Raw genomic sequence first — 56,460 nt, 5'->3', positions numbered from 1 at the left:
TCCCGAGACGCCGCCGCTGGCCCCCATCACCGCCAGGTTGCGCGCTGAAGCCGAACGCAGCCCCTTTGGCGTGCGTCGCGCCCTGGCGTCACTGGGTTACCAGGAAACCATTAACTTCAGCTTCGTGGAAGAGCGCTGGGAGCATGAGCTTGCCGGTAATCCCAACCCCATCAAGCTGCTCAATCCCATCGCCAGCCAGATGAGCGTGATGCGTTCCTCGTTGCTGGGCTCGCTCCTGCAGGTGCTCAAGTTCAACCTGGATCGCAAGGCGCCCCGCGTGAACGTGTTTGAACTGGGCCGCGTTTTCCTGCGTGACGCAGATGTCCAGAATACCGATACCACCGTGGCCGGCTTCAACCAGCCCATGCGTGTGGCTGGCTTGGCCTATGGCCCGCGGGCGGCACTGAACTGGAGCCAGCCTGACAAGGGGGTGGATTTTTTCGACATCAAGGGCGACGTGGAGGCTTTGCTCGCGCCGCTTCAGGCTGTCTTTTCGCCTGCGGCGCACCCCGCCATGCACCCCGGCCGCTGCGCGAGCGTGTCTGTAGGCGGCAAGTCGATCGGCTTTGTGGGCGAGCTGCACCCGCAGTGGCGCCAGGGCTACGACCTGGCCCAGGCGCCACTCCTGTTTGAGCTGGAACTGGATGCCGTGCTGCAACGGCCGGTGCCCGAGTTCAAGCCGGTCAGCAAGCTACAGCCGGTAGAGCGTGATATCGCCGTCATCGTGGCGGAGGGTGTCAGCCATGCCGCGCTGATGTCGGCCATCCATGGCGCCAATACGAAAGGCCTGCTCAAGGGGGCAACGCTGTTTGACGTCTATCGGCCGCAGCAGGCAAGCGCGAGCATGCAGCTCGGCGAAAAAAGCCTGGCCGTGCGCTTGGTGCTTTCGAGCGGCGCCGCTACACTGACAGACGAGGAGATTGAGGCGGCCGTTCAGTCGGTGCTCGACAATCTGCAAGGTCAGTTGGGTGCCCGCTTGCGGGCCTGACCTTTCACGAATACCGCTCACAATAAAAGTCGCCAGGAGTACCGTTGCATGGATTTTTCTGTAGAAAGCCTGGAAACCCCGGCGCTGACAAAGGCGCATCTGGCCGAGTTGCTGTTTGAACAGATCGGGCTCAACAAACGCGAATCAAAGGACATGATTGACGCGTTTTTCGACTTGATCTCGGACAGCCTGGTGGACGGAAATGACGTGAAAATTTCCGGATTTGGCAATTTCCAGATTCGCACCAAAGCACCTCGCCCCGGCCGCAACCCCCGCACCGGAGAAGCCATTCCCATCGAGGCTCGCAGGGTGGTGACATTTCATGCCAGCCACAAGCTCAAAGACCAGATCCAGGGCGAAACTGTTGCCGAATAAGTACTAAACCCGGTGGCTTCGTCCGCCGGGTTTACGTATCCGGGTAGGTGTTTGTAATTAAATGTCACCTGTGTGACGGAACAACACATCCCAAAAAACCGGCGCAACTCTTTGCGCTAAGTTTCGACTTAGAGTAGATTTGGAGGTTTCCTCCTTAGCGCATTGATTTAATTGGAGAAAACGCTCCCACCCATTCCCGCGAAACGCTATTTCACCATCGGTGAAGTCAGTGATTTGTGCGGCGTCAAACCTCACGTGCTCCGTTATTGGGAGCAAGAGTTCACGCAACTACGCCCGATGAAAAGGCGTGGCAACCGCCGCTACTACCAGCACCATGAGGTGCTGATGATCCGCCGGATCCGTGATTTGCTCTATGACCAGGGCTTCACCATCAGCGGCGCACGCAACAAGCTTCAGGAAATCGTTCAGACCGAACGCGACAAGCGCCGTAATGGTGAAGTCATGCTTGACGGCGTAGAAGTGCTGGAAGGCGGTGAGTCCCTGCTGGAGGATTTTGAGGATTCCAGTGACCACTCGGACTTCGAAGACAGCGAGCCGGAGGGCGCGGATTTGCCCAGCGGCAGCGCGGCTCAGCAACGACTGCAATTGGTACGGCGCGAGTTGTTTGAAATTCGTGATCTCCTCAGCGCCGGGCACTGAGAAGCATTTTCGGCACGCTATAATAAAAGGCTTGTCGGTGTGTGGCGCAGCCTGGTAGCGCACTTGCATGGGGTGCAAGGGGTCGAAGGTTCGAATCCTTTCACACCGACCATAAAACCAACAGATAGCCGGTTAGCTAACGCTAACCGGCTTTTTTGTTTGGATCGAATATTTGTTGAAGTATCCGGTCGGCTGTCTTTGAGATCGACGTCAGAGGATTGCCCGTCGATTAGCTCGACGCAATTGTGTCTGGGGAAAACGCGATGGCAAGTCGCAAGCGCCTGCGTATCAGGCCGGAACAATGCTGGGGATCTGCGTGGCCGGCGGGGTGTTACGGCTGCGGCCGCAGCGAACCAGGCCGTCAATCATCACCATGCCAACGCCGGGAATATCCCCGCGTTGCACACTGTCCAGCAGGTTGAGCCCCGCTGAGTGCTGGGCTTTGTCCATGAAGACCAGATCAGCATCACGGCCTGTTTCTATCAAACCGCAATTGAGTTTGCGAATGCGCGCGGTGTTACCCGTGGCAAAGCAAAAAACCAGCTCCGCCGGGATATTGCCCAGGCTGGAAAGGAGGGCGATAAGGCGCAGCACACCCAGCGGCTGGACACCGGACCCGGCCGGCCCGTCGGTACCCAGGATGACGCGATGCGGGCACTTGAGCTGCAGCGCCGCCTGCGCGGCTGCAATTGCGACTTTTTCATTGCCGTTATGGACAATTTCAATGGCGCGCGATGATTTCTCACAGAGTTCGCAAACATGTGCTTCCGACAGTGCCGTATGACCGCCATTGATATGGCCGATGACATCGGCGTCTGCTTCCAGTACCACGTCCTTGTCAATCAGGCCTGAGCCGGGAATGGAAGGGCCACCGGTGTGAATGGTGCTCTGGATGCCGTATTTCCTCGCCCAACCCACCATCTCTTTGGCTTCGTAGCCCGCCTTGACTGAACCCAGGCCCACCTCGCCGAGCAAGGTTACGCCGGCGTCGGCAAGGTCCTTGAAATCTTGTTCGGTCATCCCTTTTTCGATGATGGGTGCACCGGCAAGTACCTTGACGCCGCCTGGGCGGAAGTTGTCGAATGCCCGTTGTGCGGTTATGGCCAGCGCCTTGAGGCCCACGATATCCTTGGGGCGCCCTGGCAGGTGAACCTCGCCGGCAGAAATCATGGTGGTGACGCCGCCGTGCATGGTGGAGTCAATCCAGCCGATCTGGTTCTGGCGCGGCGTCCAGTCGCCGAAAACCGGATGCACATGGCTGTCGATCAAACCGGGTGCCACGCAAGTCTGGTGCGCGTCAATCACGGTCTGCGCATGCGCCGTGTCACAGTCCTTGGCCTTTCCGATAGCTACGATGAGACCGTCGTTCACAACGATGGTGTCCGCGTCCAGGATAGGCTGGTCGATGTCTCCGGAGAGCAGCAGGCCAATGTTCCTGATGACGACCTTTCCTGATTTTCCGCTTGATGCCGCTTCTGCCATGGGTGGCCTTTCAAATGCGTGGGGTTGAGCTCAAGGATTCAGCATGACAGTGCGCAGCACGGTGCTGATGATGAAGGCCTGCCATTGCGCCAGCGCCTCAGGTGTTTGCAGGTCTTCGCCGAGGAAGGCTGACAGCGTGTGGCGGTTAGAGATATAGAAGTAGCCGGTGGCGGCAATCAGCAGGTAGACATTGCGGGCGGAGATGTCTGCCCGGAAAATTTTCTTGCGCACACCGCTTTCCAGCAGTTGCCGGATGATGGCGATGGCGGGAGACGAGTAATCCCGGGCGCGTTGCGATTTGGCAATGTGCTTGCCGCGGTGCAGGTTTTCCGTATTGAGCAGCGTGATGAACTCCGGATTTTTGCTGTAGTAGGACACCACGAAGCAAATCACGTCGGTCAGGGATTCCACGGGATGCTCGATGTCCAGCGACAACTCGAGCTCGGCGTCATTCATGCGGCGGTACATGTCTTCCAACACTTCGATGAACAAGCCTTCCTTGCTGCCGAAGTAGTAGTAAATCATGCGGTCGAATGACTTGGCCGACCTGGATATTTTCTCTACGCTCCCGCCGTCATACCCATAGCGCGCGAAGACGCGGGTGGCTGCCCGCAGGATGTTGTCGCGCGTGGTCTGCGCGGCTTGCTCCCGTACGCCGGGCCGCTTGGCAATCGTGCGTTTGGTTGTGGCAGTGCGCGGCTTGATGGTTTTGGCCGTCTTCGCTGTCATGTAGAGGTGTCCAGTCGCGGTTTATGCGTGATCAAGCGAAAAGGTGTGATGGATGGCTTCCCGGGGAAATGCAATGATTTGAAAGCAAGCGCTGGGCCATCTTCATTGTTCGGCAAAGGCGCGTTCGATCACGAAATCTCCCGGCTTGGACGTATTGCCTTCGATGAAGCCTTTGCCTTCGAGCATGTGTTTGAGGTCCTTGAGCATGGCGGGGCTGCCGCAGATCATCACACGGTCATGCGCCGGATCCAGTGCCGGCAACTGCAGGTCGGCCAACATCTTCCCGCTTTCGATCAGGTCGGTGACGCGACCCATGTTGCGGTAAGCCTCCCGCGTAACGGTAGGGTAGTACAGCAACTGCCTGGAGATCAGCTCACCGAGAAACTCATGTTGGGGCAAGTGATCCACAACCAGGTCGTGATAGGCCAGCTCGTCTGCCTGCCGCACGCCATGGACGAGCACTATCTGCTCAAACCGTTCGTAAGTCTCCGGGTCCCGGATGATGCTCATGAATGGCGCCAGGCCCGTGCCGGTCGAGAGCAGGTAAAGCCTTTTGCCCGGCAGCAGGTAATCAATTACCAGTGTGCCGGTTGGCTTGCGTCCAACGATGATTTTGTCGCCGACCTTGATGTGCTGCAGCCGTGACGTCAGGGGACCTTCCGCGACCTTGATGCTGAGGAATTCGAGATGCTCTTCATGATTGGGGCTCACGATGCTGTAGGCGCGCAGCAAAGGCTTGTCGTTGACCCTTAACCCGATCATGGTGAAGTGGCCGTTGCTAAAGCGCAGTGATGTGTCGCGTGTGGTGGTAAAGGTAAACAGGCGGTCAGTCCAGTGATGGACGGACAGCACAGTTTCTTCATTGAAAGCGCTCATGGTGTTATTCGGGAGTGATGGTTATGAATTGGAGAGGCTGCGTTGATGTCTCATGGTTTCATGATCTGCCGGCTTGTGAGCCGATCTTTCCATTGCGCGGTCTCGATAGGTATTTGCATGCCCTGGCCAAACGATGCCGCCACGGAGGCAATGTGCCACATTAATGTAGTGAACGCAACATTTAAATTCAGTGTGTACAACATTTTAAAATAAGTTTAAGACAGCCATGTAAATACTATTGCATGAGAAATCCGCATGCGCTACATTGAATCTCGTATGTAGTGAATGCAACATGTAAATTAAGTGAGCACTACATTGGTGAATTCGCCCCAAGATGGTGAGAGTGGCAGAAGGACGAGCACGATGACTGAACATACAAAGACGGACGGCTTGCCTGGCATGGATGCCTTGACGTTTCCGCTGGTTTTGGAAAAGGCCCGGCCGCGAAACGAGCGAATGAATAGCGAGAAAATCGAGTGCAATGCCTGCCCGGTTCTATGTCAGATATCCGAAGGGCGCAGCGGGGCCTGCGATCGCTATGCCAACCACGGCGGAACGCTTGTTCGGGTCGACCCGGTGTTGTTGTTGCGCCGTACGCTGTCCGTCGGAGGGACGCATATTGTGCCGTTTGCGGGGCGTACAGATGCAAGACTTCCCGCGCCAGAAGATCTGTCCGGTGGCACGGATGGCGCATCAGCGGTTCCATGGAGCGGTGATCTTCTACTGGCTGATGAAGTGTTTGTCACGGGTGTGGGTTCATCAACAACTTATCCCGACTACAAGCCGGCACCATTCATCGTTTCATCGAAAGCGGCCGGTGTTGATCTGGTCACTGTGGTCACGGAAGGAATTTTCAGCTATTGCAGCTTCAAGGTAAAAATTGACACTGACCGCTTCCTGGGTGCCGAGCAGGCCAATGTGCGCTGCAAGGGAGAGGTAATCGGGCATGTGACGACGGCCGAGTATGGCTCGCAGATGCTGTCCCTGGGTGGTGTGCATCACCTGACGGGAGGTAGCAAGAAAGAGGGCCGTGTCACGGTCGAAATGATGAAGGCGCTCGGCAACAAGCAGGCCGTGGAGTTTACGATTGACGGCGGTTCCCAGATACTGATTCAGGCTGGCCGTGCGCCTGTCGTGAATGGCGTTGAGGAAGAACGCATGCGCGTGGGTTGCGGGTCGGCTACGGTCGGAATTTTTGCGAAGCAGTTATTCGGCAAGCTTGACGAGGTGGTGGTGGTCGACGACCACATTACCGGTGTGCTGACCGAGCATCAGGCGGGGCGTTGTCTCGATATGCGCCCGTCAGGTATCCGGATGCGCGGACGAAAGTCCACGCCGGGGCGCTATTTCCAGGTGGCAAATCCTGGAACGGGCTGGGGTGGGACGGATATCGCCGATCCCCTGTCCATCATCGAGGCGTGGGACGGTAATGTCGCCTGGCCGGGCCTGCGCTTGTTGATGACGTCCACCACCGGTGAGCATGCAAGCTGGTATGTGCTCAATGAAGAGCTCGTTCCCGTGGAGCAAGAGATGCCGGCGGAAGTGCGCCATGTCGTTGAGCGTATCGGTGAAAACTGCGAGCCCTCGCTGGCGACGGTGCTCTTTCTTGCGGGAGCCGGTGGCAGCCTGCGGGCCGGTGTCACTGAAAATCCGGTTTTGCTGACGCGCGCCATCAAGAGTTCCCTGGTGAATGTGACCTGTGGCGGGGCTCCTGCCTACGTCTGGCCCGGTGGAGGGATCACCGTGATGGCCGATGTCATGCGCATGCCGGACAACAGTTTCGGAACCGTTCCCACGCCGGCCATCGTGGCTCCCATTGAATTCAGCATGAAGCTTGACGACTATCGCGCGCTGGGCGGGCACATGGACTATGTGCGCACGCTGGAGGATGTGTTGTGTCGCGGTGCCTGGCACAACGAGGGTGCACCTGTAGCTCTGGAATGGGCCAAGCTACCTTCCGCCAACCCCTGGCCTCTGGCGCGTTCTCCGTTATTGGGCTGAGGCACTTGCACATGAACTCTCAACGCTTGCAACTTCCCGACGGGCGCTGGCATTTCCAGCATGGTCCGATGGATATCATCATTGGCGCCCATGGAAGGCCGGCTGCGGTAGAGGACGCTCATGCCAAAGCGTGGGAGCGTTTCAGCGATATCCTCGGCGAGCTGGTCGGGGAACTTCCTCTCCTGCGGCAGCCTGTACGGGATGAGTGCCATCTGGAAGGGGTCATAGCCCGGCGCATGTGGAATGCGTGCCACCCTTACCGGCATGGCTTCATCACCCCGATGGCGGCCGTTGCCGGTGCAGTCGCGCAGGAGCTGGTCGCCTGTTATGCCAATGGCGGGATAGACCGCGCCTGGGTCAACAACGGCGGTGACATTGCCCTGCACTTGGCGCCAGCGCAATCTGTGCGGATCGGCCTGTATGCAGATCTGGCGCGCCTCGATGTGAACGAGGTATTGGCCGGCGTTCATACCGACGGGCAATTCGAGGTTTCCAGCGCGCTTCCTGTTCGCGGCGTCGCTACCAGCGGTTGGCGAGGGCGAAGCTTTTCTCTGGGTATTGCCGACAGCGTGACGGTCCTTGCGCGTACTGCCGCGCAAGCGGATGCTGCAGCCACCATGATTGCGAATGCGGTCGATGTTGCCGACGTGCGAATCAAACGCAGCAGAGCTTGTGACGTGAAGGACGACACCGACCTTGGCGAAATGCTGGTGACAATTGAGGTGCCGTTGCTGGAGGCGGAAACGGTTCGGCGCGCACTGCGCACCGGGCTTGAACGCGCACAGGCTCTGCAGGCGGCGGGATTGATCTGGTCGGCTGCGCTGGTTTGCCAAAACCAGCTGATGACCACCTCTGATAAAACGTCGCAACGATTGCAAAATCACAGTGCTGAAGTGCCGGCTGGTTCGGTATTTGCTTAATGAAATGAATGGACCTCACACCATGATTGAAATTCGGCGTATTTTTACGCACGTGGAGCAGATACGGCATGAATTCGGTCCGATAGCGCCGGTGCCTCTGCTTCGCGGGGCAGTTGGCGCGGTGCTGACCAACCCGTTTGCGGGGCGGTATGAGCCCGACCTCCTGCCGATGATGGACCAGCTTCAGCCCGTGGGTATCCAGATGGCTGAGCGTCTGCGCGCCGCAATGGCGGTGCCGGCCGAACATATTGAGGGTTACGGAAAAGGAGCGATTGTGGGCGCGGCAGGGGAACTGGAGCATGGTGCGCTCTGGCATGTGCCCGGCGGGTACGCGATGCGTGAGCTGCTTGGCTGGAAAGGTGATCGCAACGCTTATGCCCGTGGGCAGGCTGAGGAAAAAACCGGCCAACCCGGTAATGCCTTGTCCATCGTTCCTTCGACAAAAAAAGTGGGTGCGCCGGGTACGGCGCTGGATGTTCCTTTAACGCACGTCAATGCGAGTTATGTCCGTAGCCATTTCGACGCCATTGAGGTGCGTGTGCCAGGGGCTCCCTTGCCAGACGAAATCGTTTTCATCCTGGCCATGAGCACGGGCCCGCGCATTCACGCCCGGGTGGGTGGGCTGGCCGCCAGTGCCATCGCCAAATGGGATGGCTTGCGTTAAACCCGATGCGCCAGATATTTAGCAGTCACCGAGACAAGGAAAAACCATGACAGCCAGGATTCGAAAAATTGTTGTGCAAATCGACGAAACATACATCGAGATGGGAAAGGTCGTCGCTCCTCCGACGCGAAAGGCATTGGCGATGGCCGTGATCGAGAATCCTTTTTCCGGGGTGTACGCGGAAAAACTCGATGCGCTGATTGACATCGGCGAAGAGCTTGGCGGGCTGCTGGGGCAAAAGTGCGTGCAGGCCCTTGGCATTGCGCCGGGCCAGGCCCATAGTTACGGCAAGGCCGCCATCGTGGGTGAGGCAGGCGAGCTCGAGCATGCGGCAGCGATCCTGCATCCCAGACTGGGCGCCCCACTGCGCCTGGCGGTGGAAAAGGGTGCTGCTCTGGTGCCGTCAAGTAAAAAGCGCGGTGGCCTGGGTACTGCCATTGACGTGCCGCTGGGACACAAGGATGCCGCATTCGTGCGCAGCCACTTTGATGCCATGGAGGCGCGCATTGCCGATGCCCCCCGGGCCAACGAAATCGTGGTGGCTGTCGTCGTCACGGACAGCGGCCGCCCCCTGCCGCGCGTGGGGGGGCTTCAAATCCACGAAATCAAGGGGGAGGATGGGTTAAGGTAGCCCCGGCTGCCAACCTACTTATCACCAATGACTCACCATCGCCGTCTATCTGATCCACGACAACCAGGAGTATTTATGAAGCTGCACAACAAAATGCTGAGCACCGTCGCTTTCCTCGGACTGATGACCTCATTCGTGAACGCGCATGCGCAGGGCGTCATCAAGATAGGGGAAATAAACAGCTACAAGGCCCAGCCAGCTTTCCTGGAACCGTACAAGAAAGGCATGGAGCTGGCCGTTGAAGAAATCAATGCTGGTGGCGGCATCAACGGCAAGAAAGTCCAGCTGGTTATCCGCGACGACAACGCAAATCCGGGTGATGCGGTTCGTGCGGCCGAAGAGCTTGTCTCGCGCGAAAAAGTTGACGTGCTGACGGGCTCCTTCCTTTCCAATATCGGTCTGGCGCTGACCGATTTTGCCAAGCAGAAAAAGTTCTTCTTTCTGGCGGCTGAGCCTTTGACAGACAAAATCGTCTGGCAAAACGGCAATCGCTACACATTCCGCTTGCGGACCTCCACCTATATGCAGGTTGCCATGCTGGTCCCTGAAGCCGCCGCGATGAAGAAAAAGCGCTGGGCAGTGGTGTACCCCAATTATGAGTATGGGCAGTCCGCAGCCGCGACGTTCAAGACCTTGCTGAAGGCCGTACAGCCCGATGTGGAGTTCGTGGCCGAGCAGGCGCCTCCGTTGGGCAAAGTCGACTCTGGCAGTGTTGTGCAGGCCATGGCGGACGCCAAGCCGGATGCCATCTTCAATGTTCTTTTTGGTGCCGACCTCTCAAAGTTTGTTCGTGAAGGCAATACCCGCGGCCTGTTTCAGGGGCGTGAAGTCGTCAGCTTGTTGACGGGCGAACCCGAATATCTCGATCCGCTCAAGGAAGAAACGCCTAACGGCTGGGTGGTTACCGGCTATCCGTGGTACGGCATCCAGACTCCCGAACACAAGGCTTTCTTCCTTGCTTATCACAGTAAGTACAAAGACTATCCGCGCCTGGGTTCCGTGGTCGGCTATAGCGCCATCAAATCCCTGGCCGAAGGCATGAAAAAGGCGAAATCAACCGATACGGAAAAGCTGATTACCGCTTTCCGCGGCCTGAATGTGACGACACCTTTCGGCCCCGTGGTTTTTCGACCGGAAGACCACCAGTCCACCATGGGGGCCTATGTGGGCCGCACAAAAAATGAAGGCGGCAAGGGCGTGATGGTCGACTATCGATATATCGACGGTTCAAAAGTCCAGCCCAGCAACGCTGAAGTGAAAAAAATGCGCGCTGCCGACTAGACCGAGGCAAGTGCTGACGGCGGCAGGTGCCGCGCCTCGTGCATGCACCCATCGCGGTTTGCCGGCAGTTCCGGTGCCGCCGTCATGTTAATGGTGTGTCCGCTGTGCGCTGCTTGCCGGCCACGCTATCCCGCAGAAAAAAGGTTTGTTCATGAGCTTCTCAGGCTTTATCGTGCAGTTGCTTAATGGCCTGGCCGGCGCATCGTCGCTGTTTCTCGTGGCAGCTGGTTTGTCGTTGATCTTTGGTGTTACGCGGATTGTCAATTTTGCCCATGGATCTTTTTTCATGGTGGGTATCTACGTTGCCTATTCATTGGTCAGTGCTCTCGGCAATACCTTGGGTTTCTGGCCTGCTCTGTTGATGGCTGCTTTGGCTGTAGGTGTTCTCGGTGGCTTGGTCGAGGTCTTGTTGCTTCGCCGTATATATCGTGCACCGGAGCTATTCCAGCTGCTGGCAACGTTTGCCCTGGGCCTGGTGATCAAGGACGGCGTGCTCTGGTTTTGGGGTGCCGAAGAACTGCTTGGTCCCCGGGCGCCCGGTCTGACGGGCTCCGTGGCGATTCTCGGACGCCAGTTTCCTTCCTATGACATTTTTCTGATCGTCGCGGGACCTGTTGTCCTGGGCCTGCTCTGGCTTTTGCTCACTAAAACCCGATGGGGTACCCTGGTCCGGGCTGCTACCCAGGACCGCGAAATGGTCAGCGCGCTGGGTGTGAACCAGGCGTGGCTGTTCACAGCCGTTTTTGCATTGGGCGCACTTCTGGCGGGCCTTGGGGGCGCGCTTCAGCTACCGCGCGAGCCCGCCAACCTGGAAATGGACCTCAACATCATCGGCGCCGCGTTTGTGGTGGTGGTGGTCGGGGGCATGGGCTCCATCCCGGGTGCCTACGTAGCGGCACTGCTGATTGCCGAACTCAAGGCCATTTGCATCTGGCTGGGGCTGGTCGAAATTGCGGGCATTAGCATCTCTTTTTCCAAGCTGACCCTGGTGGTGGAGTTCGTCGTAATGGCGGTTGTCCTGGTGGCCCGTCCCTGGGGATTGTTCGGCAGGCCCCAGGCGCCCAGCCGGCATACAGGCATGGCTGAAGAACCGCTGCGCAGGCCGCACCGCTTGTATGCCTGGGGTTGTGCGGGCCTGCTGGCGGTACTGGCTTTGATGCCTGTGCTGGCGGCGCAGTCGCCTTACGTGACAGTGCTGCTGATTGATCTGCTGGTTGCCGTCCTGTTCGCTGTCAGCCTGCATTTCATCATGGGACCCGCGGGGATGCACTCGTTCGGGCATGCCGCCTACTTCGGCCTTGGGGCCTATGGTGCCGCGCTGCTGGTGCGCAGCCTGAACATGCCCATGGAGCTGGCGCTGGTCGTTGCACCCCTCGTGGCGGCCCTGGGCGCTTTTGTCTATGGCTGGTTCTGCGTCAGGTTGTCCGGTGTTTACCTCGCCATGCTGACGCTGGCCTTTGCGCAAATTACCTGGGCTATTTGTTATCAATGGGACGTGTTCACCGGCGGCAGCAACGGATTGACCGGCGTATGGCCCTCTGAGTGGCTGGCGGACAAACGTATTTATTACTACCTCACCCTTGTCTTGGTGGCCGGGGGCGTCTTGCTGATGCACCGGATGCTGTATTCGCCGTTTGGCTATGGCATGCGTGCGGCACGCGACTCGGTGCTGCGCTCTGATGCCATCGGCATGAATGTCAAACGTCTGCAATGGGCCGCGTTTGTGATTGCGGGTTCTTTTGCGGGGCTGGCTGGCGCGCTTTATGCCTTTTCAAAAGGCAGCATCTCGCCTGAAAGCCTGCACGTCAGCAAGTCGATCGACGGTCTGGTGATGGTTTTGCTGGGGGGTATCCAGACGCTTTTGGGACCTGTCGTGGGGGCCGTCACGTTCACATGGCTGCACGATACCGTGGCGCGCAATACCGACTATTGGCGCGCCATGCTGGGCGCCATCATCCTGGTTCTTGTGCTGCTGTTTCCCCAGGGGATTGCAGGCTTTGCCAAACAGCTGCTGGCCAGTCGCCGCAGTGCGGGAGAGAAGTCATGAGCTTGCTGAAGGTGTCAGGACTGGGTAAATCGTTCGGTGGTGTCAGGGCTGTCGATGGTGTGAACTTTGAGCTGGCGGCGGGTGAACTGCTGGCTTTGATCGGACCCAATGGTGCCGGGAAGTCAACCACGTTCAATATGGTCAACGGTCAGCTGCGCGCAGATACAGGCTCCATCCAGCTGGACTCGCAGGAGCTGATCGGCCTGGCTCCCCGTGAAATCTGGCGGCGCGGTGTCAGTCGGACATTCCAGATCGCCGAAACCTTTTCTTCACTCACGGTCGTGGAGAACGTCCAGATGACCTTGCTGTCCGCAGACCATCGGCTTTTTTCCATGTGGCGCCGTGCCGCAGATTACAAGCGCGACGAGGCCATGGCGCTGCTTGAGCAGGTCAACATGAAGCCGCAGGCTGACCGCCCTTGCAGCGTGCTGGCATATGGAGATGTCAAGCGTGTGGAATTGGCCATGGCCATGGCCAACAACCCCAAGTTGCTGCTCATGGATGAGCCGACAGCCGGTATGGCTCCCAGGGAGCGAAACGACTTGATGGCGCTGACCAAACAACTGGTCATTGACCGGGGCATGGCGGTGCTTTTTACCGAGCACAGCATGGACGTGGTGTTTGCCTATGCTGACCGCATGATCGTGCTGGCGCGTGGCCGGTTGATTGCGGAAGGCAAGCCGCAGGATATCCGCGACCACCCCAAAGTCCAGGAAGTCTATTTCGGCAGTGGCAAGACCTTCGAGAAAAAAGCCATTGAAAAGGAAACTGCGTGATGGGCAACGGCAACGAGATACTGCTGGAGGCGAAAGACCTGTCGGCCTGGTATGGCGCGGCGCAAATACTGTTTGGCGTCAACCTGGCTGTCAGGCGCGGCGAAGTCGTTGCCCTGATGGGGCGCAATGGCGCCGGCAAATCGACCACCCTGAAGACGCTGATCGGGATGCTCGACAAGCGCCGCGGCAGCGTGGCTTTTCTTGGCAAGGATATCTCCAGCAGTGAACCACACCATGCGGCTCGCATGGGCCTGGGCTTTGTGCCGGAAGACCGGCGAATCTTCACCGACCTGACAGTGACCGAGAACCTGGAAGTAGGGCGGCAGGCGCCGCGCCGCTGGCCCGACGGCAGTGAGGCGCCCTTGTGGACGCCGGAACGCCTCTTCAAGCTGTTTCCCAACCTGGGTGAGATGCCCACGCGTCCCGGCGGCCGCATGAGTGGTGGCGAGCAGCAAATGCTGACAGTGGCCAGGACCTTGATGGGCAATCCCTATCTGGTTCTGCTTGACGAACCCTCCGAAGGCGTAGCGCCCGTCATTGTGGAGCAAATGGCCAACATGATCCTGGAGCTGAAGGCCCACGGTGTCAGCATTCTGCTGTCCGAGCAAAACATGCATTTCGCCGAATTGGTTTCCGACAGGGCGTATGTATTGGAGAAAGGGCAAATCCGCTTTGAAGGATCCATGGCGGATCTGGCTGCCAATGAAGAAGTGCGCCGTGCCTATCTCAGTGTGTAGGCCGTATCTCATCGATGTTGAGAAATCACCACGCGAGCCCGCACCGGTTCGGTAAATATGGGTTTCATCGTCACACTGTCCGTTAACCAGCTGGAGCGTACGCTGCCTGTTGCGGAGCAGGCCAGCCTGCTGACCGTGCTGCGTAACGATTTCGCGCTGAATGGCCCGAAATATGGCTGCGGTTTGGGCGAGTGTGGCGCATGCACCGTGCTGGTCGATGGCGTGGCGGCACGCGCTTGCGTTATTCCGGCATGTGGCGTGGCAGGCCGCGAAATCACCACCCTTGAGGGTTTGGGTACGCCGGCGGCCCTTCACCCGGTCCAACAGGCGTTTATCGAAGAGCAGGCCGCCCAGTGCGGCTACTGCCTGAACGGCATGATCCTGATGACTGTCGCATTGCTGGCGCGAAACCCCGCACCGGGCGAGGACGACATACGTCGCGAGCTGTCCGGCAATCTCTGCCGCTGCGGCACGCACCTGGAGATCGTGAGGGCTGTATTGCGTGCGGCAGAGCTGACGCGCCAAAGCCTTGCCCGGGGTAACTCGCCATGACGCGTCGCGCCGATGCGCCCCTGACACGCGCCGATTTTCATGCGGCCAGCGGCGTCTTGCTGGTGAGCCGCGAGCCGCCGCCGGCGCCTCCACCCGCCCGTGGCCAACCTGCATTGGTCAGCGCCAATCCGCAAGAGGGCGTTGAAATACTGGTTGCCGTGTGGGATGACGGCAGCGTGACGGCCCTGAACGGCCATGTCGATCTAGGCACCGGTATCCGGACGGCCCTGGCGCAGATCGTGGCTGAAGAGCTCGACGTTGCGCTCGGGCAGGTCAACATGGTTCTTGGGGACACGACGCGTGCGCCCAATCAGGGGGCCACGATTGCCAGCGCGTCCATCCAGGTTCATGCCGTCCCTTTGCGGGCCGCGGCGGCGCAGGCACGCGCGTGGCTGGTGATGCGCGCAGCGGGCGTACTGCAGGTGGATCCTTCCCTCCTCGCCGTGCGAGATGGCGTTGTTTCGGTGGCAGGGCAGGAAGATAAATCGGTGACGTATGGCGCGTTGCTGGCCAATGAGCATGTACATCTCTCGCTGGTGCAGGGCACCCCTGTCAAGGATGCTGCCGACTACCGCCTGGTGGGGACCAGCGCGGCACGCCTGGATATCCCGGCCAAGGCCACCGGGGCACTGACATTTGTGCACGACATGCGCGTACCCGGCATGCTGCACGGCCGCGTCGTGCGCCCGCCCTATGCCGGGGCTGACCACGGCGACTTCATCGGCAATACGCTGGAATCGGTGGACGAATCATCGATTTCCCACATTCCGGGCATTCGCGCGGTGGTGGTGATCCGCGACTTTGTCGGCATCGTTGCAGAGCGGGAAGAGCAGGCCGAACAGGCGCTGCGTGAATTGCGTGTCAGCTGGAAGCCGTGGCCCGGTCTCGCCAGTCTGGGCGACCTTGAGCAGGCGATCCGCAACAACCCGGCCACGCAGCGCAGGCTTGTCGACGACGGCAACGTGGACACCGCGATGGCAAGCGCGGCACAAGCCCTGGCGCGCAACTACGTCTGGCCCTATCAAATGCACGGCTCCCTCGGGCCTTCGTGTGCCGTGGCCGATTGGCAGCAGGAGCGCCTGACGGTATGGGCAGGAACCCAAAACCCCCACGTGCTGCGGGCTGACCTGTCGCGCCTGACCGGCCTTGCCGACGTCGCCATCGACGTGATCCGCATGGAGGCGGCGGGCTGCTACGGGCGAAACTGCGCTGACGATGTGGCGGCAGATGCCGCGCTGCTTTCGCGTGCTGTGGGCAGCCCTGTCCGTGTGCAGCTGACGCGTGAGCAGGAACATGCCTGGGAACCCAAAGGCGCAGCCCAGCTCATGCAGGTGAACGGTGGGCTCAATGCCGACGGGTCGGTCGCGGCATATGACTTTCAAACGTCTTATCCTTCGAATGGCGCGCCCACGCTGGCATTGTTGCTCACCCGCACCATCGAACCGGTCGCGCAGTCCTATGAAATGGGCGATCGAACCGCCCGGCCACCCTACGAATACGCCAACATGCGCATCGCCGTCAATGACATGGCGCCGCTATTGCGTGCGTCATGGCTGCGCGGTGTCTCGGCGCTGCCCAATTCATTCGCGCATGAGTCCTACATCGACGAACTGGCAACAGCAGCGGGTGTCGATCCGGTGGAGTTTCGGCTGCGGTACCTGAAGGAGCCGCGCGCCGCCGAGCTGGTGCGTGCCACGGCCGAGCGCGCCGGCTGGATGGCGCATACGACGCAGCAGCAGCAGCCTACAGCGCCTGGTGATCCACAGGACGTCGTGCGCGGCCAGGGCTTTGCGTATGCCCGCTACATGCACAGCAAATGGCCGGGGTTCGGGGCGGCGTGGGCGGCCTGGGTGGCTGACGTCGAAGTGAATCGCAAGACGGGCGAGGTGCATGTCCGGCGCGTCGTGGTAGGGCATGACGCCGGCACGCTGATCAACCCCGCCGGGGTTCAGCACCAGATCCATGGCAACGTGGTGCAGACGACCAGCCGTGCACTCACGGAACAGGTCACGGTGTCACCCCAAACAAATCAGGTGACCAGCCTGGAGTGGGGAAGCTACCCCATCCTCAACTTCAGGGACGTGCCGGTGATTGAGGTCGTGACCATGGCGCGCCCCGGTGAGCCACCGCTTGGCGCCGGAGAGTCGTCTTCGGTGCCGGGTACGGCAGCCATCGCCAACGCCATTTTTGATGCCACCGGCGTGCGCTTTCGCCAGCCGCCTTTTACGCCGGAAGTGGTGCGTGCCGCGCTCAATCCCGGGCTGGCACCCGAGCCGGACATCCCAACAGCTCCAGCTCGGTTGCCCAATCCCGTACCTGAGGGCGCGGCATGGCCGAAAGGCGTGGCCTGGTGGTCACGCGCAGGCGCCTTGCTCGCGGGGGTTGTGGGCATCGTGTGGGCGCTGGCAGGTGGCCGGTCGGTCATCGCTCCGGTGGTGCAAAGCGGCACATCCGTTTACACCGCCGCAACGCTGGAACGCGGCCGGCAGCTCGCGGCCTCGGGCGATTGTGTGGTGTGCCATACAGCACCCGGCGGTATACCCAATGCCGGCGGCAGGGCCATGGATACGCCTTTCGGAAAGATTGTCACCACCAACCTCACACCCGATGCGGACACCGGCATAGGCTTGTGGTCCTTCAGCGCCTTCCAGCGCGCCATGCGTGAAGGAATTTCCCGCGATGGCCGCTATTTGTATCCCGCGTTTCCCTATACCGCGTTCGCCAAAACCAGCGATGAAGACCTGACCGCGCTGTATGCCTACCTGATGGCCCAGCCCCCCGTGCGATCGGAACCACCGGCCACGCGGCTGACCTTCCCGTTCAGCGTGCGGCCGTTGATGGCCGGGTGGAACGCGCTGTTTCATGAGCCGGCGCCTTACCGTGCCGACCCGGCGCAGACTGCCGAATGGAATCGTGGCGCCTACCTGGTCAACGGTCTGGGCCATTGCGGCGCCTGCCATACGCCGCGCAACGCCGCAGGCGCCGAGCGCAGCGGAAAGGCCTTTTTAAGCGGAGCCGTGGTGGATGGCTGGGACGCTCCAGCGCTGACTGCACTCTCGCGTGCGCCCGTACCCTGGAATGCTGCGGAGCTGTACCGCTACCTGCGTAGCGGCTACTCACCGCAGCACGGCATTGCCGCGGGTCCGATGGCACCAGTGATCAAGGAGTTGGCCGCCTTGCCTGAAGAAGATATTCGTGCGATGGCGACTTATCTCGTGTCTTTTAATGAGCCAACTACGGAAGCTGAAAGCGTCCAGCGCACCGGGCAGATCGTCTTGTCCACCCGGCAATCGGCTGTCAGCTTGCCGGGCCCTGGCCAGCGCCTGTTCAGTGGCGCTTGCGCATCGTGCCATCACGACGGCGACGGCCCGCGACTGCTGGGGGTGAACGTGCCGCTGGCCCTTAACAGCAAGCTGCACAGCGAGCGGCCCGACAATCTGGTGCAGGTGATCCTTGAGGGAATTCAGTCACCGGCGAGCAAAGACATCGGGTTCATGCCGGCTTTTCGTCACAGCCTGGATGATGCCCAGGTTGCCGCGCTGGTGGCTTATATGCGCGGACGCTATGCACCCTCGGAACCGGCCTGGCAGGATTTGCCGGCAACCGTTTCACGCCTCCGCGCTACGCCGGGCCAGCACTGAATCTTTTCAATCAGGCGAAGGCCGCACGGCCTGCGTCGCCCTGACAAGCGCCGCGCGCGCCAGCAGGCGTGTGGAGTCCAGAGTCGGCAGGGGCGAGTTTGAATCGCTCATGATCAGGGGGATTTCCGTGCAGCCCAGGACGACTGCGTCGCAGCCGTCGCTTTTCATCCGCTCGATGACTTTCTGGAAATATGCGATCGCTTCGGGCTTGAAGACACCGTACACCAGCTCGTCCATGATGATGCGGTTGATTTCGTCGCGCTCCGCGCTGTCTGGACGCAAGTATTGCAGCCCGCGGGCCGCGAGCTTGTCGGGGTAGACCTCACTGTCGACGAGCCATCGCGTGCCGGTGATGCCGATGCACCGGAACCCGCGCCTGACCGCTTCTTCGGCAACGACTTCCGCAATATGAAGCCAGGGCAAGGGGGATCGCTCCTGCACGTAAGCAAAAGCCTGATGGATGGTGTTGTCCGGGCAGATAAGAAAGTCAGCTCCGGTTTTTGCGAGCTTGTGCGCGGAAGCGAGCATGATGTCGCCCACGCCATTCCAGTCATTGCGGTAAATGCACGCCATGTAATCTGAAAGCGACGGCGTATGCATCGACACTTCAGGATGGGCATGCGGCCCCATGGCCTTGGCGCCTTCCACACAGATGGTTTGATAACAAAGCGCAGCGCCTTCGGCAGAGCAGCCGACGATACCGATGTGTTGGGGCATGACCTGTCTTCCTTATTTGCTACGCGGGCTCTGGTACCGGGTCGGCAGCAGGCGAGGTGGCCGGGTGCGGTGTGACTTCTCCCTCGGCGAGTTCCCCGCCCAACGCCTCCAGCATGTCCGGAATCAGCGAAGACAGCTCGCCGGTGATGATGGCTGCATCGCTGTCAAAGCCGTCGTCGTCCTTTCCGCTTTCCTGAACGCCGTCCAGCACCACATCGAGCAGCTTGAGTTTTTTCAGCTGCGCGGTTTCCGTCAGCACAAAAGACACGCGCTCGTTCCACGTCATCGCCAGCTGCGTCGGCAACTTGCCGGCGGCAATGTGCTGGGCCACTTCCTCGATCTCCAGCGTGTGGCGCGAGTAGCGCACCGTGGATTTCTGGTCGTCCGGCGTCTTGAGCTCGCAGTCGCGGTCTACCGTGAAGTTATATGGCGCTTCGCGCGTCGACAGCCAGTGCGACATGGCGGCAGCGGCCGACATCTGCGTCTGGATGGGGCTGGCCTTCAGGCCGGGCAGGGCGCCCGGCACCTCGCTCAACGCTTCCACGAGATAACTCACGATCTTGTCGGCGCCCGTGAGGTTGCCGGAGTCAACCACCAGGAATTTGTTGACGACGTCGATCCAGAGCGTGGTGGTCGAGCGCTTGGTGAAGGCGCGCGGCAACAGGTCCAGCATGACTTCCTGCTTGAACTCCTTCTTGATCTTGGCGCCCACGCGTTCGCGGCCGGTTTCTTCCTTGTATTTTTCGATGCGTTCTTCCACCGCGGCCTTGATGGCGGACGATGGCACAGGGCGGCGCTCGGTGCAGAGCCGGGCGATCAGCTGGCGGCCCACGCTTTCGAGCAGGACGGTGCTTTTGTTGCCGCGCGGTGGCACCCAGCCACTGGATTCAGGCTCTGTTGCGCCGCAGGGAACGAAACGGTGGGACTGGAAAATTTCTTCAAGCGCTTCCAGCGGAGGAAGCACAAAATCGTCGGCAATGCGGAAAAAGATTGCGGTGTTGAACATGAAATCCGGGGAAGAGGTTAAAAAAAGAGACTGCCGGAAGGCCGATGAGGGGGCGGAAAATCCGCGGTGAGAACCAGCCGGATACAGAGAAATTCTACCGGGCGTCCTGCCTGCAGAATGTAACGGCCGGCACGGGCTTGAAGGCCTTCATTCAATATCAAACGAATGGATGCCGTAGGCACCCTTGCGGCGGTCTTCGAAGTACTGCTCCAGCGTCTGCTTGACCGTCTTGAAGGCAATTTCGTCCCAGGGAATTTCGGCCTCAGTGAACAGTTTGGCCTCCATGGTCTCATGGCCTGGATTGAATTCGGTGCTCAAAAGCCGAGCCCGGTAATACATGTGCACCTGCCCGACGCGCACCACGTTCATGACCGTAAAAAGGCCCAGCATCTCATATTGGGCGCCGGCTTCTTCATCCGTTTCACGGGCTGCGCCCTGCGAGGTGGTTTCGCCCAACTCCATGAAGCCGGCAGGCAATGTCCACTTGCCCCGACGCGGCTCGATATTGCGTTTGCAGAGCAGCACTTGCGCGCCGTCCTCGCCCCAGCTGGGCACGGTGCCAACGACATTGAGCGGGTTTTCGTAATGGACCGTATTGCAGGCCGGGCAGACGGCCCGCTCTTTTGTGTCGCCGTCGTCCGGCAAGCGATAAGCCACGGCGGTGCCGCAGACGCGGCAGTGGTTCAGGGGCGGTCGTTGCATCAGATGAGTGTAGCGGCTTTGCGCCGGCCGAGGCCTGCCGAGGCGCACGGCAGGCTTGCTGCCGTGCTATCAAAAAAGTAGCTACTCGCGCCCGTTTTTATTGGGCTTAACGCGTATTTCGTTTGTTTTCTTATTTCAGCGACGAGTAATTCACCGGTACCCAGGTGTAAGCCTTGCCCGCGCCCTTGCGCACATGGCCAAGGCCGGGGAAGGCAATATGCGCCGCGCCGACCAGGTAACCATTTTTGGCGGCATCGGCGTAGGCCTTGGCGCGTTCCTTGGCGGCCGGTGGGGACTCGGAGTCAAACTTGATGGTGACCTCCGGGTTGTCGAACTGGACTGCCGCCACATGCATCAGGTCGCCCCACAGCATCAGCTTCTCCCCTTTGCTTTCCACCACATACACGCTGTGGCCGGCCGTGTGGCCGTGGGTGGGCTGCGCCTTCACGCCGGGCACGAGCTCGGTGGCGCCTTCAAAGGTCTTGAGCTTGCCGGCCGTTGCGTAGGGCTTGATGGACGCCATGGCACCCTGGAAAAAGCCCTGGGATTCTTTGGGCGCTGCGTTCATTTTGGCTTCATCCAGCCAGAAATCGGCGTCCGCCTTGTCCACACGCACCACGGCATTCGGAAACGCCATGGCGCCGTTCACCACGAGGCCGCCCACGTGGTCGGGGTGCATGTGGGTGATATAGATCTCGTCGATCTGCTCGGGCTGGTAGCCGGCGGCTTTGAGGTTGGCCTGCAGGCTGCCCAGCGTCGGGCCGAAGAGGCCGGACGCACCCGTGTCGATCAGCACCAGCTTGCTGCCGGTGTTGATGAGGTAGGCATTGACTGAAGTCTCGACTGCGTCAGGTAAAAATGAACGCTTCAGTGCCGCGCCGACTTTCGCCGGCGTTGTGTTGGTGAGCAGGTCTTTCACGGGCAGCTTGACAGTGCCGTCCGACAGGGCTGTGACTTCAAAATCGCCCAGTGTGACGCGGTAGTAGCCGGGCGCCTGGGTCTTGACCATGGGGCCGGCCGCAAAAGCGGGCAGGGTGAAAGAAGCGCTCAGGCTTGAGGCCAGGATGGTGGCAGCCAGGGTTTTCAAAATGCGTGACATGAAAGAACTTCCTTGGGGTAAAGGGAATGATGAACCGGGCTCACCCGTCATACGGGGGCCGGGTGGATTCTTATGCAGACGCGCCATGAATGAAGCCGCAGTTGCAGTAACCCGGCTGTCGTGCAGGTTTTGCCTGAGGTGGCGCGCTATCAAATCAGGAGCTGGTTGCGCCCGTATTCATTGGGCTGAAGGCCGAAAAGGCACAAGAACATAGGTGAAGCATAAAAAAACCGGGCATAAGCCCGGTTTCGTGAATGCGCACCTAGCGCGGCCTGTTGATCAAGCCTTGGTCGTCTTGGTGTGCTTTTCAATCAGGGCGCGTGCCGTGTCCAGCAGTTTCTTGCCGTCAAAACCCTTCTTGTTCATGTCTTCCACCCACTCGACTTCCACCGTGCGTGATTTGCGGCGGAATTCCTGGGCTTCGGCCGCACTCACGGTGTAGATCGTGTTGCCGCGGTCACTGGCGGTCTTGCGGCCGGGAACGTCGTTGCCCTGCTGCACCTTGCCCAGCCAGGCCGAGGTGGCCATGCCGGAGTTGTTGTCGATGACCTTCTTGAGGTCGGGCGCGAGCGAGTTGTATTTCGCCTTGTTCATGGCCATCACAAAGGTGGTGGTGTAAAGGCTGCCGCCGGCGGGGTCGAACTCGGCATGGAACTTGGTGAGCTCGTTGACCTTGACCGAAGGCACCACTTCCCACGGAATCACGCAGCCGGTGATGGTGCCTTTGCTCAGCGCATCGGGGATTTGCGGTAGCGGCATGCCGACGGGCGTGGCGCCCAGCACGCCCATGAGCTTGGTGACCTGGCGGGTCGGCGCGCGCAGCTTGAGGCCGCGCATGTCGGCAATCGACTTGACGGGCTTGTCGACCGTGTGGATCACACCGGGGCCGTGCACCTGCAGTGCCAGCACCTGCGTATCCTTGAATTCATCGGGTGCAACGGTTTGCACGTATTCCCAAAACGCCTTGGAAGTCGCTTCGGCGTTGGACATCATGAAGGGCAGCTCAAACACCTCGATTCGCGGGAAGCGGCCGGCCGTGTTGCCAGGCAATGTCCACACCACGTCAACCACGCCGTCCTTGGCCTGGTCGTAGAGCTGCACCGGCGTGCCGCCCAGCTGCATGGCCGGATAGCCTTCAAACTTGATGCGGCCGCCGGATTCTTTTTCGACTTTTTCCATCCAGGGCTTGTGCATGGCCAGCCAGACATTGGACGAGGGCGACATGAAGGTATGGAACTTCAGTGTCACGGCCTGCTGGGCCAGGCCCGACAGCGCCGGTGCGCCCAAGGCTGCGGCGGCGCTGGTTTTGAGAAGGGTTCGTCGTTGAATCATGCATGTCTCCTGTAAACAATATGCCTAACTTAAGGCATGGGAGCGGGTTTGAGAAGCGGTGAAAGCCCTAGCCGCAGGCTTGCTAGCTGATGTATTTCACCAGCCACAGCGATATGCCGGGGAAAAGCAGCAGCAGGGTGGTGCGCAGGGTGTCGCTGATCAGGAAGGGCATGACGCCCTTGTAGCTTTCGCTGATAGGCACGTCTTTGGCCAGGCCATTGACCACATAGACGTTCAGGCCCACCGGCGGCGCCAGCATGCCAAAGCCGACGGTCATCAACACCATGATGCCGAACCAGATCGCGGTGGATTCCTTGGTCATGCCGAAGTCCAGGCCCATCACCATCGGGAAAAAGATAGGAATCGTCAGCAGCAGCATCGACAACTCGTCCATCACTGCCCCCAGCACCACGTAAAACAGCAGGATGGCCGTGACAACCATCAGTGGTGACAGTCCCCAGCCGCCGACCACGCCGGCGAGCTGGTTGGGTACCTGTGTCAGGGCCAGGGCGGAGTTCATCAGGTCGGCGCCTATAAAGATCAGGAAGATCATGGCCGAGCTTTCCGCCGTGGCATAAAAGCACAGCTTGAATTTGGCCCAGGTGATCTCGCGCTTGAGCAAGGCGGCTACGAAAGTGGCGGCGGCACCCACCGCGGCGCCTTCAGTCGGCGTGAACAGGCCGCCGTAAATGCCGCCGAAGACGATGATGAAGATGATGGCGATGGGCAGTATCCCCAGCGCGGAAGCCAGCGTCATCGGCGGCCTGTCGTTGTCTACTTCGGGCGCCTGTCCGGGCACCAGCCGTACATAGATGGCAATGGCCACCATGTAGCCGAACATCGCGATGATGCCCGGCACCATGGCTGCGGCAAACAGCTTGGCGATGTTCTGCTCCGTGAGGATGGCGTAAATCACCAGTGGCACCGAGGGCGGGATCAAAATGCCCAGCGTGCCGCCGGCTGCCAGCGTACCCGTGGCAAGGCGGCCCGAATAGCCGTGGCGCTTCATCTCGGGCAGCGCCACGCCGGTGATGGTGGCGGCCGTGGCCACCGAGGAGCCGCAGATGGCGCCGAAAGCCGCACAAGCCAGGATGGACGCCATGGCCAGACCGCCCTTGAACCGGCCCATCACACCTGCTGCGAACCCGAAGAGGGCGCGGCTGATGCCGCCCTGCGTTGCGAAATGTCCCATCAGGATGAAGAGCGGGATCACCGACAGGTCGTAGCTGGCAAAGCGCGCGAAGGCCTGAGTGTTGAGGAAGCTGGAAAACGGCCCCCAGCCGGTCTGCATCACGTAACCAATGGCGCCCGCGGTAAACATGGCGACCGCGATAGGCACACGCACGGCCATGAAGACCAGCATGATGCCGAAAATGACGAGAGCCAGGGTGATGGAGCTCATACGTGTGCCTCCAGCTCGTCCAGCGGATTGTGCGGCGCATGGGCGTCGCCGAAGCCGAACGCGGATTGGCACACACCGATCACGCAGGTCAGCACAAAAGGCGGGACCATGGCGGCATACACCGTCCATTCGGGAAAGCCCAGGATCTGGGTTTCAGAGTGCGTGTTGTACGAATTGAGGCCGCCCAGCACCGTGCGCCAGGCCAACAGGGCAAACACCAGGCCCAACAGCAACGCACCGAAACGGTCCAGCCTGTCGTTAGAGGTTTCGCCCAGTTTGGCGGTGAAGAAGTCGACGATGATGTTGCCGCGTTTGATCTGACAAAGGGGCATGAACAGCGCGATCGCGGCCCCCGTGACCACGCCGGTGAGTTCGAAGTCGCCGACGAGGGTAGCGCCCAGCAGGTTGCGGCCGATCAGGCTGGCGCAGGTCATGAGCGTGATCACCGTGAGCAGAACGCCCGCCAGCACAGCGCAGAATTTTGCAAGGGACTGCAGGATTTTCAAGAAGGCTCTCCAAAAAGCAGGTCTTGGCATTTGGGAGCTCCCAAAAACCGGGTAAGCCGATTATCAGAATTGAGGAGGCAAGCAGTCAGGCGGGTTACCCCGGGTAACACGGCGTATTTGCGCGGTGATTAAAGCAGCTGCGCGGTTATCGCGCAACTGCCCCACCGGGAAATGCGCCTGCCAACCCCCGTGTTCAGATGACTTTGACGGTGAGTGTTTCCAGCCCCGCTACACCGCCGACCATGGTGTCGCCCGAAACCACGGCCGCGACGCCTTCGGGCGTGCCGGTGTAAATCAGGTCGCCGGGCTGCAGCTCCCATGCTGCCGACAGGTGTTCAATGGTTTCGGCAATATTCCAGATCAGCTTGGAGACATTGCTGCGCTGGCGGTCCTTGCCGTTCACCTGGATGTAGAGCTCGGCATTGGCCACGTCACCGGCCTGGCCAGCGGGTGTGATAGGGCCGATGGGGGCGGAGTGGTCATAGGCTTTACCAATGCACCATGGGCGGCCTTGCTTCTTCATCTCGCCCTGCAGGTCGCGGCGCGTCATGTCCAGGCCCACGGCATAACCGTAGATGTGCTTTTGCGCGTCGGCGGCCTTGATGTTTTTACCGCCGGTGCCAATGGCCACGACCAGCTCGATTTCATGGTGCAGGTTTTTGGTGAGCGATGGGTAGGGGATGGTGCCCGTCGCGCCGGCGTCCACCACGACAGCGGCATTCGCGGGTTTGAGGAAAAAGAAGGGCGGCTCACGGCCGGTAAAGCCCATTTCCTTGGCGTGTTCTTCGTAGTTGCGGCCCACGCAGTAAATGCGGTTGACCGGAAACCGGTCTTTGGTGCCGACAACGGGGACGGACACCGCGGCCGGTGGGGTGATGACAAAACTCATGACAACCTTTCTTCTCTGTGTATGCCCAGTGCCAGATGCACCGGGCGGTCTGAAAAACTGAACAGCACACAACCTTGCGCCGAACGCAATTGCGCAGTGTGCCACGACGGAATCACAAAATGGTCGCGCGGGCCAAACTCGAAAGTCGAGGTGTGCCCATCGCGCTCAATGATGACGGAGCCCGACCCCTCGACCACGCTGAACACGGCCCCGTCGGTCTGGCGCCATGACTTGCCCTCAAAGCCGGCCGGCAGGCGTTGCATGAAGGTGGCCATGGTCGGCATGGGCGAGCCGCCGGTGGCCGGGTTCACATAGCGCAGCTTGACGCCGTCCCAGGCATCGATGTCGGCATGGGTTTCCAGCTGGTGCAGGGTTTCGCGCGTGCGGTCGTAGGGATAGCTGAAGATGGGCGAGGTTTCACCGAACGGGGCGTCATACCGCATCGGCAGCATGTTGGCGCCGTAGCGGTGGCTGCTGATGCCTTCGGGCTTGGTGACTTCCTGTTGCCTGGCCGTGCCATTTTCGGCGAAACCGGCATCGAAAAAGCGCAGCATGGGGATGTCCAGGCCGTCCAGCCAGACCACTGGCGCATCCGTTTCCACACGGCCTTCATGGCCATGGTCGTGCCAGGTCCAGCTGGGGGTGATGATGAAGTCGCCGGGTTTCATCTGCGTGCGCTCGCCATCCACTGCGGTGAAGGCGCCATGGCCTTCCACCACGAAGCGCAATGCGCTTTGTGTGTGGCGGTGGCTGGGCGCTATTTCACCCGGCATGATGACCTGCAGACCTGCGTACAGCGACTGCGTGATGCACGACTGTCCACGCAGGCCGGGGTTCTCCAGGATCAGCACGCGGCGTACCGCTTCTTCAGCGGTGATCAGCGCGCCCGACTTCATCAGGAAGGGGCGTACATCGGCGTATTTCCACAGCGCTGGCTGGCAGGGGGTGCTTGGAGATTGCGGCACCAGCGCGTGCAGCACTTCCCACAGCGGCGTCATGCTGTGCGCCGAGATGGCTTCATAAAAGGCCTTGCGTGCAGCGCCGTGGGGTGCTGAGGGCTGGCCTGGGGCGGTAGGGGGCGTCATGTCCATGATGGATGTCCAGTCTCTGGGGTGAAAGATCGCCGCTTAAAGGTCGTTATCGAAATACACGCCGTCCCGCGTGAGCAACTGCTGCAGTTGTTTCACGTCGGTATCGGAAAAAGCCTGCCCGGCGCCCGGCATGGCCGCCGCCGTGCCCGCTGCCTGGCCCATCACAAAGCAACCGCCGCTGGCGCGCGCGGCCGACTGGCCTTCGTGCGTCATTGAGGCGCAGCGGCCGGCCACCACCAGGTTGGCAACGCCCTGTGGCACCAGCATGCGCCAGGGCAAGTCGTTGTAGACGCGACCCTGCGCCTCATCGGTGTTGCGCGGAAATTGCCAGTCGATCCGGCCATCCGCATGCAGCTCCATTGGCCAGGCATTGATGCCGATGGTGTCGTCAAAGCGGGCCGATGAAAGGATGTCTTCGCCGCTCAAGGCATAGAGGCCCTGAATGCGGCGTGTTTCGCGGATGCCGACCTGCGGCGCGATGTCGACGATGGCGGACTCCGCAAAACCCGGCACTTCATGCTTCAGGAAGCGGAAGTATTCGGTGATCTGGCGGCGGCCTTCAAGCTCACCTTCGCTGAGCTGCCGCGCATCGGTGGCATCCATGGCCGTACCTTGCGCGTTGCGTATCTGCGTGACGTTGGCGCGCCATTCGGTCGGGTTCTTCTGGGGGCGGAGGATGGCACCTTCACGGGGAAACTTGTAGCGGCCTGGCTCACGCGCCTGGCTCTCGGCCATCAGGGTGTTGATGGCTTTGAATTCGCCCACAGCCGCCAGCGCGCGGGGCGCATCCACATGGCCGACGCGAAACATGGTGGAGGGAAACAGCGCGCTGCCATGCCCGTCGCCCAGCTCAAACGGCACGCCGGCGAAGTTCGCCACATCGGCGTCGCCTGAGCAGTCGATGAAACGCGCGGCACGGATTGCCTGGCGGCCGGATTTGGTCTCGACCACCAGGGCGCTGATGCGGTTGCCCTCCATCACCACCGCAGCAGCCCAGGCGTGAAAAAGGATGTGCACACCGGCCGCCACCAGCAACTGGTCGGCTGCGCATTTGTAGGCCGACACGTCATAGGAACGCACACGGATGCGGCCCTGCATGCCGTCCTGTGGCGCGTTCAGACCACCCAGTGCGTTGATGCGCTGCAGCAGGTCGTCGGCCACGCCGCGCACCACCTGTTGCATCTGGCCATTCTTGCGGCCGTAGAGTCCTGCGAAATTAGTGACGCCGCCGGCTGTGCCCATGCCGCCGAGGAAACCGTAGCGCTCGACCAGCAAGGTACGTGCACCGTGCCGCGCAGCGCTGACGCTAGCAGCCAGACCAGCGGGGCCGCCGCCGATCACGACGACGTCGAATTCGCCGTAGACGGGTAGGGTGCGTGCAGGTTCTGTGATCGAGTTCAAGTCGCACTTCCGTCCAAAGAATTCTTCAACCCAGCATGAGCCGCGGAACCGGCTTTGCCGGGCCGCAGGCGGGCGGCCCCCACGGGGGGCAGGAAGTTACACGAAGTGAACGACCGTGGGGGCATCATTTATTCAATCTTGATGCCGCGCGACTGGATGATGCCGCCCAGGATGGCAGCTTCGTCCTTCACGCGGCTCCTCAGGCCGTCGGGCGAAGTGCCCACAGCCTGCCAGCCCTGGTTGAAGAGTTTTTGCCGTGTATCCGCCTCACGGATGATGCGCGGCACTTCTTGCGCCAGCCGCGCCTGGGCCGCCTTGGAAAGGCTGACCGGGCCAATCAGGGCCGTCCAGACTTCCAGGTTGACGTTGGTCACGCCGGCGTCGGCCAGCGGCGGCACCTCGGGCACCAGCGAAGAGCGTCCGCCAGCCAGGCCAATCGCCCGGAGCTTGCCCGACCGCACATGCGGCATGGCTACGCCGGGTGGGATCAGCGCCATCTGGATCTGGCCGCCCAGCATGGCGGTCACCACCTGCGGGTTGCCGGCAAAGGGCACGTGAACAGGTGTGACGCCGGGCATGCGGCTTTTCAGCAGCTCCATGCCCAGGTGCGCCACCGAGCCGTTGCCGACCGAACCGTAGTTCCATTGGCTTGCGCCCTTGCGCGCGGCGGAGAAGAACTCAGTGCCACCCGGCTCGTTAGCGGGCGCCACCAAAACCAGCGGTGCGGTGGCCAGCAGCGAGATCAACGAAAAGTCTTTTGCCGGGTCGTAAGGCAGCTTCGGGTACAGCAGCTTGGCGGAGGTGAGATTGCCGTTGATGACGACGCCCAGCGTATGGTCGTCAGTGGCTTTGGCGACCTGGTCGGCCGCGATGTTGCCTGACGCGCCGGGTCTGTTTTCCACAATCACGGGTTGGCCGAGGGCGTGGCTGAGGGGTTCGGCCAGGCTGCGTGCCGCCATGTCGGGCGTAGAGCCGCCCGGAAACCCCACAAGGATGCGCACCGGCCTGGTCGGCCAAGCCGCATCTTTTAAGTCTTTTGGAGCTGCAGCCCACGAGGGATAAGCGCAAGCAGCTATCAAAAGCGTAGCAATTATCCGGAGAGCAGCGGTGTTGGGAAGAAGAGTCATGACAATCTCTGGGACTTTTGAAACCGTCATTGGAACAGTTTTGACGGCTCGATTCCGTCGTACATCCACTTCAGGCCGGCGAAACCCGCGCTCTCGGTGCCGCTCTGGAACATCTGGTTGCGCAATTCGCGTTGAACACCGGCCGCATGGTAAATATCACCGTAAAAACGGGCAGTCAATTGCACGCGGCCAGTACGCAGGTAGCGCTTTTGCTGGTATTTCTGAAAAGCCTTTGGCACATCGCCGCGGGTAAAGCGCAGCGCTTCACGCAGTACGACGGCGTCTTCAATGGCCTGGCCGGCGCCCTGGGCGAGGTACTGCAGCATCGGGTGGGCGGCGTCGCCCAGCAGGGTCACGCGCCGGTCGGTCCAGTTTTTCACGGGTTCACGGTCGCACAGTACCCACATCTTCCAGGTCTCGATTTTTCCCAGCAGTTCCTTGACTTGCGGGCAGGCATCGGCGAAACGTTCGTTCAGCTCGGCCGTATCGCCAAAGGTGTTCCAGCCCTCGTCGTATTTATTGCTGTGAAAAACAGCCACCAGGTTGAAGAGTTCGCCGCGGCGCAGGGGGTAGTGAACCAGATGGGTTTTCTCGCCACCCCAAAGCAGCACATCGTCGCTCCACAGATGGGCCGGTACATCCTCGCGCTTGAGCACGGCGCGGTAGGCGATATGGCCCGACACGCGAGGTTTGCCGTCGCCCACCACGGCTTCACGGATGCAGCTCCAGATGCCGTCTGCGCCTATCAGCGCGCCGCCTTCCACGGTTTCGCCGCCTGCAAGGTGCACGGTCACGCCGCTTTCCGACTGGTCAAACGACTCCACCTTGGCGCTGGTGCGCAAGGTGACGTTGGGTTGGGCCCGGCAGGCATTGAGGAACACCTGGTGCAGGTCGGCGCGGTAAATCACGCCATAAGGAAAGCCATAGGTGGCGCGGGCCAGGTCGCCAAGCGGGACACGGACAACTTTCTCGCCCGTGCGCACATCGTTCATGCCAAGACCGGTGGGAAAGAACGCTACACGGTTGACGGCTTCAGTGAGGCCCAGGTAGTCAAACATGCGGAAAATATTGGGACCGAGCTGGATGCCCGCGCCGATCTCGCCAAAACTCGCCGCCTGTTCCATGAGCGTCACGGCATGCCCGTCCTGCGCGAGCACCAGGGCCGCGGCCAGCCCGCCGATGCCGCCGCCCGAGATGAGGATGGGGGATGTGTGTGACATGTGTGAGAGGGTATCAGGGGGTGGCTTTGACAATGATAAGTATGCTTATCATGTATGTACGCTAGTACATACCCTGAGCGCAAACCTGAACGGTAAACTCGGCAAATGGCAAAAAGCTTTAACTTCAGCGAGGCCCCCGGGCACTTGATCCGCCGGGCGCAACAACTCGCGGTTGCGATCTTCATGGAGGAGACGGCCGGGTTTGATGCGACGCCCGTGCAGTTCGCCATCCTGAATGCGCTGATGGACGACCCGGGCGAAGACCAGATCACACTGTCGGGCCGCGTTGCCTTTGACCCGGCCACTTTCGGGTCGGTGATCGGTCGGCTGGAGGCCAAAGGCTGGGTCAAGCGGGAGGCTGACCCATCCGACAAGCGCCGCAAACTGCTGTGGACGACGCCCGAAGGGGAAAAAGTTGCACTGCAGATGAAGCGTGCTGTCAGCAAGGCACAGCAGCGCATCGTGAGCCCGCTGGATGATGACGAGCGGGTGCAGCTCGGCCTGTTGCTTGGCAAGCTGATCAGCGGCCACGAAAACGCGGCCAGGTAGCCGGCATCAGAACTGCGCGCAGACAAAAAAACGGGGCCGTCAGCCCCGTTTTTTTTGCCCGCCTGTTTGCCAGGCCCTGGCCCAAGGCTCAGGCTGACTTGGCCACCAGGTCGAAATGCTCCACCGTGGGCGGGCCGGCAAAGAAGGGCCCGACGATGGCACGCCAGTCGGCAAAGGCGGGCGACTGACGAAAGTCGACGGTGTGGTTTTCCAGTGTGTCCCAGAAGATCTGCAGGATGTAGCGTTCGGGGCTTTCAATGCCCTTGTTGACCTTGAAGCCCTGAAAGCCCCTGGCTTTGGAAATGACTTCGCGGATGCCGCGCTGGATGGCTTCGTCAAAGGCTGCTTGCTGGCCCGGGTGAATGCGGATGTCGGCGAGTTCGAGAATCATGAACAACTTTCTGAGGTAATTAATACTGGGTAGAAGGCAACTCTACCGTCAATCCGTCGAGCGCGGGCGTGAGCTTGATCTGGCAACTGAGCCGGCTGTTGGGAAGGCGCGGCGCGGCGGTAAATGCCAGCATGCCGAGCTCTTCGCCATCAGGTGGCGGCAGGGTTTGCGTGTCCGAGGAAAAAGGTTCCTGCACGTGTACATGGCAGGTGGCGCAAGTCAGCAGGCCGCCGCAGTCGGCGGCAATGCCGTCAATGCCTGCGGCCACTGCGGCTTCCATCAGGCTTTTGCCGACTTTGCCTTTTACCGGCGTGGAGCGGCCGCCCGATTCGATGAAATGGATGGTGATCATGGTTATTTTTTATGCGGGCCGCGGCGGTTAGATCCGGCTGAAGTATTCACGTCTTTGCCAGTCGTCCTGGTCCTGGGCCTCGGCATGGCGGGTGATTTCGGCCTGTTTGACCCGCGTGAGGTAAGCGATGAACGCGCTGCCGAATGCCTCCGCCAGCGTCGTGTCGCCTTGCAAGGCTTGCAGCGCCTCTTCGAGGCTGGTGGGCAATCTTTTGGCGGTGTCACCATAAGGCGCGTCGGTGGCTGGGGGGGCTTTCAGGCGGCGCGCGATGCCGTCCAGCCCGGCGTGGATTTGCGAGGCCAGATAGAGATAAGGGTTCGCGGCGGGTTCGCCGAGGCGGTTCTCGATACGTGTGCCGTTGTCGTTGCATTGGCCAACCACGCGCAGCATGGCACCGCGGTTGTCCCGGCCCCACAAAATCGATTGGGGCGCCAGCGCATTCGGCCGAAAGCGGCCGAAACCATTGATGGTGGGCGTGCAGAAGGCCGTCATGCCGCGCGCATGCGCGAGCAACCCGGCGAGGTAGTGTTCGCCGGTTTCGGTCAGCGTGTACTGCGCGTGCGCGGGTGTGCTTCCGTCCGCGGGGCTTTGGCGTTTGAAGGCGTTGGCACCGGTTTTCAGGTGCACCAGTGACTGGTGCAGGTGCCAGCCGCTGGACATGATGTTGGGAAAGGGCGGGCGGCACATGAAGGTGGCGTGGTAACCGGCACGCCGCAAGGCCTGCTTCACCGCACTGCGAAACAGCACCATGTTGTCGGCGGCTGTCAGCGCATCGGTGGCTTCAAATACCGCCTCGACCTGGCTGGGCCCCAGCTCGATTTCCAGCGACAGCAGGGGCAGCCCCAGCGCCTGCGCCGTGCGCTGTACGATGCGAAGCGGCTCCTCGGCCATGTCCACCCATTGCTCTGACAGCAGGTGGTAGCCGGGATGGATCATGGTCACCTCTGGCGGCAAGCCCGGCCAGTCGGCCCGCGTCGGGTCAAGCTGGGGAACGCTGCCACCCTCGGCAATCCGGTAAATGTGGAACTCGATTTCCAGCCCACACTTCATGCCGTAGCCGGCTTCGGCCAGGTTGGCGAGGGCGCTTTGCAGCACGCGGCGAGTGTCGAACTCCACGGGGCTGCCGTCGGGGAACCACGGCTGGCACTGCACCCAGCCGGTCTTCTCCGCCCAGGGCAATTCTTTCAGGCTCGCCGGGTCGGCCAGCAGCATCACATTGCCGCCAAATTCAAAGCCCGGCAGTTCAGCGGCGCCGCCAGCCTCGAACACTTTGTAGGCGGTGCGGTCGGCCGTGTCCTTGAGCAGCAGCGTGCTCACCATGCCCACGCCTTCGGTCATGGCCTGTGCGGCAGTTGCGGCCACCAGTGTCTTGCCGCGCAACATGCCATGCAGGTCGCACCAGGCAAAGCGCACCAGCTCAAGGCCGCCCGCCTCGATGCGCCGCGTGGCATCGGCCAGCGCAGCCTGCCTTGCCGCGTCTTGCACGCCGCATTGCGCCGCAAAGCTGCTCATGGCTGAGTGACGGTGCTGGGTGAGTCGGAGGTGGCTCTGGCGCCCAGCCACGGCGCACTCTCGCGTTTGGTGCGCGCGGCTTGCTGCCACCACTGAGACCATTCGCCCGCCGGCGCAATGCCATCCACCGTGTCCGGGCCGGTGATCGCTGCGGCCAGCGCAGGGTCGGCGATGCCGGGCGCCACGCCGCCGTTTTGCACGGTCTCAATCGCCTTGAGCAGCACGCGCCGGTTGGCCATGATGACCTTGTCGGAGGTGCCCAGGTGTTCGCGTGTGCGGTCCTGGATCTCGCCCATGCTTTCCACGGCCCATTGGTCGTGCACATTGATGTCTTCTTCGCCCATGCCCAGGTAGGTGGTGCTCATCTGCTCTTCGGCGTTGAAGCCCCAGTTGTTGTGGCGGCCCGCTTTGGGAATGTAATCGGGCAGGGCAATGAACTGCTGGCGCTGCGCGCGCATGCTCTCGCGGTCCAGCGGGGCGCCAAAGCTGGTGAAGAAGGTGTACCAGTAGGTGTTCGTGTCGTCTACCGGCACATGCATCTGCGTGATGGTCATGGTTTCCGACAGCGGAATCACAAACGTGGCCGGAAAGATGGCGTTGGTCACGCGCACATGCGTGAGCTTGTCGGTCATGGCGCGCAGTGCGGTCAGCTGCATGCCCCAGGGCTTGTTTTCAAAGCTGATGTCGGGCTGGGCGAACTCGCGCATGATGCGCGTCATCGGCCACTGCTCGCCGTCCTTCGTGCCGGCGCTGGCGCTGCGAAACTGCTTGCCGGCCGGGTTTTCGCCGATTTCGTCGAGCGGATCGTCCTGCAAAAAGCGATGCAGGAAAGACGGGTGCGCCGGGTCGATGCCCACTTCAAAAGCCTGCAGCCAGTTGGCGTTCCACAAACCCTTGAAGGCAAAGCTGTGCGTGGCCGGTGCGGTAAAGCAATCAAAAGCGGGAAAGGGCGGCGGTGTGCTGCCCTCGTCGCCCATCCAGGCAAACAGCACGCCGGCTTTTTCAATCACGGGGTAGCTGCGCTGGCGTATGCGTTCACACAACTTGCTGCCCGTGGGCTCGGCCGGTGTTTCCAGGCAGCGGCCGTCGGTGGCGAACTTCCAGCCGTGAAAAGGGCAGCGCAGGCCGCCGCCTTGCGCGGCGCTTTCGCGGCGGCCAAACGACAGGTCGGCGCCGCGGTGCGCGCAGTCGCGGTCCAGCAGGCCCCATGCGCCGGAGGTGTCCTTGAACAGCACCAGATTCTGGCCGAACAGTTTGAGCGCCTTGACCGGGCGGATCTCCATACGCGGGTCCAGCGCCGGGTTGAACTCATCGACCAGCGCCGCAGGTTGCCAGTACTGGCGCAGCAGCTTGCCGCAGGGCGTGCCCGCGGTGATGCGGGTGAGCAGTTCGTTCTGTTCAGCGTTCATGGAGACCTTAAAACGGTATACCGAAATTAAAATTCAGTGTACATTCTCGGGCATGAACTTGCAAGAAACCGTTTTGATGCAGTTGCGCGACCTGATCTTGCGCGGCGAGTTTGAGCCGGGCCAGCGCCTGGCCGAGCAGCAACTGGCCGAGCGCCTGGGCGCCTCGCGCACACCGGTGCGGGCCGCGCTGGTCACGCTGGAGCAGGAAGGGCTGGTCGAGGCCAATGACACCGGCAAATACCTGGTGCGCCAGTTCACCCCGCGCGAGGTGGCCGATGCCATTGCGGTACGCGGCCATCTGGAGGGCATGGCGGCGCGGCTGGTAGCTGAGCACGGTGTGTCACGCCAGTTGCAACTTGATTTGCAGTCCTGCCTGGACGAAGGCGACCGCGCACTGGCCGCCAACCCGCTGGGCTATGACAACTACGCGGCCTATGCGGCCATGAACGACCGCTTCCACGCGCTTATCCTGGAGGCCAGCGGCAACCGTGCACTGCAACGCGCGATCGAATTGAACGACAAGCTCCCCTTCGCGTCAGCCTCGGCCATGTTGCCCATGCAGTCCACGCTGGAGCAGGACCGCGACTGGATGCACTACGCGCACCGCCAGCACCACATGCTGTTTGCAGCGCTCAAGGCCGGGGAGGGGGCGCGTGCCCAGGCGCTGGCAGTCGAACACACGGAAGTCGCACAGATGAACATGCGCATGGCGCTGCAGCGGCGCGCCGAAACCGAAAGCCTGATGCCTGGTTTGCGCCTTGTGGTGGGCGGCTAGCGCCTGCCCGCGGTCTAGCGCTCTCCCATTAATAACTTCAGGTCGATGGATTCAGCAACCGCCTTATTGCCGGCATCACCCAGGTGCAGGTGGTCGCCCGAGTCATAGGCGGGCAGGATGCGCAGCGGGTTCTGCGGATCGCGCGCCACCGCATCAAAATCCAGCACCGCATCGAATTCGCCGCTGTCGCGTATCCATGCGTTGACGCGCTGGCGCACCGCGTCTTTTGCGGGGCTGTAGTAATTGGCAATCGGTGAGCCCGGCATTGTCAGCGCGCCCTCGAATGGGGTCAGCGTGGCGCCGACGATGCGCACGCCGCGGCTCCTGGCGCGAGCAATCAGCTGCCGGTAGCCGGCGATCAGTGCGTCAGTCTGTGTGGCGGGCTCCTTGGGTTCAAGGGTGCTGCCAGGCCAGCTGATGTCGTTGATGCCCATGAGCAGCACTACGGTGGCAATACCGGGCTGACCCAGCACGTCGCGCTCGAACCGGGCCAGTGCATTCATGCCCATGTGGTTCTTGAGCACCCGTCCGCCCGAAATACCCGCGTTGAGCACGGCCACGTTTTGACTGGCCAGGCGGCGCGCCAGAAAATCCGGCCAGCGCTGGTCGGCGCCCGGCGTGGACGCCGCGCCGTCGGTGATGGAGTCGCCAAAGGCCACCACGCTGCGTGTGCCCGGTGCGGCGTCGACCAACACCGCGCTGAGAAAGAGGCGGCTGTTCACCGTGGCATCTGCCTTGAGGACGCTCGCGTTCACGGCATTGCCTGCCGCAATCTGCGCGGGCTGAAGGCCGTCCCAGTGAATGGTGGTGAGTGGTGTCGTTTGTGGAAAGTAGAGGCTGACCGACAGGTGGGCCAACGGTGCGACGCGCGTCTCGATCGGGTCGCTCATCACGACGGCGCTTGCCGGCACGGTAACGGCCTGTTGCCCCCCAAAGGTCACTGCCTTTCCGGCTTCGCCGGCAGGCGCTATCTGGGCCGCGCCTACCTGCAAGGCTTGTGAGCCATATTCGTTGGACAGCACGATGCGCACGCGTGAGCCGCCCACGCTGGCCCGGACGGTCTGGCGCACGGTCTGGTCGTGAAGCGTGGCGGGAAGGCCCAGCGGCAGCACAAAGTCATTGCTCCAGATGGGTTGGGGGCTTGCCGTCCAGCTTGGCATCCACACGCCGGCACCAGCTGCCTGCGCCTGCGGTAAAGCACTGGCAAACAGCAGCGCGAATGAAAGAACGGCTTGAAATACGCGCCGCTTTGAAAGGAAAAATGTGTTCATGGTGTGGTTCTCTCAGCAAGTGACGGGGATGGCGCGCGGCTCGGCCTTGTCGCGCGACAGGCTGTACAGAGTGACCGCGATGCCGGCCACCGTGATCAGCGCAGCCAGCCAGCTCAAGCCGCCCAGCCCGAAGGAACTGTTGACGACCAGGCCGCCCAGCCACGCGCCCAGCGCATTGCCCACATTGAAGGCACCGATGTTGAGGCTGGCCGCCAGGTTCTGGCCTGCGCCGTGCGCCTGCTGCAGCACGCGCATCTGCAGCGGCGCCACCGTGGCAAAAGAGGCCGCGCCCAGCAGCCCGACAAACACCACCGTGGCCACCGGCGAATGCAGCACAAAGCCCATCACGCCCAGCACCAGCGCGAGCGCGCCCAGTGTGAGCAGCAGCGACATCCGCAGCCCGCGGTCGGCCAGGCGTCCACCCAGCAGATTGCCCACAAAGAAGCCACCGCCAAACACCAGCAGGATGGGCGACACCGCCGCTTCGCTGAAGCCGGTGATCTGCGTGAGGATGGGCTGGATGTAGGTGAAGATCGCAAACAGGCCGGCGAAGCCGAGCACCGTCATCAAGAGGCCCAGCAGTACTTGCGGGCGGGCCAGGCCGGCCAGCTCTTGCCGGATGGTCGAGGTACCGTTTTCAGCCGCGCTGCGCGGCACAAAAATGGCCAGCACCACAAAGGCGAGCAAGCCGATCAGCGTCACCACCCAGAAAGTGGAACGCCAGCCGTAGTGCAGGCCCAGCCAGGCGCCAGCGGGCACGCCGAGCAGGGTGGCCAGCGACAGCCCGCTGAACATGATGGCGATGGCCGAGGCCTTGCGCTCGGGCGCGACCAGGCCGGTGGCCACGATGGAGCCCACGCCGAAGAAGGTGCCGTGCGCCATCGAGGTAATGACGCGGGCGGCCATGAGGCTGCCGTAGTCCGGCGCCAGCGCGCAGGCCAGGTTGCCCAGCGTGAAGATGGCCATGAGGGCCAGCAGCACGGTTTTGCGCGGCAGCTTGCGCGTGGCCAGCGTCAGCACCGGCGCGCCCACCGCCACGCCCAGCGCGTAGCCTGAAATCAGCAACCCCGCCGACGCGATGGTCACGCCCAGGTCGGCGGAAACCTGCAGCAGCAGGCCCATGATGACGAATTCGGTCGTGCCGATACCAAAGGAGCCCGCGGTGAGGGCCAGCAGGCCTAACGGAAGTGAAGGGAGTGATTTGCGCGCATCCATGAAAGTCGCCTAAAAAGAGGATGTGCTGAGTGTGAAGACTAAGTTATATCTTGACTAGAATGCCGCAAAGACAATCATTTATGAATTCAATTCACAATAATTCACGAAAAAATACCAGAGCATGCCCCGCATAGACGTCAACCGCTCCGGCGAGATGGAGGCCTTTGTCCAGGTCGTGGACAAGGGCGGTTTTTCGGCCGCCGCCCGGCAGCTGTGCATGACCCCTTCGGCCGTCAGCAAGCTGGTGACGCGGCTGGAGGCGCGGCTGGGTACGCGGCTTGTCAACCGCACTACGCGCAAGTTGCAGCTCACACCCGAAGGCACGACGTTTTACGAGCAGAGCACGCGCGTGCTGGCCGACATGGACGAGGCCGAACGCGGTGCGGCCGCCGGCGCCATGCCGCGCGGGCGCGTCAGCATCAACGCCAGCATGCCCACCGCGCACTGCTTGCTGCTGCCGTTGGTGCCGGCCTTTCACGAGCGCTTTCCGGATATCTCGCTGGACATTACCTTGACAGACCGCGTGGTCGACTTGCTGGACGAGCGCACCGATGTGGCAATCCGCTGGGGTGCACTTGCGTCGTCCCAACTGGTGGCGCGGCGCCTGGGCGATACGGCGCAGGTGATTGTCGGCAGTCCCGGGTACCTCGCCCGGCACGGCACACCGCGCACACTGGAAGAGCTGGAAGTGCACCAGCGCCTGGCCCATACCTTCAAGCGCAATATGCATTACTGGCCGGTACGGGTAGACGGGCAGGTTCAGCAGTTGCCGATCACCGGCTATGCGCGTGCCAGCGACGGCGAGGCGCTGCGCCACCTGGTACTGGCGGGGGCGGGGCTAGCCCGCATGTCGATGTTCCACGTCGGCCGCGACATTGACGCGGGCCGCCTGGTGCCGGTGGCTGAAAGCCTGAACCCGGGCGAGCGCGAACCCATCCATGCAGTATTTGTCGGCCGGGGCGGCCGCTTGCCGGCGCGCGTGCGCGTGCTGCTGGATTTTCTGGTTGAGCAGGTCACGCAGGAGGTTCTTGATGGTGGCGGGCTCGGGCATGACTACCAGCTGCATCAACCCTGACGCCTGAATGCGCCCGCACACAAACAGTGCGTGAGCGCTAAGTACTACCCCCTACATAGGTTCCCTATGGTTGCAGCGAGATAACTTGCCTAGTATTGGTAACAAGTCGTAAGGCTGCAAGGCCGCTCCGGCCATGGAGATTTCTATGCACCGCAATTCTGTTCACACCTTGGGTCTTTCCCTTTTGCTGTTGGCATTGTCCAGCGCAAGTTTTGCGCAGGAGCGTTTCAGCGTATCCGCAGACAACCAGGAAGTCACCGACAGCCGCACCGGCCTGGTCTGGCGGCGTTGCGCGGAGGGCATGGTCTGGAAGGGCAAGACCTGCACCGGGCAACCGGCTTTCCTGAACCATCCCGATGCGGCCGCGCGTGCCAAGGCGGCTTCCGCGCCGGAGGCCCAATGGCGCTTGCCGATTCTCAAAGAACTCTCCAGCATCGTCTCTGCACGAGAGGCTGACGTGGACAAGGCGGCGATAGATCCGAATGCTTTTCCGGGCACGCCCGTGGCGCGCTTCTGGACATCGAGCAGCACCGGCCCGGGCTATTTCACCTTTGTGGGCTTCAGCGACGGCAGTGCCGGTGAAGCCCCGCGTGCCACGGCGGCCGTCGTGCGCCTGGTGCGCAATGCGAAGTAAGCGGCACCCAACGCCGGCAGCAGCCGGCGCATCGGCCCTCAGTCTTTGGCCACCTGCAGCACCAGTTTGCCGAAGTTCTCGCCGTTGAAAAGCTTGAGCAGTGTTTCCGGGAAGGTGTCCAGCCCCACGACGATGTCTTCCTTGCTTTTCATGGTGCCGGCCTTGAGATAGCCGGCCATCTCCGCCACACCGACGTGGTAGCGGTCGGCGTAATCAAATACCACGATGCCTTCCATGCGGGCGCGATTGACCAGCAGCGATAAATAATTGGCGGGGCCCTTCACGGGCGTGGTGTTGTTGTATTGGCTGATGGCGCCGCAGATGATGATGCGGGCACCGCGCGCCAGCCGCGCCAGCACCATGTCCAGGATCTCGCCGCCCACGTTGTCAAAGTAGATGTCGATGCCCTTGGGGCAATGTTCCTTCAATCCGGCACGCACGTCGCCGTTCTTGTAGTCGATGCAGGCGTCAAAGCCCAGTTCCTTGACCACCCAGTCGCACTTGGCCTTGCCCCCGGCAATGCCCACCACCCGGCAACCCTTGAGCTTGGCGATCTGGCCTACTGTCTGGCCCACGGCGCCGGCCGCGCCGGAAACCACGACGGTTTCGCCGGCCTTGGGCAGGCCGACTTCCAGCAGGCCGAAGTAGCCGGTCATGCCGGGCAGGCCCAGCACATTAAGCCAGGATGTGAGGCCCAGGCGCGGGTCGATCTTGAACATGCCGCTGCGCTTGATCTGGTCGGCCGGGATCAGGCAATATTCCTGCACGTCGAGTGCGGCGTTCACGTAGTCGCCCACGGCAAAGGCCGGGTTTTGCGAGGCGATCACTTTGCCCACACCGCCGGCACGCATCACGGCGCCGATTTCCACCGGCGGGATGTAGCTTTTGGCGTCGTTCATCCAGCCGCGCATGGCCGGGTCCAGCGACAGGTACAGGGTTTTGACGAGCACGCCGCCCGGGCCGGGTTCGGCCACGGGCTCGGTGGTGAAGCTCCAGTTGTCGCGTGTGGGCAAGCCGACGGGGCGGCTTGCCAGGCGAATCTGGTGGTTGGCTAAGGTGGCGATGGCGCTCATGGTGGTCTCCGCTGAATTGGGGAAGGTTGTCGCCAGGATGGTAGCGGCGACCGGGCTTTGCACCAGTCGCGCAGGCGATTCGCGCGGCGGGCTGGCAAGATTTGGGTTTATGCTTTAGAGATGAAACTCCACAACTATTTCCGCTCTTCTTCGTCGTTTCGTGTACGCATTGCGATGGAGCTCAAGGGCCTGAGCTACGACTACATTCCTGTGCACATTGCCAAAGGGGAGCACAAGCAGCCGCCTTACGCCGCCCTGGCCGCCGACACCCTGGTGCCCCTGCTGGAAGTCGATGGGGAAAAGCTGTCGCAGTCGATGGCCATCATCGAATACCTGGATGAAAAACACCCGGAACCGGCCTTGCTGCCGGCGGATGCATTGGGCCGCGCCAAGGTGCGCGCGCTGGCGCAGTCCATTGCCTGCGAAATCCATCCCGTCAACAACCTGCGCGTCCTGAAATACCTGGTCAAGGAACTCAAGCTCGACGAAGCTGCAAAGAACGCCTGGTATGTGCACTGGTGCCGTGAAGGCCTGGAGGCCTTTGAACGCCAGCTGGCCCAATTGCCGGCATCGACCTATTGCTATGGCGATACACCGACACTGGCTGATTGCTGCCTGGTGCCGCAGATATTCAATGCCAAACGCTTTAACGTGAGTTTTGACGGACTGCCGCGCACCATGGCCGCGTTCGACGCCTGTATGGCGCTGCCGGCCTTCCAGAAAGCCCAGCCTTCGGCCTGCCCCGACAACGAAGCCTAAATATGTGGCCCCCACGTTCCCCACTTCGTGTGGTTCACGAGGCCTTGCAGGCCGCGGCTTGCGAGACGCTACGCCTCTGTCGCCTGTCCAAACCTGCTCAAGCAGGTTCGGAGCCGCAGGCTCCAGCCCCTCAGGGGCCAATTTTCCTGGGGGCGGCCCGTCGGAAAATTACCGGTGCCTGTTTTGCATACTGATTGGCTGATTCCCGACTGGCCGGTGCCTGCCGGCGTGCGTGCAGTGTTCACCACGCGTGCCGGTGGCGTGTCGCCCGTTCCCTATGACAGCCTGAACCTGGGTGACCACGTCGGCGACCAGCCGGCCAATGTTGCGGCGAACCGCGATGTGCTGCGGCGGGCAACGGGCAGCCACCCGGTGTTCCTTCAGCAGGTGCATGGCAGCGAGGTGCTGGTGTTGAGCGCCGATGCCGCCGACGGCCAGACAGCCGATGCCTGCGTGACGGATCAGGCGGGACTTGCCTGCACCATCATGGTGGCCGATTGCTTGCCGGTGCTGTTCGCGAGCGAAGAGGGCGCTGTGGTGGCCGCAGCGCATGCGGGCTGGCGCGGGCTGGCAGGAAGCCCGACGGGCCCGCACGGTGTACTTGAGGCAGTTTATGAGTCATTTCGGGCTCTGGCCCAACAAAAACAAGCGCAATCAGCTATCAAAATAATAGCATGGCTCGGACCGTGCATCGGGCCTGCAGCGTTCGAAGTCGGCGCTGAAGTCAAGGCCGCGTTCGAAACCGTTCAGTCTGACGCCGGCCGCTGCTTTACGCCGTGCGGCAGCGATAAATACTTGGCCGACTTGCCGGCGCTGGCGCGGTTGCGCCTCAAGGCGATGGGGATTACACAGGTGTACGGCAATGATGGCAGCGATGCATGGTGCACCGTGGGCAATCCGTCAAGGTTCTTTTCCCACCGGCGGGATGCCGGCGTCACTGGTAATGGGTTTGGCACCACGGGGCGCATGGCCGCCTGTATCTGGCGCGTGTGACGGTGAGGGTTTGTCTGGGGCTGCGTCCGCGTCTGCAGTTTGCTGCAGGCGCTTCTCTGCTGCGCGCTTCTTGATCGCCTTGCTGCGGGCAGGTGCACCCATCAGGTAAACCACCAATGCCACAGGACCCAGTCCATAGAGTACAAAGGTGACCAGTGCCCCCAGAAGTGTGCCGTTGCTGTTGGTGGCTTCGGCAACACTCATCATGAGCACAACGTAAATCCAGGCGATGACAATCAAATACATAAATACGTAGAACTCCGCGGCCCTGGTGAGCAATTTGTAATGCAAATCCTACGATACTGTTGGTGTGCTCAAAAGAGTCACCAGGACTCAACATGGATCGGGGAGACAAGATGAATTTTGACGCAAAGCAGGCCGAAGCGGCCCGGCAGATGCAAGAGACCTTTGCGGCAGGCCTGCAGCAGGCCATGAGTGTCATGGCAAACGCCGGATCAAGCGCCGGCTTCAATACTGGTGCAAACAACGGATTTGCGCCAATGGGTGCATTCAGCACAGGCCAGACCCCACCGGCACTCCAGTTCGATCCGGCCAGGCTCCAGGAATTGCAGCAGCGCTATATCGCGGACGCCTCAGCCCTGTGGAACCAGGGGTTGCAGGACGGCGCCGATACGCTGGTGTCTTCTGACCGCAGGTTTTCAAGCGCGGCCTGGAAGACCAACCCCGTCTCGAAATTTTCGGCTTCCACCTATCTGCTGAACGCCCGCACCCTCATGGCCCTGGCCGACGCCGTCGAAGGCGACGCAAAGACCCGCGCACGCGTGCGCTTCGCGGTCGAGCAATGGATGGCGGCCACGGCGCCCAGCAATTTCCTGGCGCTCAATGCAGAGGCGCAGCAAAAAGCCATCGAGAGCCAGGGCGAAAGCATCGCCCAGGGTCTCACCAACCTGCTGCACGATCTGAAGCAGGGCCACGTATCCATGACCGACGAGCGTGTGTTCGAGGTCGGTAAAAACGTTGCCACCACCGAAGGCGCGGTGGTGTTTGAAAATGAATTCTTTCAACTGCTGGAGTACAAGCCCCTGACGGCAAAGGTGTACGAAAAGCCTTTCCTGCTGATCCCGCCATGCATCAACAAGTTCTACATCCTTGACCTGCAGCCCGAGAACTCGCTGATCCGCTATGCCGTCAGCCAGGGCCACCGCACCTTCGTGGTGAGCTGGCGCAATCCGGACGAGTCGATGGCCCGGAAGACGTGGGACGACTACATCGAGCACGCCGCCATCAAGGCGATCGAGGTAGTGCAGGAGATCACCGGCGCCAAGACCCTGAACGCACTGGGTTTTTGCGTGGGCGGCACCATCCTCGGAACAGCGCTGTCCGTGCTGGCCGCACAGGGTAGAAAGCCGGTGGCCAGTGCCACGTTGCTCACCTCGTTTCTTGATTTCACCGACACCGGCATCCTTGATATCTTCATCGACGAAACCTCGGTCAAGTACCGTGAGGCCGAGATGGGGGAGGGCGGCTTGCTCAAGGGGCAAGACCTGGCTTCCACCTTCAGCTTCCTGCGACCAAACGACCTTGTCTGGAATTACGTGGTCGGCAATTACCTGAAGGGCGAAACACCGCCTCCGTTTGACCTGCTGTACTGGAACAGCGACTCCACCAACCTGCCGGGCCCGTTTTACGCCTGGTACCTGCGCAATACCTATTTTGAGAACAATCTCATCAAGCCGGGCAAGACCGTGGTGTGCGGCCAGAAAGTAGACTTGCGCAAGGTCGACATTCCTGTGTACATCTACGGCTCGCGTGAAGACCACATCGTGCCGATTGGCGGCGCCTATGCCTCCACGCAGCACTTGCCTGGAAAAAAACGTTTTGTCATGGGTGCTTCCGGCCATATTGCGGGTGTGATCAACCCGCCGGCCAAGAAAAAACGAAGCTACTGGACCCGTGACAAGCTGCCACAGGGGAAGTTTCCCGCGACGCAAGCCGGTTGGCTCGAAGGCGCGACAGAACATCCTGGCAGCTGGTGGACGGATTGGTCGGAATGGCTCAAGGGCCATGCTGGCAAGCAAATTGCTGCACCCAAAACCTATGGCAGCCGCAAGTACAAAGCCATCGAGCCTGCGCCGGGCCGCTATGTCAAGGCAAAAGCCTGACACAGCAAGCCGCGCCTCTCAGACCGCATTTATAAACGCATTCATAAACGCATCCTAAAACTTCAAAAGGGACACATCATGGAAGACATCGTTATCGTTGCTGCCGGCCGCACCGGCGTCGGTAAATTCGGCGGCTCGCTCGCCAAAATACCCGCAACCGAGCTCGGCGCAGCCGTCATCAAGGGTGTGCTGGAGCGTTCCGGCCTCAGCGCCGACCAGCTCGGCGAGGTCATCATGGGCCAGGTTCTGACCGCCGGTGTCGGCCAGAACCCGGCACGCCAGTCGGTCATCAAGGCAGGTTTTCCCAACGGCATTCCGGGCCTGACCATCAATGCGGTCTGCGGCTCCGGCCTCAAAGCCGTCATGCTGGCAGCGCAGGCTGTGGCCACGGGTGACAGCGAAATCGTCATTGCCGGCGGCCAGGAAAACATGAGCGCCGCGCCGCACGTACTCAACGGTTCGCGCGACGGCCAGCGCATGGGCGACTGGAAGATGATCGACTCCATGATCGTCGACGGCCTGTGGGATGTCTACAACCAGTACCACATGGGCATTACCGCCGAAAACGTGGCGAAGAAATACGAGATTAGCCGCGAGGCGCAGGACGCCTTGGCCCTGGGCAGCCAGACCAAGGCCGCGGCCGCGCAGGACGCCGGCAAGTTCAAGGATGAAATCATCTCCATCACCATTCCGCAGAAAAAAGGTGATCCGGTGGTATTTGCCGCGGACGAATTCATCAACCGCAAAACCAGCGCCGAAGGCCTGGCGGGCCTGCGCCCAGCGTTTGACAAGGCTGGTGGTGTGACGGCCGGTAATGCCTCGGGCCTGAATGACGGCGCTGCCGCGGTGATGGTCATGACGGCCAAAAAAGCCGCCGCACTGGGCCTCAAGCCATTGGCGCGCATCGCCAGCTACGCAACCACCGGTCTCGACCCGGCCTACATGGGCATGGGCCCGGTACCCGCGTCGACCAAGGCGCTGCAGCGCGCAGGCTGGAAGGCCCAGGACCTCGACCTGCTCGAAATCAACGAAGCCTTTGCTGCCCAGGCCTGCGCGGTGAACAAGGAGATGGGCTGGGACACCAGCAAGGTCAACGTCAACGGCGGCGCCATCGCGATCGGCCACCCGATTGGCGCGTCCGGCTGCCGCATCCTGGTGACGCTGCTGCACGAAATGGCGCGGCGCGATGCGAAAAAAGGGATTGCCAGCCTCTGCATCGGCGGCGGCATGGGGGTTGCCCTCACACTGGAACGCTGAATATAAGGTAAAAGAGGCTGAGACTGGCTTGCACCGTGCGCAAGCAGCTATTAAATCGATAGCGAATCACGGTGGGCCGTTCGGCAGGGAAGTCATCAGGTAAACGGTTTCGAATAATTCACAAAATCAAGGAGAGCGAAATGGCAAAGAAAGTAGCGTATGTCACGGGCGGTATGGGCGGCATTGGAACTGCCATCTGCCAACGGCTGGACAAGGATGGGTTCACGGTGATCGCCGGATGCGGCCCCACGCGCGACTTCACCAAATGGCTCGACGAGCAAAAAGCCCTGGGCCATACTTTTTATGCTTCCGTGGGAAACGTCGGCGACTGGGATTCCACCGTCACGGCCTTTGACAAGGTCAAGGCCGAGCATGGCCCCGTGGCTGTGCTGGTCAACAACGCCGGCATCACGCGCGATGGCCAGTTCCGCAAGATGAGCAAGGCCGATTGGGATGCCGTGATCTCCACCAACCTCAACAGCATGTTCAACGTGACCAAACAGGTCATCGAGGGCATGATTGAAGCGGGTTTCGGGCGCATCATCAACATCTCGTCGGTCAACGGCCAGAAGGGCCAGTTCGGCCAGGTGAACTATTCCACCGCCAAGGCCGGTCTGCACGGCTTCACGATGGCGCTGGCGCAAGAGGTGGCCGCCAAGGGCGTGACGGTCAACACGGTAAGCCCCGGCTATATCGGCACCGACATGGTCAAAGCCATACGCCCTGACGTGCTGGAGAAAATCGTCGCAGGCGTGCCCGCCAAACGGCTCGGCCAGCCCGAGGAGATTGCCTCCATCATTTCCTGGATCGCGTCCGATGAAGGCGGCTACGCCACCGGCGCCGACTTCTCGCTCAATGGCGGCCTGCACATGGGCTGAGCACCGTCGTCCGGGCGGTTGATCAAAACCCGCTTCGGCGGGTTTTTTAATGTCTGACTGTTTGGCGTAAACAACCTGCGAACGCGTGGGGAATTGGCCATGGGCCATTTCAATCGTCTGTAGTAAATTAAAGAGACATGTTCTACGGGGACAGCCCGCATGCCGGGCTGCGTCGCAGGCTTTCCCTTGAGTCTGAACGGGCTCTTGATCGTTTCCAGAAGGAATCCCTTTCGCATGCCCCATAGCGTTTCCCTGATCAGCACGATTGCCGCCGGCTTGGGTCTGGCCCTGATTTTTGGTTTTCTCGCCGTGCGGCTGCGTTTGCCCGCGCTGGTGGGTTACCTGCTCGCGGGTGTGATCATCGGGCCGTTCACGCCCGGCTTTGTGGCGGATGCGGAGATCGCGAGCCAGCTCGCTGAAATCGGGGTGATGCTGCTGATGTTCGGCGTCGGGCTTCATTTCTCGCTGGACGACCTGCTGGCGGTGCGCAAGATCGCGGTGCCTGGCGCCATCGTGCAGATGACGGTTGCCACCGCGCTCGGCATGGGCCTTGCGCACTGGTGGGGCTGGAACCTCGGCGGGGCGCTGGTGTTTGGCCTGTCGCTGTCGGTCGCCAGTACCGTGGTGCTGCTTCGGGCCCTTGAAAGCCGCGGCATCCTCGACTCGGTCAATGGGCGGATTGCCGTGGGTTGGCTGGTCGTGGAGGACCTGGCCATGGTGCTGGTGCTCGTTCTTCTTCCGCCGCTGGGCGGCTGGCTGTCGGGCAAGGTCGATGCCGATGTCAATGCGCTGTGGAAAACACTGGGCATTACGCTGCTGCAGGTGGGCGGTTTTGTGGCGCTGATGCTGGTGGTGGGGCGCCGCTTCTTCCCCTGGGTGCTGTGGCAGGTGCAGCGCACTGGCTCGCGCGAGCTGTTCACGCTGTGCGTGGTGGCCGCCGCCGTGAGCATCGCGTTCGGCGCGACGGCGCTGTTTGGTGTGTCCTTTGCGCTCGGCGCCTTCTTCGCCGGCATGGTGATGCGCGAATCTGAATTCAGCCACCGGGCTGCTGAAGAGTCGCTGCCATTGCGCGACGCTTTCGCCGTGCTGTTTTTCGTGTCGGTGGGCATGTTGTTCGACCCCTGGGTATTGCTGGAGCGGCCACTGCAGGTGCTGGCCGTGGTGGGCATCATCATCGTCGGCAAGACATTGGCGGCCGGCTTGCTGGTGATGGTATTTCGCTATCCCCTGAACACCGCGCTCACCGTCTCGGCCAGTCTCGCGCAGATCGGCGAGTTCTCGTTCATTCTGGTGGGCCTGGGTGCATCGCTGGGTCTGCTGCCCCCCGAAGGGCAAAGCCTGGTGCTGGCGGGTGCGCTGATCTCGATTGCACTCAACCAGCTGGTCTTCAAGGCCGTTGAACCCTTGCAGCAATGGATCCTGGCGAAGTCACCCCTGGCGCGCAAGCTGGAGGCCCGCGATGACCCGACGGCGGAGCTGCCGGTCACGACCGACCAGAAGTATTTGTCGAATCATGTGGTGCTGGTGGGCTATGGACGGGTAGGACGGCGCATCGCCGATGCACTGAAGTCCCATCACATTCCGTTTGTGGTGGCAGAGCAGAATCGCGAGGCAGTGGAACAGCTTCGGGAACAGGGTATCGCGGCCGTGTCTGGCGATGCGGTGGAGGCGGAAGTTCTGGTTCAGGCTCACATCGCGCAGGCGCGCATGCTCGTGATCGCGACGCCCGACACGCTGGACGTCAGACGTATGGTCGCCACTGCGCGTTCACTGAATCCGGCCATTGAAACCGTGGTACGCACCCACAACGAGGCCGAGGCGCGCCTGCTCGACAACGAGAAGGCCGGCAAGGTCTTCCTCGGTGAACAGGAGCTGGCGCAGTCCATGGCGCGCCATGTGCTGGAGCGCGCCGGCACCGCGGGCGCGTCAACCGCAGCGCATTAGGTGCTTGCTTTGGCCCGCAACACGGCGGAGCGCACCAGCGCTAGCCTGTCGTTGCCGAAATACATGTCGTTACCCACAAAGAAGGTGGGTGAACCGAACGCACCGCGCCGGATCGCTTCGTCGGTGTTGGCCTTGAGCTGCTCCTTGATATCGGGTTGTGCAATGCCGGTCAAAAATGCCTCCGCGTTGATGCCGGTCTGTCGGCAGATGGCGGTCAGCACCTCGTCTTGGGAGATGTCTTCCTCACGGGTGAAATACGCCGCGAAGGTGGCTTCGACAAACTCAAGGTAGTGCAGCTCGGCCGTGGCATCCTGTGCAATCCACAGACAGCCGCGCATGGCCTTGACACTGTTGACCGGAAATACCTGGGGTGGAAATGAAATCTTCAGGCCCGCTTGGCGCGCGTTGTCCTGCACGTCCTTGAGCGTATAGCGGTTCTTCGGCGAATTCATTTCTTCCCGCGCGGCATAAATGCCTTTGTTGACGCTGTTGAAGATGCCTCCTACCAGCACCGGCCGCCAGCGAATGGCTTCCCCTAACTCGGCTGCCAGCGGCTGGATGTTGCGAAAAGCGATGTAGGTCCAGGGGCTGGAGCAGTCGAAGAAGAATTCAATCATGGGTATCTCGATTTTTGAGGAAGGAAAAGGGGGTCAGGAAACCTTGTGCGCGCCGTCCCGTACGCTTTGCGCTGTCTGGCCAAACAGGGCCTTGCGTGCCTCATCGGTCAGCGCCGGTGCGCGCAGTTCCTTGCCCAGGTTCAGCCCGCGTTTGACGGCAGGCCTTTCAAACAGGGCGTCGTACCAGCGTTGTACATGGGGAAATTTTTGCAAGTCAACCTGCTGAGCCTTGTGTGTACGCACCCAGGGAAAGATGGCCATGTCGGCGATGGAGTAAGCAGCACCCGCCACATGCACACCGGTTCGTGCCAGTTGCGCATCGAGCACGCCGTAAAGGCGGTCCACTTCCTTGCTGTAGCGCTCGATCGCATAGGGGATTTTGTCCGGCGCATACAAAAGAAAATGCCCGTTTTGCCCCGCCATGGGACCGAGCCCACCCATCTGCCACATCAGCCACTGCATAGCCTGGTAGCGCTCGCGCAATTCGGCAGGCAGAAAGCGGCCGGTCTTTTCAGCCAGGTACACCAGGATGGCGCCGCTCTCAAACACCGCCACAGGCGCCCCGCCGCCGGCAGGCGCGTGGTCGACGATGGCCGGCATGCGGTTGTTGGGGCTGATCGCGAGAAATTCCGGCGTGAACTGCTCACCCTTGCCGATGTTCACCGGGACCAGCCGGTAAGGCAGGCCGCATTCTTCCAGCATGATGGAAATTTTCCAGCCGTTGGGTGTAGGCCAGTAGTGCAGGTCAATCATGGGAAATCCTCGGGGTTTTTGAACTTGTTGAGCGTTAGATCAATGGCGCCAGCTGTGGATAGTCGGCGGCGATTTGCCGGGCTTCGTTGCCGCCCGGCTCCATCATCCGGAAGTCGGAAAAATCAAAGCCCGGACCCACCATGCAGGCCATGAGGGTGTAGCCCATCGCGGCATTCGCCTGTGGCCTGGCTGCCTGCCAAAGGCCGGCCTCTACAACGTGTTGAGGGGTGGTTGCTACGCTGACAGGGCCCAGCGCCGTGCTGCTCAGGCGGTTGTCCTCCGCGTTCCATGTCCAGAGATCGAGGGGTGCGCCCTCCAGATGGACCCACACTTCGTCAGAAAGAACGCGGTGCCAGCGAGAGTGCTGTGTGGCGTCAAGCAGAAAGTAAATAGAGGTCAGTGCGTTGCGCACCGGTCTTCCGTCCTGCGGCGCAACTTGCTGTGTGGAGCGGAACACCTCGCAGTACCAGCCTCCTTCGGGATGCGGTTTCAGCCGCAGCTGTTCAATGAGCTGGCGGGCGCGGGGCGCTGTAGTGAATGGATCTGGCGTGTGGCTGGGCAGGGGCATGAGGCGCAGTGTGCCTTAAACCCGGGCCGGTTTTCAATCTGCCCCGATGGTCCTTGGGCACCTGCGGGACAGGCGTTACTCCAGGTCCTCGATCGCCAGGCTGTGGTACTTCTGCGCATAGGAAAAAGGCACCCTCCGCACGACTTCCATGATGCGCTCCGTGGCGTCTTTGGACGGCACCGGAATCATCAGCGCGTGGTGGCCTTCCCGTGCGAGGTCCACGTACTTGTGAACTGTTGCGCCCTCAGTGCCGACACGCGGCAGGCTCACGTCCGAATGGCCATCCGCCTTGCCGATGTCTTCGAGGATGTCTTCCGGTGTCAGCAGCATGATGCCGTTACTGGCCATTTCCAGTTCATGGGCCACGTGCCTGGCGTCTTCAAGATTCGGGAACATGATGAAGGCGTAGCCGGTGGGGTAAAAGACACCCCCCATACTGAGCATTTTTTTGGTCAGTTCGAAGTTCTTCATGGCGAGTCCTTTCATGCATTGCGTTGGTTCAACGAATCATTAAGGCGCGAAAACTGTAAATTCCCGGTCAGCAATCACATCCTCTTCCTGTCAGACGCAGACGTCAAGTCAGGCCCGAGGCTCACCTCTTATGCCAGCAGGGGCCGCGGAACCGGCTTTGCCGGGCCGCAGGCGCAGCGCCCCCTTGGGGGGCAGCGCATTACACGAAGTGAAAAGCGTGGGGGCTAAAGGTCTTCCAGCTTGATGGTCGGCTCAGCCATCACACGCACCGTGCTTTGCAGGCCCTGCAGGAGCTGGTTGGCGAAGTAGCTGCTCTGGGTGTCGGGCTCCAGTGCAGCAAACACCAGGTTGCCAAGCGGTTGATTCAGCGGCACGTAGTAGCTGCCGCGAGGCACGTCCACCACGCCGCGTGTCAGGCTGACCTGGACTTTGAGAACGGCCTTGGCGTCGGCGATGGTGCCGCGTACGTCCTGGCGTTCGCCCGAGGTGCTGGAAGTTTCCCGATAGCTGTCGCCGAGCATGGAACCCTGTTCGGCAACGCGCTGCACATGGACGCCGTGCAGCCGCAGCCGGTCGACGGCCACGGTGGAGGCCGCCGACAGCCAATAGCCGCAGGGGCGTGCGCGAGCTTTAAGGACGCGCAGCGCAAGGGCAGAATCCCAGTCCACGGACACGGTCTTGTCGGCGCCTGTCACGGGGTCGAGCATGAGCAGGTCGTACTGTGCGGAAGTAGGCGCTGCCTCCACGACTGCTTCCTCCTTGCAGGCTTTGGCGCCGACTTCCTTGTCGAGGTAGGGCCGCAGCTGTTGCAGCTCGTTCGCGCGCTGGGCGGTGCTCGCCAGCGCACTGGTGATGGCTGTCACATGGGTGTGAACGCGCCGCTGGATATGCAGGCGGCCAATGCCAACTCCGCGTGTTTCGATCAGCAGGCTGATGGCGTTTTTCAGTCCATAAACATTTCGGCCGGTGTCGGGTTGGGTGCCGCCCATCGAGATTTTTTTGTCGGCCAGGTCGCTTGAGGTGGTGTAGTACCACTCCGTGGTGAGGTTTTGGCCCTTGAGGGCTGCCAGCAGAGGGCGCCGGTACCACTCTTCCGCGGCCTTGGTCAAAAACTCGGGCAGGTTGGCGGTGGTGGCGTACTGGAACAGCGCGTCGAATTTCTGCACGCTGCCGAACTTCTGCAGGAAGCGGCCCACGACCGTGTACTCATGGGCGTCGACTACCACGGTGGGGTGGTAATCGCGGGCGAGCCTGGCAAGCGCCTGGGCTTCCGGCGTGTTGAGCAGCATGTGGTCGCGGTTCATGTCCAGCCCACCTGTGGTCGCACGTTGCTCATTCGCTGCACCATCAGGATTGGCGCGCGGAACAATCACCACATTGATGCGGTCCAGGGCAGGCTGCAGCAAACCTTGGGCAAGCTCCCGAGCGATGACCAGCAGCGCTTCGCTGCCGGCAGGCTCGTCGCCGTGCTGCTGGCCTACCAGCAGCACCGTGGGCTTGCCTGCTGACTGCATTACCGTGGGGTCCGTGCCGCCGGCGCGGGTCAGGACCAGTGCTTCAAGTGTTTCACCGCGCTGTGACCGGCCTATGGGCAGCACGGCAGCCCTGACCCCGGGCGTGCGGGAAGCTGCGGCGGCCTGCTCGCGCAGCCATGCCTGGATCTCGGCCTGCGTGGTGAACGTGGTGCGGCCGGCTTGAAGCCCTGGCGTGTTGTAAACAACGGAGGGTGCCGGAAAGCGCGCGGCAACCGCGTCGCTATAAGGTGCGGGTTGGCCGACCGTTGCTGTTGGGGGCGCGACGGGCGAGGTCTGGACCGCAGCGGCCGCAGGCGCAGGACGTTGCGCGGCGGGCGCTGGGGCTGGTGAGGGCGCAGAAGTCTGTGTGGAGGGTGGCGTCCATGGCGGAAGCGGTACTGAAGTGCAGGCGATTAGCAACGTCAGCGGAAGCAGTGCGACAAGCGGATGTATCCGGAATGTGGGCGGAACGTGTGCGTGTGAGGTGGAGTTGTGCGGCATGGTCGGCGTCATTTGTTCCTGCACTTCAGGGCCTGAACTGTTCGGAGAGGTGTAGCCGCCCATATTACCCGCTTGGCAGCCCGCAGCGCGCGGGTTCGGGCGAATTAGACGGACCTCTGCAGCAAGGCCGCCACGGTTTTCGCTCGGCTCCGCCAGGTTCCTGTATTCCTACAAAAGCGCTCCCGGGTTTCCCACAAATCTCGCGCGAGCGTCGGCCTAAATTGGCTGGGCGATTGGTTTTGCCGGCCGCATTGAATTTCAACCCACAAACAGACTGACCATTAACCCCAAAGAGGATCCCCATGAGCAAAGCACCTCCAAAAAAGCACGATGCTGTAGATCTGCTGGATGCCGACCATATTGCCGTTAAAAAGCTTTTCACCACATTCAGGAAGTTATGCGACAGCCATGCGTCCGGCGAGGAGAAGCGCGAAGTAGCCGACAAGATCTGCCAGGAGCTGACGGTACACGCGCAAATTGAAGAAGAAATCTTCTATCCTCAAGTTCGCGCGGCCATCAACGACGACGCGCTGCTCGACGAGGCGGAAGTGGAGCACGGTACGGCCAAGGACCTGATCGCGCAGATATCGGGAATGGACCCGGAAGACGACCTGTATGACGCCCGCGTGACGGTACTGGGCGAATACATCGACCACCACGTGAAGGAAGAGCGCGAGGAAATGTTCGTCAAAGCCCGCAAGTCCAGGCTGGACCTGGTTGCATTGGCCGACGAGCTGAGCCAGCGCAAAATGGAGCTGATGGACGAATTCAAGACCGCTGAAGTCTGACAGGGTTTCAGCCGGTTGCGCAGGCCAAGACCCTGCGCAGCTGCGGGTGCGTCCTTTCTGGGAAAATGGGGCTATGTCAGCCCTTTTTCCATTTCCCGCTGCGCCTGCATCTGGCGCCTCTGCCGCATTGCCGGGCCATCCCTGGCGGCTGAGCGTGGCGCCGATGATGGACTGGACCGACCGGCATTGCCGCCACTTTCACCGGTTGCTGTCGCGCCACGCCTTGCTTTACACCGAAATGGTGACCACGGGTGCCTTGATCCACGGTGACGTGGAGCGCCACTTGCGCTTCAACGCCGAAGAACATCCTGTGGCGTTACAGCTGGGCGGCAGCGAGCCGGTGGATCTGGCGCGCTGCGCGCAGCTGGGCGAACAATGGGGCTATGACGAAATCAACCTCAACTGCGGGTGTCCCAGCGAGCGCGTGCAGCGCGGGGCTTTCGGTGCCTGCCTGATGGCCGAGCCGCAGCTAGTGGCTGATTGCGTGAAAGCCATGGTCGATGTGGTCGATGTGCCGGTCACGGTGAAGCACCGCATCGGCATCGACAAGGCTGAAAGCTATGAGTTTGTGCGCGACTTTGTGGGTACGGTGAGCGAGGCCGGTTGCAAGGTCTTTATCGTGCATGCGCGCAATGCCTGGCTCAAGGGCCTTTCCCCCAAGGAAAACCGCGAGGTGCCGCCGCTGCGTTATGAGCTCGTGCATCGCCTCAAGCAGGAATTTCCGCACCTTGTCATCTGTATCAATGGTGGCCTGAACACGCTGGAACAGGTGTCACAGCAGCTAAACGTGCTCGACGGCGTGATGATCGGCCGTGAGGCCTATCACAACCCCTGGTGGCTGGCTTCCTGGGACAGCGCCTTCTTCGGCGCTGCCGAATCCCTGCCAACCCGTGAAGCTGTGGAGTCGCAGATGTGTGACTACATGGTGCGCGAGGCTGCCGAGCATGGCACGCCCAAGAGCGCCATTGCGCGCCACATGCTGGGTCTGCGCAACGGCTTGCCTGGTGCGCGGCGTTGGCGCCAGGTCTGGAGCGACCACCGCTTGCGCGACTTGCCGCCGCATGCCGTGATGGCGCTGGCACACGAAATGCCGGCTTTATCGCCATCAGTGCTTGTCGACACCACCACCATGGCCGATGCCTGATTCCGCGCAAAAACAGGCGCGCCAGGCATTGGCCTTGCTCTGGCTGGTACCGGCGCTCTGGACGGTCAACTACATTGTGGCGCGCAAGGCGCCGGGCGTGATAGGCCCCTATCTGCTGGCTTTCGGGCGCTGGGGCCTGGTGGCATTGTTTCTGCTGGTGCTCACGCGGTCCGAGCTGTGGCGCCAGCGCAGCCACATTGCCAAGGTGTGGTGGCAGTACCTGGTGCTGGGCACCCTGGGCATGGTGATTTGTGGCGCTTGGGTCTACCAGGGGGCACGTTCCACTGGTGCGATGAATATCGCGCTTATTTATGCGGCGTCGCCGGTGCTGATAGGTCTGGGGGCGGTGATCTGGCTTGGTGAGCGCCTGGGCCTGCGCCAGGGCTTGGGCGTGGTGCTGGCTATTGCCGGCGTGCTGCATGTGGTGGTCAAAGGCCAGTGGACGGCACTGGCCGGTGTGCAGTTCTCGGCGGGAGACCTGTGGATCGTGGCTGCCACGGTGTCATGGGCGGCCTATGCCTTGCTGCAAAAGCAGTGGCCCAGCCCGCTTGGCGCCACGGCCCGGCTGGCGGCCATCTGCGCAGGCGGTAGCCTGGTGTTGCTTCCCTTGACTGTGTGGGAAATGTCGCGGCCTGATGTCCTGCCGTTAAGCGGCTACGGGCTGTGGCTGATCGTGGTGGCCGCGATTGTGCCGGGACTGGGCGCGTACTGGATTTACGGCTGGGCGCAAAAAATCCTGGGCGCCAGCCGTGTGGCGGTGTCGCTTTACCTGGGCCCCCTCTATGCGGCACTGGCTGCCTGGGTTGTGCTGGGCGAACCGTTGGGCTGGCACCACGCGTTGGGTGCTGCATTGATATTGCCGGGCGTATTTTTTGTAACGGGCGCCGACAAGGGGCTGACTAAAAAACATTCAGGGCCGATACTGACAGAAGGCACTTGAAATTCCTGACACGCATTGGTGACTTCAGCTAGTGGCCTGCTGTTTGTCCATGCAATGCGTGTGTGTGATTTTTGTCTGTTGAATGCGCTCCGGGTTTGAAAT

At 61.5% G+C, this 56,460-nt stretch carries 53 protein-coding genes and 1 tRNA gene (1 of these 54 only partly in view); 27 read left to right on the top strand and 27 right to left on the bottom strand.

Annotation, left to right across the window (positions count from 1 at the left end; translation table 11 throughout):
• The 4 genes from pheT to AC1DVV_RS09670 form a co-directional block, all read left to right on the top strand.
• Positions 1-988, top strand: the 3' portion of a protein-coding gene (gene pheT / locus AC1DVV_RS09685) for a phenylalanine--tRNA ligase subunit beta (protein WP_457280347.1). 1,439 nt of this gene lie to the left of the window's left edge; the window shows 988 of its 2,427 coding nt (coding positions 1,440-2,427); the start codon falls outside the window, past its left edge; it ends in the stop codon at positions 986-988.
• Between the two features lie 48 nt (positions 989-1,036).
• The gene (locus AC1DVV_RS09680; protein ID WP_457280348.1) at positions 1,037-1,363 is read left to right on the top strand and encodes an integration host factor subunit alpha; all 327 of its coding nucleotides are present in this window, start codon (positions 1,037-1,039) and stop codon (positions 1,361-1,363) included.
• 171 nt (positions 1,364-1,534) lie between these two features.
• Positions 1,535-2,023: a MerR family transcriptional regulator gene (locus AC1DVV_RS09675; protein ID WP_457280349.1), complete on the top strand. Its 489-nt coding sequence runs from the start codon at positions 1,535-1,537 to the stop codon at positions 2,021-2,023.
• Positions 2,024-2,058: 35 nt separating this feature from the next.
• A tRNA-Pro gene (locus AC1DVV_RS09670) sits at positions 2,059-2,135 on the top strand.
• Between the two features lie 176 nt (positions 2,136-2,311).
• Here AC1DVV_RS09670 and AC1DVV_RS09665 read toward each other — a convergent pair.
• The 3 genes from AC1DVV_RS09665 to AC1DVV_RS09655 all read right to left on the bottom strand — a co-directional run bounded on the left by AC1DVV_RS09665 (position 2,312) and on the right by AC1DVV_RS09655 (position 5,110).
• The gene (locus AC1DVV_RS09665; RefSeq protein ID WP_457280350.1) at positions 2,312-3,505 is read right to left on the bottom strand and encodes an amidohydrolase family protein; all 1,194 of its coding nucleotides are present in this window, start codon (positions 3,503-3,505) and stop codon (positions 2,312-2,314) included.
• Positions 3,506-3,535: 30 nt separating this feature from the next.
• The gene (locus AC1DVV_RS09660) at positions 3,536-4,234 is read right to left on the bottom strand and encodes a TetR family transcriptional regulator (RefSeq protein WP_457280351.1); all 699 of its coding nucleotides are present in this window, start codon (positions 4,232-4,234) and stop codon (positions 3,536-3,538) included.
• Between the two features lie 102 nt (positions 4,235-4,336).
• On the bottom strand, positions 4,337-5,110 hold the full coding sequence (locus AC1DVV_RS09655) for a ferredoxin--NADP reductase (RefSeq protein ID WP_457280352.1): 774 nt from the start codon (positions 5,108-5,110) through the stop codon (positions 4,337-4,339).
• 363 nt (positions 5,111-5,473) lie between these two features.
• Between AC1DVV_RS09655 and AC1DVV_RS09650 the strand changes: the two genes are divergently transcribed.
• From AC1DVV_RS09650 to AC1DVV_RS09605, 10 genes are all read left to right on the top strand, one after another.
• Entirely contained in the window at positions 5,474-7,111 is a 1,638-nt protein-coding gene (locus AC1DVV_RS09650; RefSeq protein ID WP_457280353.1) for a 6-hydroxynicotinate reductase, read from the top strand.
• An 11-nt stretch (positions 7,112-7,122) separates the two neighbouring features.
• The gene (locus AC1DVV_RS09645; protein ID WP_457280354.1) at positions 7,123-8,031 is read left to right on the top strand and encodes a UPF0280 family protein; all 909 of its coding nucleotides are present in this window, start codon (positions 7,123-7,125) and stop codon (positions 8,029-8,031) included.
• 22 nt (positions 8,032-8,053) lie between these two features.
• Positions 8,054-8,695, top strand: a complete 642-nt coding sequence (locus AC1DVV_RS09640; RefSeq protein ID WP_457280355.1) for an amino acid synthesis family protein — start codon at positions 8,054-8,056, stop codon at positions 8,693-8,695.
• A gap of 46 nt (positions 8,696-8,741) precedes the next feature.
• Positions 8,742-9,326, top strand: a complete 585-nt coding sequence (locus tag AC1DVV_RS09635; RefSeq protein WP_457280356.1) for an amino acid synthesis family protein — start codon at positions 8,742-8,744, stop codon at positions 9,324-9,326.
• A 93-nt stretch (positions 9,327-9,419) separates the two neighbouring features.
• Positions 9,420-10,607, top strand: a complete 1,188-nt coding sequence (locus AC1DVV_RS09630; RefSeq protein WP_457280969.1) for an ABC transporter substrate-binding protein — start codon at positions 9,420-9,422, stop codon at positions 10,605-10,607.
• A gap of 151 nt (positions 10,608-10,758) precedes the next feature.
• Entirely contained in the window at positions 10,759-12,654 is a 1,896-nt protein-coding gene (locus AC1DVV_RS09625; RefSeq protein WP_477665750.1) for an ABC transporter permease, read from the top strand.
• The gene (locus AC1DVV_RS09620) at positions 12,651-13,430 is read left to right on the top strand and encodes an ABC transporter ATP-binding protein (protein ID WP_457280358.1); all 780 of its coding nucleotides are present in this window, start codon (positions 12,651-12,653) and stop codon (positions 13,428-13,430) included. Before AC1DVV_RS09625 ends, AC1DVV_RS09620 begins: the two co-directional genes overlap by 4 nt.
• Entirely contained in the window at positions 13,430-14,167 is a 738-nt protein-coding gene (locus tag AC1DVV_RS09615; protein WP_457280359.1) for an ABC transporter ATP-binding protein, read from the top strand. The genes AC1DVV_RS09620 and AC1DVV_RS09615 overlap by 1 nt, the downstream gene beginning before the upstream one ends.
• A 57-nt stretch (positions 14,168-14,224) precedes the next feature.
• Positions 14,225-14,719, top strand: coding sequence for a (2Fe-2S)-binding protein (locus AC1DVV_RS09610; protein WP_457280360.1), 495 nt, complete (start codon positions 14,225-14,227; stop codon positions 14,717-14,719).
• Entirely contained in the window at positions 14,716-18,360 is a 3,645-nt protein-coding gene (locus AC1DVV_RS09605; RefSeq protein WP_477702540.1) for a molybdopterin cofactor-binding domain-containing protein, read from the top strand. Before AC1DVV_RS09610 ends, AC1DVV_RS09605 begins: the two co-directional genes overlap by 4 nt.
• 6 nt (positions 18,361-18,366) lie before the next feature.
• Here the strand turns inward: AC1DVV_RS09605 and AC1DVV_RS09600 are convergent, their stop codons facing one another.
• The 12 genes from AC1DVV_RS09600 to AC1DVV_RS09545 form a co-directional block, all read right to left on the bottom strand.
• The gene (locus tag AC1DVV_RS09600; RefSeq protein ID WP_457280362.1) at positions 18,367-19,077 is read right to left on the bottom strand and encodes an aspartate/glutamate racemase family protein; all 711 of its coding nucleotides are present in this window, start codon (positions 19,075-19,077) and stop codon (positions 18,367-18,369) included.
• 19 nt (positions 19,078-19,096) lie between these two features.
• On the bottom strand, positions 19,097-20,083 hold the full coding sequence (locus tag AC1DVV_RS09595; RefSeq protein WP_457280363.1) for a recombination-associated protein RdgC: 987 nt from the start codon (positions 20,081-20,083) through the stop codon (positions 19,097-19,099).
• Between the two features lie 147 nt (positions 20,084-20,230).
• Positions 20,231-20,785, bottom strand: coding sequence for an NUDIX hydrolase (locus AC1DVV_RS09590; protein WP_457280364.1), 555 nt, complete (start codon positions 20,783-20,785; stop codon positions 20,231-20,233).
• Between the two features lie 130 nt (positions 20,786-20,915).
• Positions 20,916-21,884 (bottom strand): MBL fold metallo-hydrolase, encoded by a 969-nt coding sequence (locus AC1DVV_RS09585; protein ID WP_457280365.1) that lies wholly within the window; start codon positions 21,882-21,884, stop codon positions 20,916-20,918.
• Positions 21,885-22,163: 279 nt separating this feature from the next.
• Positions 22,164-23,216 (bottom strand): TRAP transporter substrate-binding protein, encoded by a 1,053-nt coding sequence (locus AC1DVV_RS09580; protein WP_457280366.1) that lies wholly within the window; start codon positions 23,214-23,216, stop codon positions 22,164-22,166.
• Positions 23,217-23,298: 82 nt separating this feature from the next.
• Entirely contained in the window at positions 23,299-24,618 is a 1,320-nt protein-coding gene (locus AC1DVV_RS09575) for a TRAP transporter large permease (RefSeq protein WP_457280367.1), read from the bottom strand.
• Positions 24,615-25,124: a TRAP transporter small permease gene (locus AC1DVV_RS09570; RefSeq protein ID WP_457280368.1), complete on the bottom strand. Its 510-nt coding sequence runs from the start codon at positions 25,122-25,124 to the stop codon at positions 24,615-24,617. Before AC1DVV_RS09570 ends, AC1DVV_RS09575 begins: the two co-directional genes overlap by 4 nt.
• Positions 25,125-25,317: 193 nt before the next feature.
• Positions 25,318-26,013, bottom strand: coding sequence for a fumarylacetoacetate hydrolase family protein (locus AC1DVV_RS09565; protein ID WP_477669090.1), 696 nt, complete (start codon positions 26,011-26,013; stop codon positions 25,318-25,320).
• Positions 26,010-27,104 carry a gentisate 1,2-dioxygenase gene (gtdA, locus tag AC1DVV_RS09560; protein WP_477702541.1) on the bottom strand — a complete coding sequence of 365 codons (1,095 nt, stop codon included), beginning with the start codon at positions 27,102-27,104 and terminating at the stop codon, positions 26,010-26,012. The genes AC1DVV_RS09565 and gtdA overlap by 4 nt, the downstream gene beginning before the upstream one ends.
• Positions 27,105-27,140: 36 nt before the next feature.
• Positions 27,141-28,505 (bottom strand): FAD-dependent oxidoreductase, encoded by a 1,365-nt coding sequence (locus tag AC1DVV_RS09555; protein WP_477702542.1) that lies wholly within the window; start codon positions 28,503-28,505, stop codon positions 27,141-27,143.
• Positions 28,506-28,633: 128 nt separating this feature from the next.
• Entirely contained in the window at positions 28,634-29,632 is a 999-nt protein-coding gene (locus AC1DVV_RS09550; protein WP_477702543.1) for a Bug family tripartite tricarboxylate transporter substrate binding protein, read from the bottom strand.
• Positions 29,633-29,658: 26 nt separating this feature from the next.
• Positions 29,659-30,852 carry a 3-hydroxybenzoate 6-monooxygenase gene (locus tag AC1DVV_RS09545; protein ID WP_477702544.1) on the bottom strand — a complete coding sequence of 398 codons (1,194 nt, stop codon included), beginning with the start codon at positions 30,850-30,852 and terminating at the stop codon, positions 29,659-29,661.
• Positions 30,853-30,957: 105 nt separating this feature from the next.
• On the opposite strand from AC1DVV_RS09545, the gene AC1DVV_RS09540 reads away from it, so the two are divergent.
• The gene (locus tag AC1DVV_RS09540) at positions 30,958-31,401 is read left to right on the top strand and encodes a MarR family winged helix-turn-helix transcriptional regulator (protein ID WP_457280374.1); all 444 of its coding nucleotides are present in this window, start codon (positions 30,958-30,960) and stop codon (positions 31,399-31,401) included.
• Positions 31,402-31,489: 88 nt separating this feature from the next.
• Here the strand turns inward: AC1DVV_RS09540 and AC1DVV_RS09535 are convergent, their stop codons facing one another.
• From AC1DVV_RS09535 to AC1DVV_RS09520, 4 genes are read right to left on the bottom strand one after another with little or no spacing between them, the layout of a single operon-like run.
• Positions 31,490-31,792 carry an antibiotic biosynthesis monooxygenase family protein gene (locus AC1DVV_RS09535; protein ID WP_457280375.1) on the bottom strand — a complete coding sequence of 101 codons (303 nt, stop codon included), beginning with the start codon at positions 31,790-31,792 and terminating at the stop codon, positions 31,490-31,492.
• A 19-nt stretch (positions 31,793-31,811) separates the two neighbouring features.
• Complete coding sequence (locus AC1DVV_RS09530; protein WP_457280376.1) at positions 31,812-32,144, bottom strand: 2Fe-2S iron-sulfur cluster-binding protein; 333 nt, start codon at positions 32,142-32,144, stop codon at positions 31,812-31,814.
• A gap of 27 nt (positions 32,145-32,171) precedes the next feature.
• A complete protein-coding gene (locus AC1DVV_RS09525; protein ID WP_457280377.1) occupies positions 32,172-33,656 on the bottom strand; it encodes a glutamine synthetase family protein in 1,485 nt (494 codons plus the stop codon).
• Positions 33,653-35,065, bottom strand: coding sequence for a Rieske 2Fe-2S domain-containing protein (locus AC1DVV_RS09520; RefSeq protein ID WP_477702545.1), 1,413 nt, complete (start codon positions 35,063-35,065; stop codon positions 33,653-33,655). Before AC1DVV_RS09520 ends, AC1DVV_RS09525 begins: the two co-directional genes overlap by 4 nt.
• 52 nt (positions 35,066-35,117) lie before the next feature.
• Between AC1DVV_RS09520 and AC1DVV_RS09515 the strand changes: the two genes are divergently transcribed.
• Entirely contained in the window at positions 35,118-35,840 is a 723-nt protein-coding gene (locus tag AC1DVV_RS09515) for a GntR family transcriptional regulator (protein WP_457280379.1), read from the top strand.
• Between the two features lie 14 nt (positions 35,841-35,854).
• Here the strand turns inward: AC1DVV_RS09515 and AC1DVV_RS09510 are convergent, their stop codons facing one another.
• Together AC1DVV_RS09510 and AC1DVV_RS09505 are read right to left on the bottom strand one after the other, a co-directional pair.
• Entirely contained in the window at positions 35,855-37,111 is a 1,257-nt protein-coding gene (locus tag AC1DVV_RS09510; protein WP_457280380.1) for an SGNH/GDSL hydrolase family protein, read from the bottom strand.
• 12 nt (positions 37,112-37,123) lie between these two features.
• The gene (locus tag AC1DVV_RS09505; protein ID WP_457280381.1) at positions 37,124-38,326 is read right to left on the bottom strand and encodes an MFS transporter; all 1,203 of its coding nucleotides are present in this window, start codon (positions 38,324-38,326) and stop codon (positions 37,124-37,126) included.
• A gap of 121 nt (positions 38,327-38,447) precedes the next feature.
• Between AC1DVV_RS09505 and AC1DVV_RS09500 the strand changes: the two genes are divergently transcribed.
• Both AC1DVV_RS09500 and AC1DVV_RS09495 read left to right on the top strand, forming a co-directional pair.
• Entirely contained in the window at positions 38,448-39,401 is a 954-nt protein-coding gene (locus AC1DVV_RS09500) for a LysR family transcriptional regulator (RefSeq protein WP_477665761.1), read from the top strand.
• A gap of 145 nt (positions 39,402-39,546) precedes the next feature.
• Complete coding sequence (locus AC1DVV_RS09495) at positions 39,547-40,035, top strand: Lcl C-terminal domain-containing protein (RefSeq protein WP_457306593.1); 489 nt, start codon at positions 39,547-39,549, stop codon at positions 40,033-40,035.
• A 38-nt stretch (positions 40,036-40,073) separates the two neighbouring features.
• Here AC1DVV_RS09495 and AC1DVV_RS09490 read toward each other — a convergent pair whose 3' ends face one another.
• Entirely contained in the window at positions 40,074-41,108 is a 1,035-nt protein-coding gene (locus tag AC1DVV_RS09490) for an NADP-dependent oxidoreductase (RefSeq protein WP_457280384.1), read from the bottom strand.
• 120 nt (positions 41,109-41,228) lie between these two features.
• Between AC1DVV_RS09490 and maiA the strand changes: the two genes are divergently transcribed.
• From maiA to AC1DVV_RS09460, 6 genes are all read left to right on the top strand, one after another.
• Positions 41,229-41,867 (top strand): maleylacetoacetate isomerase, encoded by a 639-nt coding sequence (gene maiA / locus AC1DVV_RS09485; RefSeq protein ID WP_457280385.1) that lies wholly within the window; start codon positions 41,229-41,231, stop codon positions 41,865-41,867.
• A 183-nt stretch (positions 41,868-42,050) separates the two neighbouring features.
• The gene (gene pgeF, locus AC1DVV_RS09480; RefSeq protein WP_477665762.1) at positions 42,051-42,860 is read left to right on the top strand and encodes a peptidoglycan editing factor PgeF; all 810 of its coding nucleotides are present in this window, start codon (positions 42,051-42,053) and stop codon (positions 42,858-42,860) included.
• A gap of 356 nt (positions 42,861-43,216) precedes the next feature.
• A complete protein-coding gene (phaC, locus tag AC1DVV_RS09475; RefSeq protein WP_477689371.1) occupies positions 43,217-44,983 on the top strand; it encodes a class I poly(R)-hydroxyalkanoic acid synthase in 1,767 nt (588 codons plus the stop codon).
• A 78-nt stretch (positions 44,984-45,061) separates the two neighbouring features.
• On the top strand, positions 45,062-46,240 hold the full coding sequence (locus tag AC1DVV_RS09470; RefSeq protein ID WP_457280388.1) for an acetyl-CoA C-acetyltransferase: 1,179 nt from the start codon (positions 45,062-45,064) through the stop codon (positions 46,238-46,240).
• A gap of 140 nt (positions 46,241-46,380) precedes the next feature.
• Positions 46,381-47,118 (top strand): acetoacetyl-CoA reductase, encoded by a 738-nt coding sequence (phbB, locus tag AC1DVV_RS09465; RefSeq protein WP_457280389.1) that lies wholly within the window; start codon positions 46,381-46,383, stop codon positions 47,116-47,118.
• 234 nt (positions 47,119-47,352) lie between these two features.
• The gene (locus tag AC1DVV_RS09460) at positions 47,353-49,062 is read left to right on the top strand and encodes a cation:proton antiporter domain-containing protein (protein WP_457280390.1); all 1,710 of its coding nucleotides are present in this window, start codon (positions 47,353-47,355) and stop codon (positions 49,060-49,062) included.
• Here AC1DVV_RS09460 and AC1DVV_RS09455 read toward each other — a convergent pair.
• The 5 genes from AC1DVV_RS09455 to AC1DVV_RS09435 all read right to left on the bottom strand — a co-directional run bounded on the left by AC1DVV_RS09455 (position 49,059) and on the right by AC1DVV_RS09435 (position 53,498).
• On the bottom strand, positions 49,059-49,679 hold the full coding sequence (locus tag AC1DVV_RS09455; protein WP_477702560.1) for a DsbA family protein: 621 nt from the start codon (positions 49,677-49,679) through the stop codon (positions 49,059-49,061). The genes AC1DVV_RS09460 and AC1DVV_RS09455 overlap by 4 nt on opposite strands.
• Positions 49,680-49,712: 33 nt before the next feature.
• Entirely contained in the window at positions 49,713-50,432 is a 720-nt protein-coding gene (locus AC1DVV_RS09450; RefSeq protein ID WP_457280392.1) for a glutathione binding-like protein, read from the bottom strand.
• Positions 50,433-50,466: 34 nt separating this feature from the next.
• Positions 50,467-51,000: a cupin domain-containing protein gene (locus AC1DVV_RS09445; protein WP_477702561.1), complete on the bottom strand. Its 534-nt coding sequence runs from the start codon at positions 50,998-51,000 to the stop codon at positions 50,467-50,469.
• A gap of 75 nt (positions 51,001-51,075) precedes the next feature.
• Positions 51,076-51,471 carry an RNA-binding protein gene (locus AC1DVV_RS09440; RefSeq protein WP_457280394.1) on the bottom strand — a complete coding sequence of 132 codons (396 nt, stop codon included), beginning with the start codon at positions 51,469-51,471 and terminating at the stop codon, positions 51,076-51,078.
• Positions 51,472-51,695: 224 nt separating this feature from the next.
• Positions 51,696-53,498, bottom strand: a complete 1,803-nt coding sequence (locus AC1DVV_RS09435) for a M14 family metallopeptidase (RefSeq protein WP_477689376.1) — start codon at positions 53,496-53,498, stop codon at positions 51,696-51,698.
• Between the two features lie 290 nt (positions 53,499-53,788).
• Between AC1DVV_RS09435 and AC1DVV_RS09430 the strand changes: the two genes are divergently transcribed.
• The 3 genes from AC1DVV_RS09430 (at position 53,789) to AC1DVV_RS09420 (ending at position 56,358) form a co-directional block, all read left to right on the top strand.
• On the top strand, positions 53,789-54,274 hold the full coding sequence (locus tag AC1DVV_RS09430) for a hemerythrin domain-containing protein (RefSeq protein ID WP_457280395.1): 486 nt from the start codon (positions 53,789-53,791) through the stop codon (positions 54,272-54,274).
• A gap of 73 nt (positions 54,275-54,347) precedes the next feature.
• The gene (gene dusA / locus AC1DVV_RS09425) at positions 54,348-55,418 is read left to right on the top strand and encodes a tRNA dihydrouridine(20/20a) synthase DusA (RefSeq protein ID WP_457280396.1); all 1,071 of its coding nucleotides are present in this window, start codon (positions 54,348-54,350) and stop codon (positions 55,416-55,418) included.
• A complete protein-coding gene (locus AC1DVV_RS09420) occupies positions 55,411-56,358 on the top strand; it encodes a DMT family transporter (RefSeq protein WP_457280397.1) in 948 nt (315 codons plus the stop codon). Before dusA ends, AC1DVV_RS09420 begins: the two co-directional genes overlap by 8 nt.
• Positions 56,359-56,460: the final 102 nt, after the last annotated feature.

The sequence above is a fragment of the Polaromonas sp. P3_B4 genome, from assembly GCF_056402835.1.
Note: the sequence above shows the minus strand (reverse complement) of the source record. Positions and strands in the feature narration are given on the sequence as shown.

Coding starts and splice junctions, on each gene's coding strand:
- maiA (WP_457280385.1), top strand. CDS start 41,229: ATGAAACTCCACAACTATTTCCGCTCTTCTTCGTCGTTTCGTGTACGC.
- AC1DVV_RS09450 (WP_457280392.1), bottom strand. CDS start 50,432: ATGATTGACCTGCACTACTGGCCTACACCCAACGGCTGGAAAATTTCC.
- AC1DVV_RS09645 (WP_457280354.1), top strand. CDS start 7,123: ATGAACTCTCAACGCTTGCAACTTCCCGACGGGCGCTGGCATTTCCAG.
- AC1DVV_RS09435 (WP_477689376.1), bottom strand. CDS start 53,498: ATGACGCCGACCATGCCGCACAACTCCACCTCACACGCACACGTTCCG.
- AC1DVV_RS09660 (WP_457280351.1), bottom strand. CDS start 4,234: ATGACAGCGAAGACGGCCAAAACCATCAAGCCGCGCACTGCCACAACC.
- AC1DVV_RS09490 (WP_457280384.1), bottom strand. CDS start 41,108: ATGAGCGCCATCGCCACCTTAGCCAACCACCAGATTCGCCTGGCAAGC.
- AC1DVV_RS09590 (WP_457280364.1), bottom strand. CDS start 20,785: ATGCAACGACCGCCCCTGAACCACTGCCGCGTCTGCGGCACCGCCGTG.
- AC1DVV_RS09635 (WP_457280356.1), top strand. CDS start 8,742: ATGACAGCCAGGATTCGAAAAATTGTTGTGCAAATCGACGAAACATAC.
- AC1DVV_RS09460 (WP_457280390.1), top strand. CDS start 47,353: ATGCCCCATAGCGTTTCCCTGATCAGCACGATTGCCGCCGGCTTGGGT.
- AC1DVV_RS09630 (WP_457280969.1), top strand. CDS start 9,420: ATGCTGAGCACCGTCGCTTTCCTCGGACTGATGACCTCATTCGTGAAC.
- AC1DVV_RS09430 (WP_457280395.1), top strand. CDS start 53,789: ATGAGCAAAGCACCTCCAAAAAAGCACGATGCTGTAGATCTGCTGGAT.
- AC1DVV_RS09525 (WP_457280377.1), bottom strand. CDS start 33,656: ATGAGCAGCTTTGCGGCGCAATGCGGCGTGCAAGACGCGGCAAGGCAG.
- AC1DVV_RS09550 (WP_477702543.1), bottom strand. CDS start 29,632: ATGACTCTTCTTCCCAACACCGCTGCTCTCCGGATAATTGCTACGCTT.
- AC1DVV_RS09545 (WP_477702544.1), bottom strand. CDS start 30,852: ATGTCACACACATCCCCCATCCTCATCTCGGGCGGCGGCATCGGCGGG.
- AC1DVV_RS09640 (WP_457280355.1), top strand. CDS start 8,054: ATGATTGAAATTCGGCGTATTTTTACGCACGTGGAGCAGATACGGCAT.
- AC1DVV_RS09575 (WP_457280367.1), bottom strand. CDS start 24,618: ATGAGCTCCATCACCCTGGCTCTCGTCATTTTCGGCATCATGCTGGTC.
- AC1DVV_RS09455 (WP_477702560.1), bottom strand. CDS start 49,679: ATGATTGAATTCTTCTTCGACTGCTCCAGCCCCTGGACCTACATCGCT.
- AC1DVV_RS09580 (WP_457280366.1), bottom strand. CDS start 23,216: ATGATTCAACGACGAACCCTTCTCAAAACCAGCGCCGCCGCAGCCTTG.
- AC1DVV_RS09495 (WP_457306593.1), top strand. CDS start 39,547: ATGCACCGCAATTCTGTTCACACCTTGGGTCTTTCCCTTTTGCTGTTG.
- AC1DVV_RS09535 (WP_457280375.1), bottom strand. CDS start 31,792: ATGATTCTCGAACTCGCCGACATCCGCATTCACCCGGGCCAGCAAGCA.
- AC1DVV_RS09540 (WP_457280374.1), top strand. CDS start 30,958: ATGGCAAAAAGCTTTAACTTCAGCGAGGCCCCCGGGCACTTGATCCGC.
- AC1DVV_RS09515 (WP_457280379.1), top strand. CDS start 35,118: ATGAACTTGCAAGAAACCGTTTTGATGCAGTTGCGCGACCTGATCTTG.
- gtdA (WP_477702541.1), bottom strand. CDS start 27,104: ATGGACATGACGCCCCCTACCGCCCCAGGCCAGCCCTCAGCACCCCAC.
- phaC (WP_477689371.1), top strand. CDS start 43,217: ATGAATTTTGACGCAAAGCAGGCCGAAGCGGCCCGGCAGATGCAAGAG.
- AC1DVV_RS09610 (WP_457280360.1), top strand. CDS start 14,225: ATGGGTTTCATCGTCACACTGTCCGTTAACCAGCTGGAGCGTACGCTG.
- AC1DVV_RS09420 (WP_457280397.1), top strand. CDS start 55,411: ATGCCTGATTCCGCGCAAAAACAGGCGCGCCAGGCATTGGCCTTGCTC.
- AC1DVV_RS09605 (WP_477702540.1), top strand. CDS start 14,716: ATGACGCGTCGCGCCGATGCGCCCCTGACACGCGCCGATTTTCATGCG.
- phbB (WP_457280389.1), top strand. CDS start 46,381: ATGGCAAAGAAAGTAGCGTATGTCACGGGCGGTATGGGCGGCATTGGA.
- AC1DVV_RS09510 (WP_457280380.1), bottom strand. CDS start 37,111: ATGAACACATTTTTCCTTTCAAAGCGGCGCGTATTTCAAGCCGTTCTT.
- AC1DVV_RS09470 (WP_457280388.1), top strand. CDS start 45,062: ATGGAAGACATCGTTATCGTTGCTGCCGGCCGCACCGGCGTCGGTAAA.
- AC1DVV_RS09500 (WP_477665761.1), top strand. CDS start 38,448: ATGCCCCGCATAGACGTCAACCGCTCCGGCGAGATGGAGGCCTTTGTC.
- AC1DVV_RS09650 (WP_457280353.1), top strand. CDS start 5,474: ATGACTGAACATACAAAGACGGACGGCTTGCCTGGCATGGATGCCTTG.
- AC1DVV_RS09625 (WP_477665750.1), top strand. CDS start 10,759: ATGAGCTTCTCAGGCTTTATCGTGCAGTTGCTTAATGGCCTGGCCGGC.
- AC1DVV_RS09615 (WP_457280359.1), top strand. CDS start 13,430: ATGGGCAACGGCAACGAGATACTGCTGGAGGCGAAAGACCTGTCGGCC.
- AC1DVV_RS09585 (WP_457280365.1), bottom strand. CDS start 21,884: ATGTCACGCATTTTGAAAACCCTGGCTGCCACCATCCTGGCCTCAAGC.
- AC1DVV_RS09520 (WP_477702545.1), bottom strand. CDS start 35,065: ATGAACGCTGAACAGAACGAACTGCTCACCCGCATCACCGCGGGCACG.
- AC1DVV_RS09530 (WP_457280376.1), bottom strand. CDS start 32,144: ATGATCACCATCCATTTCATCGAATCGGGCGGCCGCTCCACGCCGGTA.
- AC1DVV_RS09600 (WP_457280362.1), bottom strand. CDS start 19,077: ATGCCCCAACACATCGGTATCGTCGGCTGCTCTGCCGAAGGCGCTGCG.
- AC1DVV_RS09565 (WP_477669090.1), bottom strand. CDS start 26,013: ATGAGTTTTGTCATCACCCCACCGGCCGCGGTGTCCGTCCCCGTTGTC.
- AC1DVV_RS09505 (WP_457280381.1), bottom strand. CDS start 38,326: ATGGATGCGCGCAAATCACTCCCTTCACTTCCGTTAGGCCTGCTGGCC.
- AC1DVV_RS09680 (WP_457280348.1), top strand. CDS start 1,037: ATGGATTTTTCTGTAGAAAGCCTGGAAACCCCGGCGCTGACAAAGGCG.
- AC1DVV_RS09665 (WP_457280350.1), bottom strand. CDS start 3,505: ATGGCAGAAGCGGCATCAAGCGGAAAATCAGGAAAGGTCGTCATCAGG.
- dusA (WP_457280396.1), top strand. CDS start 54,348: ATGTCAGCCCTTTTTCCATTTCCCGCTGCGCCTGCATCTGGCGCCTCT.
- AC1DVV_RS09440 (WP_457280394.1), bottom strand. CDS start 51,471: ATGAAGAACTTCGAACTGACCAAAAAAATGCTCAGTATGGGGGGTGTC.
- AC1DVV_RS09620 (WP_457280358.1), top strand. CDS start 12,651: ATGAGCTTGCTGAAGGTGTCAGGACTGGGTAAATCGTTCGGTGGTGTC.
- AC1DVV_RS09445 (WP_477702561.1), bottom strand. CDS start 51,000: ATGCCCCTGCCCAGCCACACGCCAGATCCATTCACTACAGCGCCCCGC.
- AC1DVV_RS09655 (WP_457280352.1), bottom strand. CDS start 5,110: ATGAGCGCTTTCAATGAAGAAACTGTGCTGTCCGTCCATCACTGGACT.
- AC1DVV_RS09595 (WP_457280363.1), bottom strand. CDS start 20,083: ATGTTCAACACCGCAATCTTTTTCCGCATTGCCGACGATTTTGTGCTT.